Origin of the sequence: Sphingomonas glacialis (genome assembly GCF_006439055.1) — a bacterium.
Taxonomy (GTDB): Bacteria; Pseudomonadota; Alphaproteobacteria; order Sphingomonadales; family Sphingomonadaceae; genus Sphingomonas; species Sphingomonas glacialis_A.
The window spans coordinates 57,672-112,430 of the sequence record NZ_RCZC01000009.1 but is presented as its reverse complement, the minus strand read 5'-3'; the positions used below and the strand labels follow the sequence as shown (position 1 = coordinate 112,430).

Below are 54,759 nucleotides of genomic sequence, written 5' to 3'. Positions count from 1 at the left end.
GACGGGGTAGTCCCCCGGTTCGTCTCCGTGCTTAGCTTGGCGAACGCTTCGCCTCAACCCCTGCGCATATCGCCGCTCCGTTCAGCGGCATCTGTCCCGCGCGTCCCAAGCAGGGGCGTTTTAAGCCCGTTTTCACACCTTCGCGCTAAGCCTTCGGACGGGATTCGACACGAATGGGATGAACGCATGACGCGTAACGGACAGCGGCTGCTGATGTTGATCGACGACGAACCGGCGCAACGGCGCCTCGTCGCGGCGATCGCAGCGCGGCGCGGCTGGCGCGCGATCTTCGCCGCCGATGGCGAGATGGCGATCGCAATGCTCGGCACGCAGGACGGGATGCAGCTCGATGCGATCCTGCTCGACCAATGGGCGCCCGAGGCCGACCCGACCGCGCTGATCGAAGAGATCCGCCGCCGCCGCCCGGCGCTGCCGCTCCTGCTGCTCACCGCCAACGGATCGGTCGCGCATGCCGTCGCCGCGATGCGCAGCGGTGCGACCGATTTCCTCGTCAAGCCACTCGCCCCCGAGCGCTTGCTGGCAGCGCTCGACGCCGCGGTCGCCGGCAAGGCGGCCGGCGAATTGCGGCCGCTGACCGAGAAGATCCCCGCGTTGCTCGCGTTCGACGAGATCGTCGGCTCCGCCCCCGATTTTCGCGCCGCGCTCGCCATCGCCGCCAAGGCAGCGCGCGCCCGCGTCCCCGTTTTGGTCGAGGGCGAGAGCGGCGTCGGCAAGGAAGTCGTCGCCGAAGCGATCCATGCCGCCTCACCGCGTGGCAAAAAGGCGATGGTCGCGGTCAATTGCGGCGCGCTGCCGCCCAATCTGGTCGAATCCGAACTGTTCGGCCACGAGAAAGGCGCCTTCACCGGCGCGTTCGAGCGCAAGATCGGCCGCTTCCAGGAAGCCGATGGCGGCACGCTGTTCCTCGACGAAATTGGCGAGATGCCGCTCGAGGCGCAGGTCAAGCTGCTCCGCGTGCTGCAATCGGGCGAAATCCAGCCGATCGGCGCGCGCCACACACGCGAGGTCGACGTCCGCGTCATCGCCGCGACCAACAAGCGGCTGATCGAGGAGGTCGAGGCCGGCCGCTTCCGCGAGGACCTCTATTACCGCCTCAACGTCGTCCAGGTGACGATCCCGCCGCTTCGCGAACGCGCCGGCGACATCCCCGCGCTCGCGCGCCATCTGCTCGCGCGGATCGCCGAGCAGCCGGGACTGCGTCCGCTCGGCATCACCGACGATGCGCTCGCCTTGCTCGGCCGCTATGATTGGCCAGGCAACGTCCGCCAGTTGCAGAACGCGTTGTTTCGCGCGGCCGTCCTGTGCGACGGCGCTGCGCTGACGCGAACCGATTTCCCGCAGATCGCGGCGCTCGGCGGGCAACGCCACACCACGCCGACCCCCATGCCGATGGCGACGAGCGGCGGCGTCACGCTGTTCCATGCCGACGGAAACCTGCGCGCGCTGGAAGAGATCGAGGCCGACGTCATCCGCCTCGCGATCGGCCATTATCGCGGCCGCATGACCGAGGTCGCGCGGCGGCTCGGAATCGGCCGCTCGACGCTCTACCGCAAACTCGGCGAACTCGGGATCGACAACGCCGCGGCGTGAATTCGGCCCGCTTCGAACCAAAATCTCGGGTGCAAGCGGAAACTCCGCCCGCTTCATCGGTTGTACGGCCGAAGAGGAGTAAGTTTTCATGCGTAAACCGATGATTTTGGCGGCACTGACCGCATTCGCCATGGTTCCGACCGTCGTGCCGGCGACCGCCTCCGCCCAGAGCTACGACGACCGACGCTACGATCGCCGCGACGACCGTCGTGATGATCGCCGTGAGCGCACCTATCGTGGCCAGGATGGCCGCAATTACCCCTGCAAGCGCAGCAGCGGCACGACCGGCGCGGTTGCCGGTGGCGTTGGCGGCGCGGTGGCTGGCAACGTGCTCGGTGGCGGCCTGCTCGGCACGGTCGCTGGTGGTGTCGGCGGCGCATTGCTCGGCAAGACGCTCGACAAGCGTCACGACGCTGCACAGAACCGCAAGAACGGTTGCTGATCGGTTCCGGGCGGTAGCCTGAGGTTACCGCCCGACCAGGGCGCGGTCGCGTAGGCCGCGCCATACCCGCATCGCCTGGACGGTCTCGGGCACATCGTGGACGCGCAGCAACTGCGCGCCCGCGATCACCCCCGTCAGCGCGAGCGCGACCGATCCACCCAGCCGCTCATTTGCCGGTGCTTCGTTCGACAAGGCGCCGATCATCCGCTTGCGGCTCGCCCCGAGCAGGATCGGGCAGCCAAGGCCATGGAAAATCGTCAGCCCGTTCATCAGCGCGAGATTGTCGGCGAGCGACTTGCCGAAGCCGACGCCTGGATCGACGATGATCCGCGATCGCGCGACCCCGCCCGCGACGACCGCCGCAACCCGCGCCTCGAGCCAGTCGAACACTTCGACTACCACGTCGCGATAGCCCTGCCCGCCATGCGGCCCCTTGGCGGGATCGGGCGAATGCATCAGCACGACCGGACATTCCGCCTTGGCGACGACCTCGAGCGCGCGATCATCCCACAGCAATGCCGCGACATCGTTGACGATCGCCGCCCCCGCCGCGAGTGCCGCCTCCATTACGCTCGCCTTGCGCGTATCGATCGACACCAGCGTGCCCGCCCGCGCGAGCCGTTCGATCACGGGAACGACGCGCGCGATCTCGTCGCCCTCCCACACCGTCGCCGCGCCCGGCCGCGTCGATTCACCGCCGACATCGATCAGCGCCGCGCCCGCCGCCGCCATCGCGACACCGTCGCTCGCTGCCGCTGCGGGATCGTCCTGCAAGGTCCCGCCATCGGAGAAGCTGTCGGGCGTCACGTTGAGGATGCCGCACACCGATGGCTGATCGAAACGCAGCGTCCGCTCGCCGAGCGTCAGCGCCGTGCGCGGTGCGGTGATCGCTGCATGCAGCCGCGCAGCGCGTTCGTCGCGCAGCAGCGTGTCGAGCTCGGCGATCGGCACCGTCCGGCGGCGCCCGTCCTCGATCACCTCATAGGCCGAGAACCACAGCATCCCCCCCGCCAGCCGCGCGACCGCACCGTCGCGGTCGACCGGCGTGTCGACGAACTGGATCGGGCGAAGGTGGAGACTGCTCATAGATCATCCCGTCGCCCCGGCGGAGGCCGGGGCCGCTGCGTTTGACGCGAAACCTCTGTCGCGCGCAACAGTCTGGCGGCCCCGGCCTGCGCCGGGGCGACGCGCTCAGATCTGCGTCGCCAGCAGATAGGTCTGCCGCAGCGTATCGATCGGCTTCAGCCCCTCGGGCGTCTCGTAATGCCAGAAGGTCCAGCCGTTGCACGCCGGCGCGCCCTGGAGCACCGATCCGAGCTTGTGGATCGACCCCGTCTGGTCGCCACTGATCACCGAGCCGTCTGCCCGCACCGTCACGCTGTAGCGTCGCTTGGCATCGACCAGCACCGCACCGGCGACCAGCATGCCATTCTCGACGATCGTGCCGAACGCGACGCGCGGCGCGGCCTTGGGGCTCTGCATCGTCTTGAGCGACGATTCATCGAGCGGCAGCGCAGCCGCGATGCGCTCTTCCGCCGCCGCGATATAGTCGCTCTCGCGCTCGATCCCGATCCAGTGCCGGCCGAGCCGCTTGGCGACCGCGCCCGTCGTGCCGGTGCCGAAGAACGGATCGAGCACCACGTCGCCCGGCTTGGTGCAGGCCAGCAGGATGCGATAGATCAGCGCCTCGGGCTTCTGCGTCGGATGCACCTTGACGCCGTCGCGCTTCAACCGCTCCTGCCCGCCGCAGGTCGGGAATTCCCAGTCGGAGCGCATCTGCAGCTCGTCATTGAGCGTCTTCATGCTGCGATAGTTGAAGGTGTAGCGCGACTTCTCGCCCATCGACGCCCAGATCAGCGTTTCATGCGCGTTGGTGAAGCGCGTGCCCTTGAAATTGGGCATCGGGTTGGTCTTGCGCCAGACGATGTCGTTGAGAATCCAATAGCCCAGATCCTGGATGGCCGCGCCGACCTTGTAGATATTGTGGTACGATCCGATCACCCAGATCGCGCCATTGTCCTTGAGGATGCGCTTCGCCTCGGCGAGCCATTCGCGCGTGAACTTGTCATAGGCGCTCAGCGAATCGAACTTGTCCCATTCGTCGGTCACCGCATCGACATGGCTGCCGTCGGGCCGCGACAGGTCGCCGCCGAGCTGGAGGTTGTAGGGCGGATCGGCGAAGATCAGGTCGACCGACTTGGCCGGCAGCGCGCGCATCGCCGCGATGCAATCGCCGCGCAGGATCTGGTCGAGCGGCAGCTGCACCGGTGCCTCGACCGCGCGCGGCGCCGCTTTCCTGATCTTCTCCAAAACCCCCATCGTCGTCGCCCCTTCGTGTGTGGAGCGCATCCCTGCCAGCAAAGGGACTCGCGTCAAGCGAACATTGGTTAACGAAAAACCTTGAGATTCCGTCAATTTGGCGGAACATTTCGGGAAACGAACCAGATATTGAGTCGAGACTTATCCACAGGCTCAAGCGCTGGTGTGTGGCACCGAAGACTCGTTAAGCAAGAAAGCTTCGGCGACGGGACGAAAACTGCGCCGGTGGAGCGCACACGGCCCATGTTCGCGCAGAGCGCGGAGGTGATCGGGCGCGCCATAGCCCTTGTTGGCATGCCATCCGTAATGCGGATGCGCCTCGGCATGCGCGAGCATGATCGTGTCGCGGGTATGCTTGGCGATGATCGAGGCGGCGGCGATCGACAGGCTGATCGCATCGCCTTTGATGATCGGCGTCGCGGCGAAACCCCATTTGGGGAGGCGATTGCCATCGACCAAGACATGCCCCGGCGCGCAGCCGAGCGCTTCGACCGCGAGCGTCATCGCCTTCATCGTCGCCCAATAGATGTTGAGCGTGTCGATCTCTTCCGCCTCGACGATGCCGATCCCGACGATCGCGCAGGCCCGCAACCGGTCGTGCAGCCGCTGGCGTTCCAGCGGCGGGAGCTTCTTCGAATCATTGATTCCGCGCGGGACGCCTTTCGCGGGTAGGATCACGGCCGCGGCGACGACCGGTCCGGCGAGCGGACCACGGCCGGCTTCGTCGACGCCCGCGACCGGCGGGAGGCAGAGCTTTTCATGTTTGAGGCTAGGCATCGGGTCGAGCCATGCCGGATCGCGCGGCGACTTGCCAGACGGGTCGCGACGGACTGCAGCGGCGATCGGGCGGGGCGGCGTCGTTCAAGAAGATTCGTTCGCGCGGAGACGCGGAGACGCGGAGGAGAAGAAGGTTTGGTTCGCGCAGAGGCGCAGAGGACGCGGAGAGAGAGAGAGAGAGAGGGAGTTCACAAGGACCGCGCAAGCGCCTCTTTCCGCCCGCTTCGCGGGTCGGGATACGCTGAAGCGCGGGCAACCCCTCCGCGTCCTCCGCGCCTCCGCGCCTCTGCGCGAACAAAACCTTCTTCTTTCTCCGTGCCCCAAGCCCCCGCGCGAACGCGATTTAGGAGTTGTCGCCAGCCCGCACGTATTGCTGCCCCATCGGCCCATGCCCCCCGCCCAGCTCAGGCGCCGCCCGCAGCGCGGCCCGCACGAACTCCCGAGCCCCCGCGACCGAAGCTTCGAGCGAGCGCCCCTGCGCGAGGAAGGTCGCGATCGCCGAGGCGAGCGTGCAGCCGGTGCCGTGCGTGCTGGTCGTCTCGATCCGCGCGGCGGACCAGGACGCGATCTCGCCTGCCGGTCCGATCAATCGATCGACGATCTGATCACCTTCGCCGTGCCCGCCTTTGATCAGCAAATGTCTCTCTCCCAACGGGAGAGGGAAGGTGTCGAAAGGATCAGGGTCGTCCACATGCCGGGCGTCCGCGTCACCCTCACCCTTCCGCCGCTGCGCGGCTCCCTCCCTCTCCCGCTGAGAGAGGGATTTTTCGAGCGCCCGGAGTTCGGGCAGGTTCGGCGTCGTCACGGTGGCGATCCGCATCAGCCGCGAGAACGCCGAGATCGTCACAGCATCAGCCAGCACCGCCCCGCTCGTCGCGACCATTACCGGGTCGAACACGATCGGCACGGCAAGCGTCTCAAGGATGTCGGCCACCATGTGCGCGATCGCCGCCGAGCCGATCATCCCGATCTTCACCGCATCCACGCCAATATCCGAAACGCACGACGTGATCTGCGCCATCACCATCTCTGCCGGCACCGGCATCACCGCCTGCACGCCGAGTGTATTCTGCGCGGTGATCGCAGTGATTGCGGTCATCGCATGGCCGCCGAGCATCGTCACCGTCTTGATATCGGCCTGGATCCCTGCGCCGCCGCCCGAATCCGAGCCGGCGATGATCAGGATACGCGGTGTGGTGCTCACTGCGGCCGCTTGAAGCGCCGCTCGGTCGAGGCGGGATGCCGCGCCAGCAGATCGTCGACCCGCGCCGGGCGGTCCATCAACTCGCCGCCGCAATTGGGGCAGCGATCATCGAGCCGGTCGGCGCACTCCGCGCAGAAGGTGCATTCGAACGAACAGATGAAGGCGCCGGCCTCGTCGGCCGGGAGATCGGTGCCGCAGCGTTCGCAATCGGGGCGCATTTCGAGCATCGGGTCTTCCTTCTTCTGCCTTATCCCCCTCCCGCTTGCGGGAGGGGTTAGGGGAGGGCCTGTCCTATCATAGAGGCAGCATGGCCTGCCGCACTGCCCTCCCCCAGCCCCTCCCGCAAGCGGGAGGGGAGCAAGAGGGAGCGGGAGGGGAAACGCTTCACCCCGCCGCGACGCGCACCGCTTCGCAGATCCGATCGACCACCGCCTCGACCTGCGCGGGGTCATCACCCTCGGCCATTACGCGGATCACCGGTTCGGTGCCCGACGTACGGATCACCAGCCGCCCCCTGCCCTTCAGCTCGGCCTCGGCTCCGGCGATCACCGCCTTCACCGCTTCGTCCTCGAGCGGCTTGCCGCCAGCGAAGCGCACGTTCTTGAGCAATTGCGGCAGCGGCTCGAAGCGGTGCAGCAACTCGCTTGCCGGCACGCCCGCGCGCGCGAGCTCGGCGAGGATCTGCAACGCCGCGACCAACCCATCGCCGGTCGTCGCATAATCCGACAGGATGATGTGCCCCGACTGCTCGCCGCCGACATTATACCCCTGCGCGCGCATCGCCTCGAGCACGTGGCGATCGCCGACGCTGGTGCGCACCAGCCCGATCCCCTGCGTCGCGAGATGCCGCTCGAGCCCGAGGTTCGACATCACCGTCGCGACCAGCCCGCCATTCTTCAGCCGCCCGCTGCGTGCCCAGCCGCTCGCGATCGTGGCCATCAGCTGGTCGCCATCGACGACATGGCCCTTCTCATCGACCACGATCAACCGGTCGGCATCCCCGTCGAGCGCGATCCCGAGCTGCGCGCCGGATGCGACGACGGTCTCGCACAGCAAGGTCGGCGCGGTCGAGCCGACCCCGTCATTGATGTTCTTGCCGTTGGGGGTGACGCCGATCGACACGACTTCGGCACCCAATTCCCACAGAGCGGTCGGCGCGACGCGGTACGCCGCGCCATTCGCGCAATCGACGACGATCTTCATCCCGTCGAGCCGCATATTCTCGGGGAAGGTCGATTTGGCGAAATGGATATAGCGCCCCTGCGCATCGTCGACGCGGCGCGCGCGGCCGATCTCTGGGGCAGGCGAAAGATCGATATCGCCGTCGATCAACGCCTCGATCGCGAGCTCGTCGGCGTCGGACAATTTATAGCCGTCGGGCCCGAACAGCTTGATGCCATTGTCGAAATACGGATTGTGGCTCGCCGAGATCATCACGCCGAGATCGGCGCGCATCGATTGCGTCAGCATCGCGACGGCGGGCGTCGGCATCGGCCCGAGCAGCACCACGTCCATCCCGACCGAGGTGAACCCCGCGACCATCGCCGATTCGAGCATATAGCCCGACAAACGCGTATCCTTGCCGATCACGACGCGGTGGCGATGGTCGCCACGCCGGAAGTGCGCGCCGGCCGCCATGCCGACCTTCATCGCCATCGCGGCGGTCATCGGGTTTTTGTTGGTCAGTCCGCGAATGCCATCGGTGCCGAAATATTTCCTTGCCATCGCACCCATTTCCTCGTCGCTTGTGTTGGCGTGCCACGCGCCGCTCTTGCCTAGCCCCGCCATAGCGAAGGACCCGCATGTCGCAAACCACCCGAATCCTGCTGGCGCTCGTCGTGGGGCTCGTCCTCGGCATCGTCGCGGCGTCGGTCTCGCCGGCCTGGGCGATCGCCGCGACCGAGGTGACGCTGCCGATCGGCTCGGCGTGGCTCCACGGATTGCAGATGGTGATCGTGCCGTTGATCATCGGCTTGCTGGTGACCGGGGTCGGTGCGACCGCGGACGCCGCGCGCGCCGGGCGGATCGCGGGGCGCTCGGTGATCCTGTTCACGATCATCCTGTGGACGACGACGATCGGCTCTGCGCTAATCACGCCGCTGCTGCTCGATTTGTGGCCGCTCCCCTCCGCCTGGGCCGAGGCGCTGCGCTCGGCCTTGCGCAGCGCGCCACCGCCGACCGGCCAAGTGCCATCGATGAGCGCGTTCTTCCAGACCGTCGTGCCGACCAACGTCGTCACCGCGGCGGCTGCCGACGCCTTCTTGCCGCTCACTGTCTTCGCCCTGGTGTTCGCTTTTGCGATCACGCGGCTGCCGACGGAGCCGCGCGCGTTGCTCACGACGTTCTTCAAGGCGATCGTCGACACGATGCTGATCATCATCGGTTGGGTGCTCAAGCTCGCGCCGATCGGCATCTTCTGCCTGGCGTACGGCGTCGGCGCACAGACCGGTGCGGCGGCGTTCGGCGCGCTGGCGCATTACATCATTACGGTGTCGTCGATCGGCTTTCTCGTGCTGCTGGCGGCATACCCCGTCGCGGTGGTCGGCGGGCGCGTCGGCATCCTGCGCTTCGCGCGCGCGGTCGCGCCGGCGCAGGCGGTGGCGATTAGCACGCAATCCTCGCTCGCGACGCTTCCAGAGATGCTCAAGGCGAGCGCCGAACTCGGCGCGTCCGAGACCTCGACCGGGATCACGCTGCCGATCGCGGTGGCGATCTTCCGCGCGACCAGCCCGGCGATGAACCTCGCGGTCGCGCTGTACGTCGCGCATTTTCTCGGTGTGCAGATCGGGCCGGTCCAGCTCGCCGCCGGCGTGGCCACCGCCGCGATCACCACCATGGGGGCGGTCAGCCTGCCCGGCACGATTACCTATTTCGCCTCGGTCGCCCCGGTCGCGGTCGCGATGGGCGTGCCGCTCGAGGCGCTCGGTCTGCTCGTTGCGGTCGAGACGATCCCCGATCTGTTCCGCACCGTCGGAAACGTCACGATGGACGTGGCGGTGGCGATCACGGTCGGGCGCGGCGACGACGCGGAGCCTAGCGCCGCAGCATCGCCTTCTTGAGCCGGGCGTGTGCCGACGCCTTGATCTGGCACACCCGCGCCGCGCCAACGCCAATCACCGAACCGATCTCCTCGAGGTTGAACTCCTCGACATAATAGAGCTGGATCACCAGCGCCTCGCGCTCGGGCAGGCTCGCGATCGCGGCGATCAGCGTGTCGCGCTCCTGCTCGTCGGAGAGATGCGCGAACGCATCCGGCTCCTCGCTCGCGAACCACGGGCCTTCGTCCGAATAGACATCATCGATCGGCTCCATCCGCACCGGCTGGGCGTTGGCATAATCGAGCCGGAGCTTTTCGGGTGTCACGCCGATCCGCGCCGCGACGAGCGCCGCATCGGGCGCATGGCCGAGCTCGGTGGTCAGCATGGCGACGGTCTCGGCATAAAGACGTTTCCTTTGCATCGCGCCGCGCGTGATCGTCGCGCTGCGCCTGAGCGCGTCGATCATCGAGCCGCGCACGCGTGTGGCGAGATACTGTTCGAAGGTCACTTGCCCGCGATCCTCGAACGCACCCGCGGCTTCGACCAGGGCGACCATCCCGATCTGGACGAGATCCTCGACCTCGACCGCGGACGACATGCTGCCATGTATATGCCGCGCGATCCGCCGCACGAGCGGGAGATGCTTGCGCGCGAGCACGTTGAGGTCCGGCGCGGCGGTCCGGCCATAGACGAGCGGCTGGGCGGCGGCGACCACGGCGCCGGAAAACTGCGCGGGGTTGGGCTGTGCGGTCATGCTGGGAGCGCTCCGGCTGCGCCGATCACGGCGACGACTTCGACCGATTTGTCCTCGGGCACTTCGAAGAAGCTCATCACCGGGATATCGGGCAGGCAGGTCTTGACGAGCTTGCGGATCGCGACGCGGATCGCGGGCTGGACGACGAGTGCGAACGGCTTGGCCTCGTTGATCAGCGGCTGCGCGGCGTTCTGCAGCGCGTCGACGATGCGGCGGCCGAGATCGGGCTCGATCGTATGGCGCTTCGACGGATCGCTGCGCATCGCCTGGCCGAGCAGCCCCTCGAGCTGCCCCTCGAGCGTCATCACGCGCAGCGGCTCGCGGACGCCGCACAGCTTGCCGATGATCAGCCCACCGAGCGCCGGGCGGATCATCTCGATGATCTCGTCGGCATCGAGCGTCTTCTGCGCAGCGACCGCGATCGCGGCGGCAATCCGGCGGAATTCCTTGAGCGGCACGTTCTCCGCCAGCAGCCCGCGCAGCACCTGGGTCAGCGTGGTGAGCGGCAGCGGATTGGGCGAGAGCGACGCGACCAGGTTCGACGCCCGTTCCTTGAGCCCGTCGAGCAGTGCCTGGACTTCGTCGGGGCCGAGCAGTTCGGAGGCATGCGTGCCGAGCTGGTGGTTGAGATGCGTCGCCATCACGGTGCCCGGATCGACCACGAGATAGCCCGCGCCGGTCGCCGCATCGGCGTCGCTCGGCGCGATCCACACCGCGTCGAGCCCGAAGGTCGGGTCCTTGGCGCGCTTGCCCATCAGCCCGCCGACCGCCTGCCCGGTATCGAGCGCGAGCATCTCGTCGGGCGACACGCTGTCCTCGCCGACGACGACGCCGCCGACGATGATGCGATAGGCGAACGGCGCGAGGTTGATGTCGTCGCGCACGCGGACCTGCGGGATGACGAAGCCCATGTCCTTCGACAGCTGGCGCCGCACCCCGGTGATCCGCCCCATCAGCGGCGCACCGCGACGCTCGTCGACCAACGGCACCAGGCCATAGCCGATGTCGAGATTGACCTGCATCGTGTCGGCGACTTCGTCCCAGCCGATCTTCGAATAATCGATCGGCTCGGCCGGCACGATCTCGACCGGCGCGGGGCGGAGCGCGGCCTGGCGCATCTTCCACGCGGCGAAGCCGGCGAGGCCAGCGGCAGGCAGGATGATGAGGTGCGGCATGCCGGGCATCACGCCGAGCAGGCCGAGGATGATCGCGACCGGGGTCCAGGTCCGCGCCGAGCCGAACTGGCTGCCGATCTGGCCCGCGAGATCCATCGTCGACTGGACGCGCGTGACGATCGCGGCAGCGGCGATCGACAGCATCAGCGACGGGATCTGCGCGACGAGCGCATCACCGATCGCGAGCAGCACGTAATTGTGCGCGGCAGCCGCGATCGTCATGCCGTGGCTGACGGGTCCCAGGATTAACCCGCCGACGATGTTGGCGGCGAGGATCAGCAGGCCGGCGACCGCGTCGCCCTTCACGAACTTCGACGAACCGTCCATCGAGCCGTAGAAATCGGCTTCGGTCGCGACTTCGACGCGGCGGAGCTTGGCTTCGTCGGGGGTGATGAGGCCGGCGTTGAGATCGGCGTCGATCGCCATCTGCTTGCCGGGCAACGCATCGAGCGTGAAGCGTGCCGACACTTCGGAGACGCGGCCGGCGCCCTTGGTGACGACGATCATGTTGATGATCACGAGGATCGCGAAGACGAACAGGCCGACGACATAGTCGCCGCCGATCAGGAAGGTGCCGAACGCCTCGATCACATGGCCCGCGGCGCTCTCGCCCTCATGCCCGTGCACCAGCACGACACGCGTCGAGGCGACGTTGAGGCTCAGGCGGAACAGCGTCGCGAATAGCAGCACCGTCGGAAAGGCCGAGAAATCGAGCGGCTTCTGCGCGTTGAGGCTGACCATCAGCACCGCAAGGCTGATCGTGATGTTCATGATGAAGAACACATCGAGCATCGCCGCCGGTATCGGCACGACCATCAGCACGACGAGCAGCAGGATCGCGACCGGAAGCGCTGCCGAGCGCAGCAGCGGCAGGATCCCGCCCGCCTTGCCGGCGGGAGATGTCAGGGCAATCGCCACTTAGTCAGGCTCCCATCTGCGCAAGCAACATATACGCAAGCCGCGCATTCGCCGGCGTCGGCCGGAGCAAGCTGGCGGCCGAGTTCGACGCCATCTGCGTCGTCGAGCTGCCCATCGCGCCGCCCAATTGCTCGAGCGTCGATTGCGCCCAGATCGTCGCATCCGAGGTCGAGGTTTCGCCGTTCCCGGGGATGACGTCGGCGCCCCACGACCCAAGCCGCGTCGATGCCAGGCCCGACGTCGCCGGCGCGCTCGCCCCCTCGGCGCTCTTGTCGAGCTTGGCCGAGAAGCGGCTGTAAATGTCCGACAGCGAGCGGGCGCTGCCGTCGCTATTGAAGAACACACCGCGATTGGCGCGAGCGGCGGCGGGGAACATCGCCGCGCCGCTCTTGTCGGGATTGGCCTGCATTGCGGTCAGGAACGAGCGCGCGCCGCCGAGCCCGAGGAAATGCGCCATGTAGAGATCGGTGCCGGTGGCGGTGCGCCCGGTCGCGCTCTCGAGCGCGTCCTTATTGTCGCTGGCATGTTCGGCCGCCATCAGCGACGCCGCCGACGGATCGTTGCGCAAAGCGAGGATCGCGCGCTTCATCGTCGGATCGGTGACGGTCGCGCGACCGTTCGCCCCGGTCGAGATGGCATTCGCCGCCCAGGCGAGGCCATTCTCCGCGCCATGCGCCTTGACGACGCGCAGCCAGCTCTGGTCGACGAACTGGTACAGCCCGCTCGCGCTCGACGTGCCCGCCTTGGCATTGGCGTTGAGCCCGCTTTCGAGCTTCGCCTGCCCCAGCAGATAGTTGAAATCGATGCCCGTCTTCTGACTGGCATTGGCGATGGCGTTGCGGATCGCACCGCCAGCGCCGGTCGCATCGACCGCCCCGTTCAGAATGGATAGTGGATTGAAAGGCATCGGACCCCTGCTTGCGCGTCTTCACGGCAAGCACAGCAAGGGTCGTGCCAATATGCTTAACTACGCGTAAGCCGCGATTCCCATGCCGGGACGGTACACCGAGCCCGGCGCCGAACCGACGGCGACACCGGCAGAGCCGGTCAAGGTTTGCAGGCGGCGGCGAACATTTGCCGCCATCAGGTTAACGTAGATCCGGCACGTCTCGTTCAGGCGATGCGCCTCCTCGGCGAGCGCGCGCAGATCATCGCCGACAGGCGCCTGGCCGAACGCCGCGACGGCTTCGATCATGGCGAGCTTGTCGGCGGTGGCGCGTTCGAGCGCGGCGACGTCGTTCACCTTCAACGCGGCGATCTCGGCATGGAGCGCTTCGATCACGCCGATCAGCGCGTCGCGTCGCGTGGCGCTGCTCATTTGTTCGGGTTCCAATACAGCTTCAAGGCGAGCATCCGGTCGGCAATCGTTTCAGGGGTGATCGGATAGGTCCCGTTGCGCACCGCGCGCCGGACGGCATCGACCCGCTCGGTCTCGGCGGCGCTGGGCTCGCCGAAGTCGAACGCGATCGCCGACAGGTCGTGCTGTTTCGCCACCGCGTCGCTCGTCCGCTCCGTCGTCGCTGCCGGCTTCGTCGCCGCGGCAACCGGCACGACCAACCGGTCGTGCGACGTGACTGCCTTTGATCCGATCGCATCTACCATGTCTGCACCTTCGCGGTTCTCGCTGACATAGAGTAGAACGACCGGTGCGCGCGGACCTTAAGAAAGGATTTCGCGCTTTTTTGCAGCAGCGCGGATCATTCGCTCCAGCCGGGCAACGTGGCGCGGCCGCTGTCGATCGCGACCGCCTGGATCGGCGCCTTGGCGGGGTCGACCTTTACCAGAAAGCGCCCGCCCGCGACGGCATCGCCCACCGCGACGCCGTCGCGCGTGATCGAAAACCCCTGCGATCCCGCGCTGATCGTCACCGGATCGCCGCGTTTGATGACATAGACCGGCCGCGCCATCGCGACCTCGCTCGGCGTCAGCACCAAGGGTGCGGCACCCTTCGGCGCGGCGACGGGCAGCTTCATCGGTACGTACATCCGCCATTCGGGGCCGGTGCAGGTCACCACCACCGCGTCATGCGCCTCGGAGCGCCACGCCATTGACAGCATCGGACAGGCAGCGAGCTTGAGCCGGCTGTCGATCGGCGTGCGCGCGCCGCCCTCGTCGCCGATCCCGTGCCCGGCAAAGGCGGTCACTGCGCGGTCGAGCGCGGCAGTGTCCTGGAAGGTACGCGGCGCGGTCGCGGCGAGCGGTGTGGCGATGACGAGCATGAGCAAGGGAAGACGACGGATCATCGCGGAGTCCTTTGAGGCGGCAAGATCGGGTTGCCGGACGGCAACGGGGTGCCGGGCCCGGCAAAGCCGGTGGAAACGCTCACCGAGCGACCAGCGGGCCGCGCGGTGGAAACGATCGTCAGGCGATCGGCGGGAACGGCGTGCGCGACGAGCAACACCGTCGCCACCGCGCGCGCGCGATCGGCGGCGAGCATCGCGCCGCTGCCGGTGACGGGATCGACGTCACCCGGCGAGCCATCGACCGCGCCTGCGATCCGCAAGGTCACGCGCCGGTCGCGCGTCGCCTCGCGCGCCCACGCGACCAGGCTGGCGGACGACTGCGTCGGCACGGCCGAGCCGGGCGCGAAGCCGCGCAGCGCGCCGACCGACACCGCGATCGGCTCGGCCGGATCGGCGTGCGCCTTTTCCGTGACGCCAAAGCCCTCGCGCAGGCCCTTGGCGAGTGCGCGGCGGTCGAGCGTCTGGCTCGCCTGCAGGAATACGAAGAAGCCGACGAGCAGCAAGGCGAGATCGGCGAGCGTCATCAGCCAGACCGGGCGGCCCGACGCGAGTTCGGGCAGATCGTCGTCGAGCGCGGCGGCGGTCATGCGACCTCCATCAGCGCGGCACCGCGCGGCCGCTCGCGTGCGGCGAGCGCGATCAGTGGCGGATCGAGCCGCAACCGCTCGATCGCCTCGTCGCGCGCGTGGCGGCGCAGCCGCGCCGCGATCGGCGCGAAAACCAGATTGGCGAGCAATGCGCCGTACAGCGTCGCGAGCAACGCTACCGCCATCGCCGCGCCGATCGCCGATGCGTCCTGCATCTTCACGAACATGCCGACCAGGCCGATCAGCGTGCCGACCATCCCCATCGCCGGCGCGGTCTCGGCGGCGCCGGACCAGAGCTCGGCAGCCGCCACGGCGCGTTCGGTGCGGGCGCGGCGGCGCTGGCGCAGCAGTTCGGCGACATCCTCGCCCGCTGCCCCGTCGACGATCGCGGCGACCGCGGCGGCCATGTCCGGATCGGCGATCACCGAGCGGTCGAGCGCCATCACGCCGTGGCGCTTGGCGATCCGCCCGAACGCGGCGATCTGGTCGAGCAACGGATCGGCGGCGAAGCGCGCGCGCGCCAGCGTGCCGAGCGCGGCAAACCCGCCCGCCAGGTCGCGCGCAGGCGTGCGCAGCACCATCGCCGCGAGCGTCCCCCCGCCGACGATGGCAAAGGCGAGCGGATCGAGAAAGGGGGCGAGGGTGGCTGTCATCGCGGTATGCACTGCAAGGCGCGGGCCAGTTTCACCCCCGCGTCGCCCCGGCGAAGGCCGGGGCCGCTAAGGTGCCGCGCACGACGTCGCCCGCGCGCTGCGCTGACTTGCCCCCCATCGCAGCGGCCCCGGCCTGCGCCGGGGCGACGAACGGCAATCTCTTTGCCGCCCTCCGGCAAGCGTTTGCCGCACTCCCCTGCCGAATGCCGCATCTCGCCCCCACATCGCATTTGGCACGCCCCTTGCTGATACCCCTTCGCGCAATAAGGCGCTGGAGACGGGCGATGCCCAACGACAGTCTGTTCGGAGTACACGGTGCCGCCCTCGAAGTGCGTTCGCAGCGCATGGGCGTGCTCGCCTCGAACATCGCCAACGCCTCGACCCCGGGGTTCAAGGCGCAGGACGTCAATTTCCACAACGCGCTCGCCGCGGTCGAGAGTTCGAGCAGCGGCAACGCCAGCATCACCGGCGCGCTGCAATATCGCGTGCCCTCGCAGCCCTCGCTCGACGGCAACACCGTCGAGCTGGCGACCGAGCAGACCGCCTTTGCCGAGAACGCCGTCGCCTATCAGACGACGCTCTCCTTCCTCAACGGGCGGATCAGCCAGATCACCCGTGCACTGCGAGGCGAATAGAATGGCCGATCCCCTCACGATCTTCCAGGTAGCCGGACGCGCAATGTCCGCGCAACTCGTGCGGATGAACACCACCGCGTCGAACCTCGCCAATGCCGGTTCGGTCACGACCAGTGCCGACACCGCCTATCGCACGATCAAGCCGATCTTTCGCACGCAGTACGACAAGGCCTCGGGCCTCGCGACGGTCAATGTCGAAAGCATCGTCACCGCGGGCGAAAGCCCGAGCAAGCGGTACGACCCGTCCCACCCGCTCGCCGACAAGGACGGCAACGTCTGGGAATCGGCGGTCGATGAAACGCGCGAGCTGGTCGACATGATGGAGACGTCGCGCACCTACCAGAACAATGTCGAGGTCATGCAGACCGCGAAATCGCTGATCCTCGATACCCTCAAGATGGGACGCTAAAAAATGGCTAGCACCTTCGATTCCACCCTCTCCAGCCTCGGCATCAATTCAACCGCGTCGAGCGCCGCGAGCAGCGCGGTCAAAAGTTCGTCGACGTCGCTCGGCACGTCGGATTTCCTCAAGCTGCTCACCGCGCAGCTGCAGAACCAGGATCCCTTCTCGCCGACCGACAACAGCCAGATGGTCGCGCAGCTCGCGCAGATCACCAGCACGTCGGGCATCGCCGACATGGGCACGACGCTGAAGGAGATCCAGACCAAGCTCAACGGCACCAGCACGTCCGATGCGCTCTCCTATGTCGGCAAGAACATCCTGACCGCGAGCGACACCGCATATGGCCGCAGCACCGGCGGCATCGCCGGCGCGGCCGAGATCGCGGGCGATGCCAGCGACGTCAGCGTCTCGATCAAGGATTCGAACGGCCAGCTGCTCAAGACGATCGACCTCGGCGCGCAGAAAGCCGGCGACATCAACTACGATTGGGACGGCAAGACCGCGAGCGGTGCCGATGCCGGCACCGGCCCCTTCACCGTCTCGGTCAAAGCCACCGGCACGAGCGGCAGCGTCTCGAGCCAGAACCTTGCCTGGGCTGCAGTGACCGCTGTCTCGGTTCCCGCCACCGGCAGCCCTTCGCTCAGCGTCTATGGCGTCGGCCAGGTCGCCATTTCCGACGTCCGTCAGGTCAGCTGACCGCCTTTCGCTTTTTTTGAGATTCAGGAGCAAAACCGATGTCCTTCTACACCTCGCTCAGCGGCCTCCAGGCGGCACAGACCGAACTCTCGACCGTCAGCCACAACGTCGCCAACGTCTCGACCAACGGCTTCAAGAAGAGCCGGACCGATTTCGCCGACGTGATCGCCTCGAGCTTTTCGAGCGACCCGACCAAGAGCGTGGGCTCGGGCGTCGTCGTCAAGGCGAACCAGCAGCAGTTCAGCGAGGGCAACCTCAAGACCACCGGTTCGGCGCTCGATCTGACCGTCAGCGGCGACGGTTTCTTCACGGTCAAGACCGCGGGGCTCAATTCCTCCACCGCCTATACCCGCAACGGCAGCTTCAAGGTCGATCCGACGACGCACAACATCGTCGATGCGCAGGGGTCCGCGCTGCTCGGCTATCCGGTCGATGCCAAGGGCAACGCCACCGCGACCGGCGCGGCAGGGCTGACCACGCTCAACCTCGCGCAGACCAGCGGCACGCCAGCGGCGACCGGCAAGGTCGCGCTCGGGGTCAATCTCTACGCCCCCGCCACCGTCCCGACGGCGGCGTTCAGCGCGACCAATGCCGCAAGCTACAACAGCTCGACGACCTCGACGATCTACGATTCGACGGGCAAGGCGAGCACGCTGACCAACTATTACGTCAAGACCGCCGACAATGCCTGGACCGTCCACAGCTTCGCCGGCGACACCGAACTGAGCGTCGGCGGCTCGAAGACGGGCACGCCGGTGACCTTCGGGACCGATGGCAAGATTTCGTCGCCAACCACGCCGATCGCCTATGATGCCTTCACCCCCGCGACCGGCGGGCTGCCGCAGACGCTGACCGTCGATCTGAGCGGTTCGACCCAGGCGTCATCCGCCTTCGCGGTCAACACGCGCAGTGCCGATGGTGCCACCGTCGGCGAGCTTTCGGGCGTCTCGGTCGATGCGCAGGGGATCGTCGCGGCCAGCTATTCGAACGGAGACACCGTCTCGCTCGGGAAGGTCGCCCTCGCCAATTTCACCGACCCGACAGGCTTGCGTCAGATCGGCGACAGCTATTGGTCGTCGACCGGCGTGTCGGGCCAGGCGACGCTCGGCGCCGCCAACGAAAATGGCTTCGGCTCGATGCTGTCGGGCACGCTCGAGGGCTCCAACGTCGATATCACCGAGGAACTGGTCAATCTGATCGCGGCGCAACGCAACTTCCAGGCGAATGCGAAGGCGCTCGATACCGCCAGCCAGATCTCGCAGACGATCATCCAGATCCAGGGCTGACGCGGAGGTAATCGGAGCAGCACATGGACAAATTGGTCTACACCGCGGCCTCGGGGCTCAAGGCGCATCTCGCGTCGCAGGCCGCGATCGCCAACAATATGGCGAACGCCTCGACGATCGGCTTTCGCGCCGATCGCGTGGTATTCGACCGGCTGTCCCTCAAAGGCTCCGATTTCGATACGCGCACGCCGGCCTCGGCCGAAGTGGTCGATGCCGATCGCAAGGCCGGCACGATCCAGCAGACCGGCCGCCCGCTCGACGTCGCGGTGGCAAGCGACAGCTGGCTGACGGTGCAGGCGCCCGACGGGACCGAAGCCTATACGCGCCGCGGGGATCTGGAGGTCGCGCCGTCGGGCGTGCTCCAGACCGGTGACGGCTTCCCGGTGATCGGGTCGGGGGGCCCGATCACCATCCCGCCTGCGCAAAGCGTCAGCATCTCGCAGACCGGCGAGATCTCGATCGTCCCGATCGGCGGCGACGCCAAGAACCCGCAGGTGATCGACACGCTCAAGATCGCCAGCGCCAAGGGGTCGGACACCGTCAAGGGCACCGACAATTTGCTCTACGTGCGCGGCGGCGGCGTGCTCCCCGCCGATGTCGATGCGAAGATCGAGAGCGGCGCGCTCGAAGGCTCGAACGTCAACATGACTCAAGCCCTGGTCGACATGATCGAGAACCAGCGCAGCTACGAGGTCCAGGCCAATCTGATGAAGTCGGCCAAGGACATGGATGAATCCAGCGCATCCGTGATGCGGCTGCCAAGCTAAAGAAGGACAAGACCATGGGTAGTGCAGCCATGCAGATCGCGCGGACTGGGATCGATGCCCAGGACATGCGGATGCGCGTCATCTCGAACAACCTCGCCAACGTGAACACCACGGCATACAAGAAGGACCGCGCGGCGTTCGAGACGCTCGCCTACCAGACGGTGACCGCGCCGGGCGCGGCGAGCTCTTCCGAATCGAAATACGCGACCGGGCTCAACCTCGGCACCGGCGTCAAGATCCAGGGCACCGCGCGGATCGACACGCAAGGGTCCTTCCAGCAGACCAACAACAGCCTCGACATGGCGCTCGATGGCGACGGCTATTTCCAGGTGCAGCTGCCCGGCGGCACGCTCGGCTACACCCGCGCCGGCAATTTCTCGCGCAGCCCCGAAGGGCTGCTGGTGACGAGCGAGGGCTATCAGGTCCAGCCCGGCATCACGGTCCCCGAGGGCGCGACCGCGATCACCGTCGGCACCGACGGCACCGTCTCGGCGACCGTCCCCGGCCAGTCGGCCTCGACCCAGCTCGGCCAGATCCAGGTCGCGAGCTTCCCCAATGCCGCGGGCCTGCTGTCGAAGGGCGACAATTACCTCGCCGAGACATCGGCCTCGGGCGCGGCCAATCTCGGCATCGCCGGGCAGGATGGGCGCGGCAACATCCGCCAGGGCCAGCTCGAAGGGTCGAACGTCAACGTCGTCGAGGAGCTGGTCGACATGATCGAGACGCAGCGTGCGTACGAGGTGAATTCGAAAATGATCACCGCGACCGACGAGATGCTGAAATATGTTAACCAAAATCTGTGATGGTTAACGTCATGAAACCATCCGCTTTCCGAATCGCCTGCGTCGTCACGCTCGCCTTGGTCCCGGCAGGGGCGCAGGCGAACCTGTTCGGCGGCAAGAAGAAGCCGCCGGTCGACTTCACGGCGGCACTCCCGTCGGCCGAGCCCGAGGCGCCCGCGGTGGCGAACGGCTCGATCTTCCAGGCGAGCACCGGCTATGCCGCGCTCTACGAAGGCAGCCGCGCGCGCCGCGTCGGCGACCCGCTGACGATCGTGCTGGTCGAGGCGACCGCCGCCTCCAAATCGGCCAATTCCAAGCTCGGCTCGAGCGGCGGGCTCAGCCTCATTCCACCGACCACTGGCCGGCTCGCCTTGTTCCAAGGCACCGACGTCTCGATGAGCGGATCGCGCACCTTCAACGGCAGCGGCGCCGCCGATCAGTCGAACAGCCTGTCGGGCGAAGTCAGCGTAACCGTCAGCAAGGTGCTGGCGAACGGCACGATGCTCGTCCAGGGCCAGAAGCGCGTCACCCTCAACCGCGGCGACGAGTTCGTCCAGATCAAGGGCTTGGTGCGCTCGGCCGATATCGACGCCAACAACCGCATCCCCTCGACCCGCGTCGCCGACGCGCAGATCGCCTATACCGGTAAGGGCGACGTGGCGCGCGCCAGCCGCCAGGGCTGGTTGAGCCGGTTCTTCTCGGTGGTGAGCCCCTTCTGATGACCCTTTCGCGCTCCCTCCTCCCCGTCACCCCCGCGAAAGCGGGGGGCCCGCTTCTCCTTCGGACCGCGGGCAAGAAGCGGGACCCCCGCTTTCGCGGGGGTGACGGCTGGCGGCTGGTGCTCGCGCTTCTGCTAGGGCTGCTTATCGCTACCCCAGCCTCGGCCGACCGGATCAAGGATCTCGGCGGCTTCCAGGGGATCCGTACCAACCAGCTGACGGGCTACGGCATCGTCGTCGGCCTGCCGGGCACGGGCGACGACAATCTCGAATATACCATCCAGTCGATGAAGGCGGTCGCCTCGCGCTTCGGGTTGCAATTGCCCTCGACCGTCAATCCCGGTCTCAAGAACGCCGCGGTCGTGATGATCACCGCCGAGCTGCCGCCCTTCGCCAAGCCCGGCCAGAAGCTCGACATCACCGTCGCCTCGATGGGCAAGGCCAAGAGCTTGCGCGGCGGCGCGCTGATCATGACCCCGCTGCTAGGCGCCGACAATCAGATCTACGCGATGGCGCAGGGCAATCTCGCGGTCGGCGGCCTTGGTGCCGAGGGCAAGGACGGCTCGACGATCGTCGTCAACATCCCCTCGGCCGGCCGCATCCCCGAGGGTGCGACGGTCGAGCGTGCGGTCGCGACGGGGTTCGAGAACAGCCCGACGCTGACCTTCAACCTGGCCCGCGCCGATTTCACGACGGCGCAGAACGTCGCCGGCGCGATCAATTCGCGGCTCGGCATGGGCACCGCGCAGGCGACCGATGCCGTGTCGGTCGCGGTCCGCGCACCCGTTGGCGGCGACATCCGCGCGACGCTGATGAGCGAGATCGAGAATCTCGACGTCGTCTCGGCCGAGCCGAGCGCGAAAGTAATTGTTAATGCCCGGACGGGAACGGTCGTTATCAACTCTGCGGTCCGCGTCGGCACCGCCGCGGTGACGCACGGCAAGCTGACCGTGCGGATCGACGAAACCGAAAAGGTCAGCCAGCCCCAGCCGTTCAGCCAGGGTCAGACCACCAAGCAACAGAAGTCGGCGCTTGCGGTCGATGAGGAGAAGCACCCGATGTTCCTGCTCCAGCCGGGCCCCAAGCTCTCCGACGTCGTCAAGGCGGTCAACGCGATCGGCGCCTCGCCCGCCGATCTGGTCGCGATTCTCGAGGCGCTCAAGGAAGCCGGTGCGCTCAAGGCCGAGCTGATCGTGCTGTGAGCGACGTCCCCGCCCTCCCGCCTACGCCCGCGCCGACGACGGGCATCAGCGTCGATACCAGCCGCCTGCAGAGCCGCGCCAATCTCGATGCGGCGGGCAAGAAGTTCGAGGCGGTGTTCACCGGCATGATGGTCAAGTCGATGCGCACCACGCATCTGGTCGATGACGATCTGTTCGGCTCGAAGGGCATGGACACCTTCAAGGACATGCAGACCACGCAGATCGCGCAGAACATGGCCGATCACGCTCCGCTCGGGATCGGCAAGGCGATGACCGCCTTCCTCGCCAAGTCGCAGGCCGCGCTGCAGCCCGCGGCCGAACCGCAGGCGGAAGGCACGCCGCAATGAGCGACTTGCTGGGCATCGGCGCGAGCGGGGTGAAGGCGTATCAGACCGCGCTCACCACCGTGTCCGAGAACATCGCCAATGCCGCGACGCCTGGCTATGCCAAGCGTACCGCCGACCTGCGCGAAGTCGCGCCCGCCACCGGCATCAGCAGCGGCAGTCGCCTCGCCGTCGGGCAAGGCGTCCTCGCCTCCGGAATCACCCGCTCGGCCGATACGCTGCGCGCCGCCGATGTCCGCAACGCCAGCGCCGATCTCGCGCGCAGCGACACCAGCGTCGAATGGCTTGGCCGGATCCAGACCGCGCTGACCGGCAATCAGTTGGGCGACCAGCTCGGCAGCTTCTTCAACGCCGCCAAGTCGGTCGCCGCCGACCCGACCGCATCGGCGCCGCGCTCGACGATGCTCGAACAGGCCAAGACCGTGGCCGGCAGTTTCTCCGCGACGGGCACGGCGCTCGACAGCCTCGACACCGATCTCGACACCACCGCGACCCAGGCGGCGACGACGCTCACCACGCTCGGCGCAGCGCTCGCCAAGGTCAATGACGGGCTCGGCCGCGCGCAATCCGGGTCGAGCGGCGCGGCGCAGCTCGCCGACCAGCGCGATTCGATCCTCGACCAGATAAGCGCGATCAGCGACGTCTCGGTGACGACCGACGCCGCAGGGCGCGCCAGCGTCAAGCTCGGCGATGCCGGTGGTCCGGCGCTCGTTGTAGGCAATCAGGCGGCGAGCGTCAGCTTCTCGCGCGGCACCGACGGCGTGATCGCCTTCAGCCTGCAGGGACAGAACGGCGCCACCGCGGTAACCGCATCGGGCGGCGCGCTCGCCGGCATCGCCGAAGCCGGGACGCGCATCGCCGATGCCCGCAAGCAGCTCGACGCGATCGCCACGGCCTTCACCAGCGGCGTCAATGCCGTCCAGGCGCAGGGCGACGATCTGTCGGGCACCAGCGGCGCGCCGCTGTTCGCGACCGGCACGAGCGCGACCGACATCTCCGTCGCGCTGACCGATCCGAACGGGATCGCCGCCGCCGCCAAGGGCGCAGGGAGCCGCGACACCGCCAATCTCGCCAATCTCGCCACGCTGCGCACCACCGGCGCGTTCGAGAGCAAGACCACCGCGCTCGTCTCGAACAATGCCGCCACGCTCGCCAGCCGCCAGCAGGTCGCCGACGCGCAAGGGTCGATCCGCGACACCGCGGTCGCCGCGCGCGATGCCGTATCGGGGGTCAATCTCGACAGCGAAGCGGTCGACCTGCTGCGCTTCCAGCAAGCCTATTCGGCGTCGAGCCGCGTGATCCAGGTCGCGCGCGACACGTTCCAGTCGATCCTCGACATTCGCTAGGACCCGCCATGCAGATCGGCACCAACCAATTCTACAACACCGGATCGTCGCAACTGTCGAAGCTGTCGGCCAAGGCCGACACGCTCAACACGCAGATCGCGACGACCAAGAAATTCACCGATCCTTCGGCCGACGTCGTCGCCTATAACCGGCTCTCGACGATCAAGCAGGCGAATGCCGACAGCAAGGCCTATGACGGCAATGTGACGCTGGCGAAGTCGCTGCTCACCCAGTCCGATTCGACGCTCACCGCGATCAACACGCAGCTCCAGCAGGCGGCCGAGCTGACCACCCAGGCAGCGACCGGCACGCTGAGCGACTCCAACCGCAAGATCATCGCGACCCAGCTGCAAGGCATTCGCGACGAGCTGGTCAGCCTCGCCGGCACCAAGGATGCGCGCGGCCAGCCGCTGTTCGGCGCGGCGACGGGGACGAGCGCGGTGACGCAGGGCGCCGACGGCACCGTCAGCTTCGGCGGCACCGGCGAAGTCTCGGCGATCCCGGTCGCCGACGGCACCAATATCCAGGCGGCCGACAGCGCGCAGCGCGTGTTCGGCAATATCCCGACCAGCGACGGCGGGACGACCGACGCCTTTGCCCTCCTGTCCAACTTCATCTCGGCGCTCAACGCCGGCGGCGACGTATCGAAGGCGTCGGCGACCGCGGCCGACGGGCTCACGAGCGCGCAGACGCAGGTCAGCGCGGTCCAGGGCTCGGTCGGCGCGCGCGCGGCGCGGCTCGACATCGTCTCGTCGCAATCGACCGACGCCGCCGGCGCGCGCGAGCTCGATCGCTCGGCGCTCGAGGATACCGACCTGTCGACCGCGATCGCCGAACTGCAGAAGACGATGACGATCATCTCGGCGACACAGGCGAGCTTCACCAAGCTCGGCTCGCTCTCGCTGTTCGATTATCTCAAGTAACTCCCTCTCCCAGCGGGAGGGAGCGGCGAAGCCGCGGACGGGTGAGGGTCTTCACCGTGCGCGACTTGCCCCTCTCCCAAAGGGCGGGAAGAAGAAGAAACACCCTCTGGTTAACTGCTTGAACACCAATCCGCGCTAACCCTTTGAGACCAGAGCTTGGGTCCTGTTGACCCGTCAAACCAAAGGCCATTATCCCGCATGTTTCCGGTCATCGGCATCGTCGTCCTCCTCGTGATGATCTTCGGCGGTTTCGCGATCACCGGCGGCGCGCTCGGCCCCGTGATGGAAGCCATTCCGCACGAGATGCTGATCATCGGCGGCGCCGCGGTCGGCGCGCTGATCATCGGCAATTCGATGAAGGAGCTGAAGGCACTCGGCGGCGGGTTGATGAAGGTCTTCAAGGGCCCGAAATACAAGAAGCAGGATTATCTCGACGTCATCTTCCTCGTCAGCAAGCTGATGAAGATGTTGCGCACCGAAGGCCCGATCGCGCTCGAACCGCATGTCGAGGATCCCGCCTCCTCCGCCGTGTTCGCCGAATATCCGCGGCTGCTGTCGGATCACGCGCTGACCAATCTGATCGCCGACACGCTGCGGCTCGTCGTCGTGTCGTCGGGCACGCTCGACGTCCATGCCGTCGAGGACGTGATGGACAATATGATCAAGACCCACCACCACGAGGTCGAAGGCCCGCAAGGCACGATCGCGACGCTCGCCGACGCGCTGCCAGCACTCGGCATCGTCGCGGCGGTGCTCGGCGTGGTCAAGACGATGGGCTCGATCGACAAGCCGCCGGCGATCCTCGGCGCGATGATCGGCTCGGCGCTGGTCGGCACCTTCATGGGCGTGTTGCTCGCCTACGGTATCGTCGCCCCGCTCGCCAACCGGCTGAAGCAGGTGCTCGACGCCGATGGCGCGATCTATCATGTCGTCAAGCAGATCATCATCGCCTCGCTCCACGGCCACCCGCAGCCGCTCGTCATCGAAGCGGCACGCTCGGGCATCGCGCATTCGAACCAGCCGGGCTTCGCCGAGGTGTTCGACGGGTTGCGGGGGCGGTAAGCGTGACGGATTTCCCGCGAAGCCGCGAAGGCGCGAAGAAGAGTGGGTTCACGCGGAGCCGCGGAGACGCGGAGGTGTCGCTCCCGATAGCCTCGGCAGCGCTCCAACATTGCCGTGCGGAAGACGAAAGCGCGCTGACGCGCCTGCATCCTGCTTTGCGGGAACTGCGCGCTCTGCGCTGCCGCGCAAACGCCTCCTTCTTCCTCCGCGTCTCCGCGTCTCCGCGTGACTCTTCGCTTCGCGCCTTCGCGCCTTCGCGTGAAAACCATCCGGCAGGACAAGGCTGATGGCCGCCGCCCGCGCCCCGCACGGCGCCAACGTGCCGCCCAAGATCATCTACAAGAAGGTCTATATCGAAGGCCATGGCGGCCATCACGGCGGCGCCTGGAAGGTCGCCTATGCCGATTTCGTGACGGCGATGATGGCGTTCTTCCTGCTGATGTGGCTGCTCGGCGCGACCAACGAAAAGCAGCGCAAGGCGCTCGCCGATTATTTCTCGCCGACGCTCGTCCAGATGAAGGAAAACAGCGCAGGCTCGAACGGCATCTTCGGCGGCGATTCGATGACCTCGAAGGACAATTACGCGCACCGCGCCTCGCAGACCGGCACGCGCTCGATGACGATCCCGGTCGAGGCGATCGGCGGCGACCAGGTCGGCACCGGGCAGAAGGGCACGCTCAAGGACAAGGCGATCATGGCCGAGGATCGCAAGAATTTCGAAGCGATGAAGCATGCCATGACCAAGTCGATGGCGACCAACCCCGCGCTCGCCCGACTCTCGAAGCATGTCCGCTTCGTCAAAACGAATGACGGGATGCGGATCGACTTGCTCGACGATGCCGATTATTCGATGTTCGATCTCGGTACCACTCAGCTCGATCCGCGCGCTTCGGCGCTGCTCGGGGTGATCGCCACATCGATCAAGGGAACGCAGAACCCGATCATGATCCGCGGCCACACCGACAATCTGGGCTATGGCGATCCGCTCGCGATGAACAATTGGATGCTGTCGAGCGCACGCGCCGAGGCGACGCGGCGTCGGCTCGCGGCGGGCGGGCTGCCCGACTCCCGCTTCAACCGGATCGAGGGCGTCGCCGACCGCGAACCGATGATCAAGGAAAACCCGTCCGACCCGCGCAACCGCCGCGTCGCGATCACCCTGCTCTACCGCGCCAGCACCTTCGGCCAGTGACGCTCCCCGCCCCCCGTCTCGAGCGGTGGATCGGCTGGAGCGTCCAGGCCGCGCTGGGACTGCTCCTGCTCTACGGCCTGACCGCGATCCCCGACATGATCACGCGCTGGGGGATCAGCTTCGCGGCGATCGGCGCGATCGCCGGCTGGATCGCGCTGGCGGCAACGGGCTTCCACATGCTGCGCGAGCGGCCGGGGGTCGCGCCGGTCGCCGCGCTGGCGGTGGCGGTGATCGTGATGCGCAGCGCCTTTGCGCTGCTCGCGGTCGGCCGGACCTCGACCGGCGATCCTAACGCCTATCTCAACCTCGCCAAGGGGCTGCTCGCCGGGCACGGGTTGCTGATCCACGATCCGTTCACCGACACGAGCTGGCACGCGCTGTTCCCGCCGCTCTATCCGCTCGTGCTGGCCGGCTGGGGCGCGATCTTCGGTTTTAGCACCGCGTCGGTGCTGACACTCGGCACGCTGACCGATGGCGCGACGGCGGTGCTGCTCCTCGCGCTTGGCACGCGCCTGGGCAGCGCGGTCGCCGGGCGCCGGACTGCGTGGCTGTATCTCGTCTGGCCCTCGGTGCTGTTCTCCGCCCCGCTCGCGCAGAAGGAGTCGCTCTGCGCGCTGCTCATCCTCGCGCTGGCGCTGGCGTGGATCGACCGGCGCGCGGGGTGGCGCGGTGCGCTTCGCCTCGGGCTGCCAGCCGGATTGCTCGCCTTGACCCAGCCGGGTCAGGCGCCGCTCGCGGGTCTGTTCGGAGTCGTCCTGGTCGGCCGGATCGGGCTGTGGCCGATGCTGCTCGCCGGGGTGCGCGGCGGCCTCGTCGCGATAGTCGTGCTGCTCCCCTGGTGGGTGCGCAACGCGCTCGTCCTCCACGCCTTCGTGCCGCTGACCACCGCGAGCGGGCCGAGCCTGTGGATCGGCAACAACCCCACCGCCACGGGCAATTGGCAACCCCCGCCCCCCGAACTCAAAGGGCTGCCCGAACTGGTCTATGCCAAGCGGATCAAGGCGATCGCGATCGTGTGGATCGAGACGCACCCGTTCGGCTTCGTTCGCCTCACCCTCACCAAGTTCGTCCGCGCGTGCGGCATTTCGCAATTCGGCGTCACGCGGCTCGTCGCGATGGGTCCGCCCTTCCCGCGCGTGCTCGCCGCTGCCTTGTGGCCGCTGTCGCTGCTGTCGCACCTTGCCGCATTGGGCGGGGCCGCCGCCATGCTCGGGCGTCGCATTCCCTTCACGCTCGTCCTGCTGCTAGCGGCGTGCGGGCTGCAACTCCTGCTGTTCGGCGTGTGGTTCGAATTCGGCGAGCGCCACCGCGAATTCGTCACGCCCTTTCTGCTGCTCGCCTTATGCTGGTCGTTTGCCCCGGCAGTGGTTGAGAAAGCGCGGGCGACGCCCTAGCTTGGCACAGTGAAGAACGCCGTCACCGCCCGTATCGCCGACGGCGTCGCCGCCATCCCCGCGGCCGACTGGGATGCCTGCGCCGGCAGCGCAAACCCATTCGTCAGCCATGCCTTCCTGTCGATCCTCGAGTCTTCCGGCAGCGCACGGTCGCGCACCGGCTGGCAGCCGATCCCGATCATCGTCGACGGCGCCGACGGCAAGCCCGCCGGGATTGCGCCCGCTTACGCCAAGAGCCACAGCCAGGGCGAATATGTCTTCGATCATGCCTGGGCCGATGCGTGGCAGCGCGCCGGCGGATCCTATTACCCCAAGCTGCAGATCGCGGTGCCCTTCACGCCGGCCCCGGGCCCCCGGCTGCTGCTGCGCGATGCCGACCAGGCGCCCGCGCTCATCGCCGCGATCGAGGCGGTGACCGACCAGCACGGCTTGTCCTCGGCGCACGCCACCTTCGTCGCGCCCGAGCAACTCCCCGCGTTCGAAGCGGCGGGCTGGCTGATCCGCGAGGGGACGCAGTTCCACTGGCAGAACCAGGGCTATGCCGATTTCGACGGGTTCCTGGGCGATCTCGCCAGCCGCAAGCGCAAGGCGATCCGCAAGGAGCGTGCGGGCGCGGTCGAGGGGCTGACGATCCGCCACATCTCGGGCGCCGACATCAGCGAGGCCGATTGGGACGCCTTCTGGGTGTTCTACCAGGACACCGGCGCGCGCAAATGGGGCCAGCCCTATCTGACGCGGCAGTTCTTCACGCTGCTCGGGCAGACGATGCCCGAGCGCGTCCTGCTGATCTTCGCCGAGCGCGACGGACGCCCGATTGCGGGTGCGCTCAATCTGATCGGCGAGGACACGCTCTACGGCCGCTATTGGGGCTGCACCGAGGACGTGCCCTTCCTCCATTTCGAGCTCTGTTATTATCAGGCGATCGACGCCGCGATCGCGCGCGGGTTGAAGACCGTCGAAGCCGGCGCACAGGGCGAGCACAAGCTCGCGCGCGGCTATGTCCCCGTCCCCACCTGGTCGGCGCATTACATTCCCGATGCGGGCTTCCGCCGCGCGATCGCCGATTTCCTGGTGCGCGAACGCGCCTCGGTCGAATCCGACCAGGAATTTCTCGGCGCGATGACGCCGTTCAAAAAGGGTTAGAACGGCGTCGGGCGGGGGCGTGCGGTCTTGAGCGCGGCATCGCTGATCTCGATCCCGCGCTGGCTGTGGTCGATGCGGAACAGCACGCTGCTCCCGTCGCGCCAGATCGGGATCAGCCCCTGGTTGAACTTCGCATCATAAGCCGGCGGGCGGATCAGCCAGACATAATCGAACGCGTCCCGCGGAAAGCGCGCCATTGCCTTGCTGATCGGGCGCCACCATTCGCGCGGGCATTGCACGCTCGTCACGATCTCCGAGGGGTCATGCGCGAAACGCTTGGCACGCGCATATTTGACGGTGAGCAATTGCGCCCCCGCCATCGACCATTGATCGTTGGCATAGGCCGCCTTGCGCTCGAGCGCGATCGCGGGGAGATGCTCGAGTCGCGTCATCGTCCACGGCGCGCCGCATTGCGCGCCGACAAAGGTGATGAGCTTGGCACCGACCGGCAGACGATCGAGCGCCTTCAGCTCGCGATCGTAATCCTGCGCGAACATCCAGAAACTCGCCGTCCCCGCCGCGATCCGCACCAGCACGAAGGCGAGCCCGAGCGCCGCGATCGTCGCGCTGCCGCGGATCGACAGGCCCTTTTTGGGCCGCACCGCAATCACCGCAATCGCCAGCATGAACGGCGCGAGCCGCATGTCGGCATAGGCCGAGCCGAACACGATCCGCGGCAGCAGGATGTACACCGCGAGCAGGAACAGCGCCGACAGGGCGAGATTGCGCGAATATTCGACACTCGGATCGCGAAAACCGCGGAACAGGATCAGCAGCAGGATCGCCATCCCGGCAATGTCGAAGGTGATCCAGCGATCGCGCAGCGCCATCGTCATATAGCCGATCTTGGCGCGCCAGTTGAACCAGTCGCCCGTCTCGCCGCCGACATGCGCGCCGCTCCGCCACACCACCATCAGCACGACGGGCAGAGCGAGCGGAACGCACCCGACGCCGGCGCGCAGCCACGCCTTGATCCAGCTCAGCGGCCCCCGATCGACCCGCGCATCATGCTGGCGCACCATCTCGGCCGAACAGGCGAGCACGCCGAGCACGCCCCAGCCGAAAGTATGCGCCACCCAAATGACGCACGACAGCGGCACGAAGATCGCCGCCCGCAAGCCGAAGCGCTTGTGCCGCGCCAGCCGCAGCCACAGCGCAAACGCGTTGAGCGCCAGCGCCATCGAGAAGGCGAAGTTCACGAACCCGAACTGGAAGGCGTAGCTATACGCCAGCGGCAGCGCGAACAAGGCGGTCGGCGGGATGCGGCCATGCACCTCGCGCGCGATCCACAGCAGCCCCGTCACGGTCATGACCGGGATCGTCATCACCAGCAGTTTCACCGCCAGCTCGAGCCCGAACAGCTTGGCAAGCGGGATGATCAGGATGTCGATCCCGAGATTGCCGATCAGCTGCCAGTTGAAATTGTACCAGTCCGACAGCCACGGATATTCGTCGCGCGACAATTGCACGCGGTAGCGGCCCATATGACCGGGCAGATCGACCAGCGGCGGGATGTCGGGCCGCAGCAAGGGGATGATCGCGATCAGCGCCATTACGGCGACGAACCAGCGCGTCTGCCACCAATGTAGATCGTTCGAAGTCTCGTTCGGCATGGTAGCGCCTTACCGGCGAAACGGGGGATGCGACAAGCGCAGTCGCGCGTGGCGGCGCGGCGCATGCCACACACTCGGTCGCTGCCGGCCGCCTACCCTCTCGATCTTGTCCCGCATTTGCGCGGTCTTACAGCGCGCGCCGCTCTGAAAACAAGCGCGTGTCGATGCGGTAGAGGGCAAAGGCGGGATCGCGGCGCCCGATCGGCACGAGCCAGTTCGGCGCCTGCCCGTGGCGCAAGGCGTGTGCGAGCGACGTTCCAGCAGCCGTGTCGAAACTGTCGCCGCACATCGCGACATAGCGCACGTGCCAGCCCTGCGCGATCGCCGCGGCGTGTGCCGGGTCTCCCAGGAAGAAGCGATAGACCGCGAGATTGCCTGCCACATTGCGCGGATAGGGCGCCCCGACAACGCGCAAGGACGTCGCGCCGATCGCATAGCCGCCGAGATCGAGCGGTGCGAGCAAGCCGCCGGGGGGCAGGCCGCGTAGCGTCGCGAGGGTTGCCGGCGCGGTGCAGCCGCCCGGCGCCGCGCTGGCGTCGCCGCCGCGCGTCGGGCCAAGCGCCTGCGCCGCAATCGGATACAGCATCCCCGCCGAGGCGAACCACGCCCCGATTACGGTCATCGCACCGCGGGCCCGCGCCGCCGCGATCACCGCCGCCAGCCCCGGTGCGGCGAGGATCGCGCCGGCATAGGCCGCGCGCAGTTCCACGCCGCTCAGCAACACTGCCGCAAGCTGGACGGTCAGCAGCGCCGCCCAGCGCCGGTCGCGCGTCGCCTGCAGCCGCCAGCCGCTCGCCAGCACGCCCGCAACCATCACCCCGGCATAGCCGATCGCGGTCGGCAGCGGCGCCGTGAAGATCGATTGGGCATCCCCGACCTGAACGCCCCATAGTCGGACGAGCAGCGGATCGATGCCGCCACCGGGCGCGAGACATTCGGGCGCGACCAGCACGATTCCCGTTCCGATCAGCGCGACGATGATCGCGCCGAGCACCGCGCGCGTCGCCGGGCTGGCGATGTCGCGCGCGGCGAGCGCCATGCCCATCGGCGCAAACGCTGCGATCACCGCGGCGCGCCATACGGTGACGGTGAATCCGTCGCACACCGCGTCATTCCACAGCGCCGAGCGGAACACGATCGATGCGGCCAGCAACCCGGCGCCGAGCCCAATGCCGAAGCCCATCATCCGGTCGTCGGCGCCGGCACGCGCGCGCAGCCACTCGATCGCCATCGCCGCTCCCGCCGCAGCGAGCAGCGGCACGGTCTCGGTGCCGACGACCACGCCCGCCGCCGCCGCGAATCCTGCGACCAGCCCAGGTTCGATCGCCGGGCGCGCGACGAGCGCGCGGATCACGATCAACAGCAGGACGATCTGCAGCCCATGCGGGTCGATCCGCCCCGGCAGGAAGATCGTCGTGGTGGGAAAGGCGATCGCGGCGACGACGGTCGCAGTGCGAGCGATCGCGCTGCCGCCGAGCACGCGCGCGATCCGTGTGACCAGCAGCAACGCGACAGCGAACAAAGCGGTCGGCCAGACGATCACCGCAACCAGTTCGGCGAGCGGCGCCCCCAGCAGCGGCGTCAACCCGGCGATGATCGCGCCCGGCACCAGATCGGGCAGACGCGACCATTGCAGCGCAATGCCGGGCGCGGCGCCGAGGCGATGTTGGCGCAGGTCGGCGAACCCCTGCCCTGCGAGCCAGTCGCGAACCTGTTGCAGCCGCAGCATCGCATCGGCGTCGGGCAAATGCAGCGCCGACAGGGCGCCCCAATCACGCCACGCCCACACCGCCCCCAGCAGCAGCGCCAGCGCGAACGCAGCCAGCGCGTCGCCGCGGAGGGTCAATCGGGAGTCGCGAGCGTCCATTGCGAGCGCTTTAGACGCGTGGGGTTAAGGCGAGGTTAGATCGCGCAAATTTTGCGCCCCGCCCACCCGCGACGATGGTTTTTCAGCCCCTTACCGGCCGCTTGGCTCAGCCCTGGTCGCGCCGCCCAAGCAAGCGCAGCCGCAGTGCCTGCAGCTTGATGAAGCCTGCCGCATCGCGCTGGTCATACGCACCCTGGTCGTCCTCGAAGGTCACGACCTTCTCCGAATAGAGCGAGAAGGGCGATTTGCGCCCGGTGACCGAGACGTTGCCCTTGTAGAGCTTCAAGCGGACGGTGCCCGTCACCTTGGTCTGGCTATGGTCGATCGCCGCCTGCAGCATCTCGCGCTCGGGCGAGAACCAGAAGCCGTTGTAGATCAGCTCGGCATAGCGCGGCGCGAGCTCGTCCTTGAGATGGGCAGCACCACGATCGAGCGTCAGCTGCTCGATCCCGCGATGTGCGAGGTGATAGATCGTCCCGCCCGGCGTCTCGTACATGCCGCGCGACTTCATGCCGACGAAGCGGTTCTCGACCAGATCGAGCCGGCCGATGCCGTGACGGCGGCCCATCTCGTTGAGCGTCTCGAGCAAGGTCGCCGGCGACATGCCGACACCGTTGATCGCCACGCCGTCGCCGCCCTCGAAGTCGATCGTGATGACCTCGGGCTCGTTCGGCGCGTCTTCCGGGTTCACCGTGCGCGAATAGACGTAATCGGGGACCTCGTCCCACGGATCCTCGAGCACTTTGCCTTCCGAGGACGTGTGCAGCATGTTGGCGTCGGTCGAGAAGGGCGCTTCGCCGCGCTTATCCTTGCTCACCGGGATCTGATGCTGCTCGGCGAACTCGATCAGCTTGGTGCGGCTGGTGAGGTCCCACTCACGCCACGGCGCGATCACCTTGATGTCGGGCGCGAGCGCGTAATAGCCGAGCTCGAAGCGCACCTGGTCGTTGCCCTTGCCGGTCGCACCGTGGCTGACCGCGTCGGCATTGAGCATCCGCGCGATCTCGATCTGGCGCTTGGCGATCAGCGGCCGCGCGATCGAGGTGCCGAGCAGGTACAGCCCCTCGTAGAGCGCGTTGGCGCGCATCATCGGGAAGACGTAGTCCTTGACGAACTCCTCGCGCAGATCGTCGATGAAGATGTGCTCGGGCTTGACGCCGGCCGCCTCGGCCTTCTTGCGCGCGGGCTCGAGCTCTTCGCCCTGGCCGAGATCGGCGGTGAAGGTGACGACCTCGCACTTGTAGGTCTGCTGCAGCCATTTCAGGATTACGCTGGTGTCGAGTCCGCCCGAATAGGCGAGGACGACGCGGTTGATGGAATCGGTCATGGCTGGCAGCTCCAGGGACGTGCAGGGAACGCGAGCGCGTCTAGGGCGCGAATGCCGCGCGCACAATAAGGATGCTCGGCCTTAGCGTCGCGCGGGTCAGAATCGGGCGACCAGCGTCACCGGCACGATATGGTCCATCCGGTCCTCCGCGTCTCGCCGGCGGACGTAGCGGTTCATATAGCCGATATCCGCGGTCAGCTTCGGCGCGAGCGGCACGTTGAGGCCGACGAAGTTGCGCACTTGGTCGAACCCCGCCGCCTGGCCGAACGGCGTCGAGTTGAACGCGACGAAGCTTTCGCTCGACAGCACGAATTGCGTGTTTTGCCGGTCGATCGGCGTGGTGTAGCGCAGCATCTGGCGCAGCCGGTGCCCGGTCCCGGCGCGCCCCTCGACCCAGCGCTGTTCGAGCCGGGTGCGCGACACCAAAGTCCCGCCCGCGACCTTGCCCAAATTCCACATCGCCTGCTGCACCGCGCGATGCTCATGTGTTGCGGCGCGTCCGGTCGGGTTGCTGGCGGTGAAAGTGTAGCCGCCCCAAAGGCTGAGTGTCTTGGTCGCCTGCACGCCGACCAGCGGGCGGATCAGCACCGTCGGCGAATCGGTCCCGCGATCGCTCATTCGCAGCGACCCGTCGACCCAGCCGAGCACCTTGCCCGACACCGGGCCGTACGCCCAGAACGACGCCCATGCTTCGCCATCCTGCTCCTGCGCAGATGCGGCTGACGGAAACGCCGCCAGCAGCGTCAGCGAGACAAGGCACGCGATCGTCTTCATCCAGATCCCCTCCTCCCGGCAGCGGCGCCTAAGACATCACATCAAGCGAACACGGCACAACCAACATCTGCTTTGCCGGTGCACGATCGCCACGCAACCAGCCTGTGGCCGATCGCCGCTTACGCCTGAACCCGCAGCGCCCGCTCCGTCTCGACGATATAATCCCGCGTGATCGGCAGGACGTGGCGGTTCTTGGCGAACTGCACCTGGTAATTGACCATGCTGCCATAATGGAACGACTGCCCCGCGCCGGCGAGGTAGAATTGCCACATGCGATAGAATCGCTCGTCATACAGCGCGACGATCTCGTCGCGCGCGGCGACGACGCGGTCGTACCATTGGTCGAGCGTGTAGCCGTAATGCAGCCGCAGCACCTCGATATCGGTGATCATGAAGCGCAGGCCTTCGTTGGCCGACACGATCTCCGACAGCGCGGGATTGTAGCCGCCGGGGAAGATGTATTTCGCGGTCCACGAATCGGTCACGCCGGGCCCGCCGGCGCGGCCGATCGTGTGGAGCAGCATCACGCCGTCATCGGTCAGCATATCACGGCACTGGCGGAAGAAGGTGGTGTAGTTCGCCGGGCCGACATGTTCGAACATGCCGACCGAAACGATCCGGTCGAATTTGCCGGTCACGTGGCGATAATCGATCAGCTCGAACCGCACCTTGTCGGCGACGCCCGCCGCTTCGGCGCGTTCGCGCGCGACCTTGAGCTGTTCCTCGCTCAGCGTCACGCCGAGGACCTCGGCGCCAGTCTGCTGGTGCAGGTACAGCGCCATACCGCCCCAGCCGCAGCCGATGTCGAGCACGCTCATGCCGGGCGCGAGCGCCAGCTTGGCGGCGATGTGCGCCTTCTTGTCGGCCTGCGCCGCTTCGAGGCTGTTGGCGGGATCGGTGAAATAGGCACAGCTATATTGCCGGTCGGCATCGAGGAAGAGATCGTACAGCCGGTCCGACAGATCGTAATGATGCGCGACGTTGCGCTTCGACTGGCGCGCCATGTTGATCCGCCCGAAGCGCAGCGTCACCGCCTGGACCGCGCGCGTGAACGGCGACGGCGCGAGCGCGTTGTTGCCCGCTTCCCACGGATCGTTCTTCATGAGCAGCTTGACGAGATCGCGCGCGTCGCCCTGCTCGATCACCATCCGGCCGTTCATATAGGCCTCGCCCGCCCCGATCCCGGGATCACGGACGATCGCGGACGCCGCGCCCGCATCGGTGAAGCGGATCACGACATCGGGAAAGCCGGCGTGCGAAGTGCCGAACTGGCGGATCTTGCCGTCGGCATGGTGGACGGTGAGCGTGCCGCGCTTGACACGCTTGGCGAGAAACAAGTCGATAAGAGCCATATACGCGGGCATTTATCAATTAGATGCCGGCATACCAATCGTAATCTATCGCGTCCTCCCAATAGCCGCCCTTGCCCTTGCCGATGCCGGCAAGCGAGGCGACCGCGTCGATCCGCATGATGTATTTGGCCTGCTTATAGCCGAGCTGCCGCTCGACCCGTAGCCGCACCGGCGCGCCGTGGCCGACGTCGAGCCGGTGGCCGTTCATCCCCCAGGCGAGGATCGTCTGCGGGTGGAAGGCGTCGATCAGGTCGATAGATTCGTAATAATGCTCGCCCGAGAACAGATCGGCGCAGGTGAACACGACGTAGCGCGTGGTCGTGCGCACATCGGCGGCCTTGAGCACCGTGCCGAGCAGCGGCCCGTGCCATTGGCCGATCGCGCTCCATCCCTCGACGCAATCGTGGCGCGTGATCTGGCTGCGCGCCGGCATCGCCTGCAGCTGCGCGAGCGACAGGGCGAGCGGGCGGTTGACCAACCCGCCGACCTGCAACCGCCACTGCGCGAACTGGTCGGCGACCATCGCATTGTAATCGGGCGTGCCGGGGTTGCGGGTGCCGTTGGTGCGGAAGAAGGGCGACATCTGGTCGGGGCGATATTCCCTGGCCAGGCTGTCGCGGTTCGACAGCGCGCGCTGCAGCCCCTCGTTGATCTTCTCGCCCGAAAACAGGATTTTTCGCAGGGCGGGCGTATTGGCGACCTGGTCGCACCCGCTCAACAGCGCGCCCGCGCCCAGCGCGCCGGTGGTGAGCAACGCGCGCCGCGTGATGATCCCGCTCATGCCGCTTCCTCCGCGTGATCGTCTGGCACGCGCCACCAGCCGGTCACCATCGACTTCACCTCGGGCCAGGCGCCGGCGAGGATGACGAGCACCAGATGAACGATGATGAACACCACCAGCCCCGACGCCGCGATGAAATGCACCGATCGCGCCGACGCGCGCCCCCCGACCACCGCGAGCAGCCACGGCCACGCCGCGGTCATCGCCGGTGACAGCGCCAGCCCCGACACGATCATCGTCGGGATCAGCCCGAAGATCGTCAGCGCGTAGGACAGCTTCTGGAAGATGTTGAACGCGGTCGGATGCTTCGGGTCATGGAACCGCAGCGCGAGATGTTCCTTGAAATCATGCCAGAGATAGGCGGGCGCAAGCTCGCGCAACCGGATCCGCAGATCCTTCTGGAAGTGCCGGTTGATCAGGCTCGCCACCATGAAGGCGAGCAGGCCGAACCCGAAGACCAGCGCGAACAGCAGGTGCCACCGCCGCGCGATCGCCAGATTATACCCCGCCGGGATCGTCAGGTACGACGGCATGTGCGGCGGGTTGAACCAGGGATGATCCCAGTTCGCGCCATATTCGCCCCAATAGAGATGCGGATGCGCGTTGAGGATCGTCAGCCCGCTACCGATCATGATGACGATCGTCACCGCATTGACCCAATGCCAGATCCGCGTCGCGAGGCGATGCCGATAGACTCGCGTGGCTGGCGGAACAGCCCCGAAGGCGGCGGGTTGAGCTGGAGCTGGCTGGGGTGCGTCGGTCATGCAGATCCCTATTCGCGCCGCGATGCGGCTCGGTTACACCCTAGTCGCTCGCACGCCCCTGCGAAACCGCAAACACTCTTTATAAACCTGAGGCAAGGGCCGTCCGATCATGTCCGACTTGCATTTCTACGAACCGCGCAATGGCCATCGCGACGTCCCCGGCCTCGCGCACGATCCGCTAAACTCGATCGTCGCGCCGCGCCCGATCGGCTGGATCAGCACGCTTGCAGCAGACGGCACGCGCAATCTCGCGCCGTACAGCTTCTTCACGCTGCTCAACTATCGCCCGCCGATCGTTGGCTTCGCCTCGATCGGCTGGAAGGACAGCGTCGCCAATATCACCGCGATGGGCGAGTTCGTCTGGAACCTCGCGACGCGCGACCTCGCCGCGCCGATGAATGCGAGCGCGGCGATGGTCGCGGCGGGGGTCGACGAATTCGAGCTCGCCGGGCTCGAGGGCGCGCCCTCGCGGCTCGTCGCGCCACCCCGCGTTGCGGCGAGCCCGGTCGCGTTCGAGTGCCGCCACACCCAGACACTGCGCTTGCAGGGCATCGATGGCGCCGAGATCGACACCTGGCTGATCCTCGGCGAGGTCGTCGGCATCCACATCGCGCCGCATCTGATCGAGGACGGCGCCTATCGCACCGCCGCTGCCCGCCCGATCCTGCGCGGCGGCGGCCCGGGGGATTATTTCGAGATCACCGAGGACGCGCTGTTCAAAATGCGCCGCCCGGCCTGAACCAGGGATAGCCCCTCACCTTCAGCGGAGGGATTGGGGGTGGGGCTGTGCCTCGCAGAGACCGGTCCAAGCGTTAGATGTCCCCACCCCAATCTCTCCCCTGAAGGGGAGGGGCTTACGCGCATCACCGCGTCGGCACGGGTTCCGGCCCGGAATAATCATAAAACCCCCGCCCGGTCTTGCGCCCGAACCACCCGGCTTCGACATATTTCACCAGCACCGGCGCGGGGCGAAACTTGGGGTCGCCCGTCCCTTCGAACAGCACGCGCGTGATCTCCAGACACGTGTCGAGCCCGATGAAATCGGCGAGCGTCAGCGGCCCCATCGGATGGTTGAGCCCCAATTGGCACGCCAGGTCGATGTCGCGGATCGTCGCCACGCCCTCGCCGAGCGCGAAGCACGCCTCGTTGAGCATGGGCATCAACACGCGATTGACGATGAAGCCCGGCGCGTCGTTAGCGCGCACGACCTGCTTGCCGAGCCGCACCGCATAGGCCTCGACCGTGGCGACCGTCGCATCCGACGTGGCGAGACCGCGGATCAGCTCGATCAGCCCCATTACCGGCACCGGATTGAAGAAATGCACGCCGACGAAGCGCCCCGCATCGGGTGCCGCCTGTGCGAGCCGCGTGATCGGGATCGACGAGGTGTTCGAGGCAAGCACCGCGTCCTGCGACAACACCTTGCCGACCTCGGCGAAGATCGCGCGCTTGATCTCCTCGCGCTCGGTCGCCGCCTCGATGACCAGAAACGCCGGCCCCATCGCCGCGACGCTCTCCACCGGCTCGATCAGCGCGAGCGCGGCATCGCGCGCCTCGGCGGTGATCTTTTCCTTGGTGACCGCGCGGTCGAGCTGCTTGGCGATCCCCGCCTTGCCGGCCTCGGCCCGCGCGAGGTTCATGTCCGAGAGCAGCACACGGTAGCCCGCCTGCGCCGACACCTGCGCGATCCCCGCGCCCATCTGCCCTGCCCCGATGACTCCGACCGTATCCATGCGTCCGCTCCTATCCGTTTGACGCGTCGATAGCGGATTTGGCGCGGCGGGGAAGGTCCTACGGTGCGAGCCGTGCCGCCTGCGCTTCGGCCAGGATCACCGCGAACTTGCCCTCGGCATCGGTCCATTCGGCGATCGGCGTCCAGCCGCCGGCGCGCAGCAGGATCCGAGCATCGCGTGCACCGTATTTGTGGCTGTTCTCGGTGTGGATCGTCTCGCCCGCCGCCATCGTGAAGGGGCGGCCTTCGATCGTGAACGACACGTCCTGCGTCGCTTCGAGATGCATCTCGATCCGCGCACGATCGTCGTTCCAGATCGCGCGGTGGCGGAACTGCTCGACCGGGATCGTACCCGCAAGCTCGCGGTTGATCCGCGTCAGCAAATTGAGGTTGAACGCCGCGGTCACGCCTTGCGCATCGTCATACGCCGCCTCGAGCGTCGCGGGATCCTTGATCCGGTCCATCCCGATCACGAGCATGGCGCCCTCGCCGAGCGATTCCTTCATCGCGCGGAGCAGATCGACCGAGGAATGCGGGATCATGTTGCCGATCGTCGATCCGGGGAAGAAGCCGAGCTTGGGCGTCTGCGCGACCTGCATCGGCAGCGCGATCGGATGCATGAAATCGGCCTCGACCGGCAGCACGGTCAGGCCGGGAAAGGCAGAGGCCAGGCCCGCCGAGGATTCGCGCAGGAAATCGCCCGAAATGTCGATCGGGACATAAGCAGAAGGCGCCACCGCCTGCAGAAGGATCGGCGTCTTGGTCGACGATCCCGAACCGAATTCGACCACTGCCCGGCCCGCGCCCGCCCGCGTCGCGATATCGGATGCGCAATCACGCAGAATCGCGGTTTCGGTGCGCGTCGGATAATATTCGGGGAGGTCGGTGATCTGCTCGAACAGCTCCGACCCCGCCCGGTCATAGAACCAGCGCGCCGGGATCGCGCGCGGATGCGCATCGAAGCCGCGCAATACGTCCTGGCGAAACGCCGGATCGGCCAGCGACGCCTGGCCGTCCTCGATTTCCTGCTTCAACATGTCAGAGATCTTTCGCGAGGCGCACGCCGGTGAATTGCCAGCGCTGATGCGGATAGAAGAAATTGCGATAGCTCGCGCGCAAATGCCCACGCGGCGTGGCGCACGAACCGCCGCGCAGCACGCACTGGCCGCTCATGAACTTGCCGTTGTATTCGCCGACGGCGCCTTCGATAACGCGGAAGCCGGGATAGGGGCGGAACGCGCTGCCGGTCCATTCCCACACGTCGCCGAAGAAAGCCGGGCCGCCGGGCGAGGGGCGCGGCTCGACCGGGCCCGCAGCATCCATCTGGTTGCCGCCGAGCGAATCGTATGCGCTCGCCGCGGCTTCCCACTCGGCTTCGGTCGGCAGCCGCGCGCCAGCCCAGCTGGCATAGGCGTCCGCCTCGTAGAAACTGACATGCGTCACCGGCGCCGCAGGATCGATCGCGCGCCGGCCGTCGAGCCCGAAGCGAGTCCAGCCGCCATCGGTCTGCTCCCAATAGAGCGGCGCGACGATCCGCTCGCGCTTCACCCAGGCCCAGCCGTCCGATAGCCAGTGGCGCGGTTCGGCATAGCCGCCATCGGCGATGAACGCGGCCCATTCGCCGTTGGTCACGGTGCGGTCGGCAAGCGCGTGCGGCGCGAGCAGCGTGGCATGGCGCGGCGCTTCGGCATCGAAGGCAAAGCCGTCGCCGTCATGGCCGATCTCAGCGATACCGGCCGCGCCCTCGATCCAGCCGATCCGCGCGGGCATCGCCACGGGCACCTTGCGCGGCGCGGGCCACACCGAAGGCTCGACCGGATTCTGCGCCATCAGGTGCAGGATGTCGGTGACGAGCAGTTCCTGATGCTGCTCCTCATGGTGGCAGCCGAGCGTGATCAGCGCGCGCGCGCCATCGGGCAGATCGGGCAAGGCGGCGAGCACGGCAGCATCGACATGCGCGCGATAGGCGAGGATTTCGTCTAGCGCCGGTCGCGTCACCATCCCGCGCCGATTGCGCGCATGGCGCTGCCCCTCGGCCTCGTAATAGCTGTTGAACAGGAACGGGAAGCGATCGTCGTACAGCGTATAGCCCGCAACGAAATCGCGCAGCACGAAGGTTTCGAGAAACCACGTCGTATGCGCGAGATGCCATTTGGCGGGCGAGGCGTCGTCCATCGACTGGGCGGTCGCATCGGCATCCGACAGCGGCGCGACCAAGGCGACGGTGAGCGCGCGCACAGACGCAAAGCGGGTCGCCAGATCGGCGGGGTCAGGCTTGGGGGCAATCTGCACTTGCATCGTCATGTCCCCAGTCCCCCGTATACCCCGCATCCCTCGGCAGGAGGCAGATCCGGCGAGGCTGTGAAGCTCATCGCGTCGCGCCGGGTCGCCAAAGAACGTCGCCACCCGCGTTTTGGTTCACTGCGCGGGCCGCAACGAAGAGATAATCCGACAATCGGTTGAGATAGGCGAGCGCGAGCGGGTTGATCGCGACCTCGCGCGCCGCCGTCACGCCGGCGCGTTCGGCGCGCCGAACCGTCGCACGCGCGACGTGCAGCGCGGCCGCAGCAGGCGTACCGCCGGGCAGGATGAAGCTCGTCAGCGGGCTCAGCTCGCTGTTCATCCGGTCGATCTCGTCTTCGAGCCGCGCGACCTGCGACGCGACGATCCGCAGCGCCATGTCGTTGGGCGCGAAATCCGCACCGCCGTCCCCGCCGCCGGGCGTCGCGAGGTCGGCGCCGAGATCGAACAGGTCGTTCTGGATCCGCTCGAGCAACGCCGGCAGCCAGGCGAGTTCGATCCCGCCGTTACGCAGCGCGACCACCGCGACGCCGATGGTGCTGTTCGCCTCATCGACATCGCCGATCGCCGCCATCCGCGCAGCGTCCTTGGGCGTGCGCGATCCGTCGACGAGACCGGTTGTGCCGTCATCGCCGGTACGGGTGTAGATTCGATTGAGCTTGACCATGACGGATCCCCCGAAAGCGAGCGGCTCAGCTCTTGCCGGCGAGCCACATCAGCAGGACGACGAGGAAGATCGCGATCGCCTGGAACATAACGCGATATTGCATCATCTTGTTCGACTGAATCGACGAAGCGGACACGCGATCGCTCGACGTCCCGTCGCGCAGATCCTGGCTGGCGCCGAGCAGGAAAACCACCAGCCCGCGCACAAGGACGACAACCACCGCAATCATCGCGGCGACCAGCAGGATGGTGAGAAATGTGCTCATCGCATCAATCTAGGCATTCACCGCGATAAAGCCAATGCCCGCGCGCAATCGCTCCGCCACCGATGCCCCGTCCTCGCCCGCCAGCCGCAGGCGTTCGAGCGTGGGAGCGTTGGTGCGCTTGGCGAGCCGCGTGCCATCGGCGTCCGCGATCAGCGCGTGGTGGTGATATGTCGGCGTCGGTAGCCCGAGCAGCACTTGCAGCAGGCGGTGGACATGCGTCGCGGCGAACAGGTCGATTCCGCGCACGACGTGGCTGACGTCCTGCGCGGAATCGTCGATCGTCACCGCGAGGTGATAGCTGGCCGGCGCGTCCTTGCGCGCGAGGATGACGTCGCCGTGCGAGAGCGGATCGGCGACGACGGTGCCGGCGATTTCGTCGGTCCATACGAGCGCCGCCGCGCCTCCCCTCCCTGGAAGGGAGGGGATCGAGGGGTGGGTCGGCCCGTAGTGGAGCGCAACGTCCGCCTCGGGCCGCCCCACCCCCAGCCCCTCCCTTCCAGGGAGGGGAGGCGTGAGGGCGACCGCCTTCGCCATATCGATGCGCCACGCAAACCGATCCCCGCGTACCATCCGCGCCGCGCGCATATCGTCGTGCAGCCCCCGGCACGTCCCCGGATACACCGCCTCGGGCCCATGCGGCGCGCTCAAGCTCGCCGCGATTTCGGCGCGCGTACAGAAACACGGATAGAGCAACCCCATCCCCCGCAACCGCTCGAGCGCGGCGGCATAGACATCGAGCCGGGACGACTGGAACAGCACCGGCCCGTCCCACCCCAATCCGAGCCAGCGCAGATCCGCCTCGATCGCCGCGACATGCTCGGCGCGGCTGCGGGTGCCGTCGATATCCTCGATCCGCAGCAGAAACCGCCCGCCCGCAGCACGCGCGCGATCGTGCGCCAGGATCGCCGAAAAGGCATGGCCGAGATGCAGCCGACCCGTCGGGCTCGGCGCAAAACGCGTGACGACGGATGGCATGCGCGCACTTGACCGCGAGTCGGTCGTCGTGCTGAAATCGCAAAAGACGGGTAGCGCTGTCATGACAGCGTCATCCTAATGGGCTTGAAGCCCCGCAGGAAGCGCCACTCAGTGGTAAAGGAGGGGCCGAAGTGTACCATCCCGATCTGATCCGCCACCCCGATGGCTGTCCCGCGCTCGTGCTCAACGCGGACTACACCCCGTTGAGCTATTATCCGCTGTCGGTCTGGCCGTGGCAGACCGCGATCAAGGCGGTGTTCCTCGACCGCGTCGACATCGTCGCCGAATATGAGCGCGAGGTGCGCAGCCCGACGCAGCGGATCAAACTGCCCTCGGTGATCGCGCTCAAATCCTATGTCCGGCCCAGCGCCTTCCCCGCCTTCACGCGCTTCAACCTGTTCCTGCGCGACAAGTTCGTCTGCCAATATTGTGGTGCGGGTAACGACCTGACCTTCGACCATATCGTCCCGCGCGCACAAGGCGGCCGCACGACGTGGGAAAATGTCGCGACCGCCTGCTCGCCGTGCAACCTCAAAAAGGGTGGGCGCACACCGAAACAGGCGGGGATGCCGCTCCATATCGACGCGATTCGCCCGACGAGCTGGCAGCTACAGGAACATGGCCGGCGCTATCCGCCCAATTTCCTCCACGATACCTGGCACGACTGGCTCTATTGGGACGTCGAACTCGAAGCCTGAGTCCGTCAACGGGGCCGGAACGATCGCCCTTGCGCGCCGTTCACCCCTGCAAAGGGAGAAACCGATGCGCCGGCTGATGATCACGACCTGTCTGTTGCTGGTGGCAGGATGCGAATCCAAGCCGAACAATGACGAATATGCTGCCAATTTCGTGCCGCCGACGCTGCTCAAGCGCGCCGAATACGAAACCGCGCTCGAAGCACGCTGGACCCGGCTAGACCGCAACCTCGACGGCGCGATCGAACAGTCCGAGGTCCCGGTGAAATATGCCAAGCGGCTGAACGCGCTCGATGCCGATCATGACGGCAAGATCTCGCACCGCGAATTCATCGGCGGCAGCCTTGCGCGCTTCGACCGTGAGGATAGCAATCACGACGGCCTGCTGACCAATGTCGAGAGCAGCACCGCGCGCAAAGCCGAGGACGCCGCCGACGCCGCATCCGCGACGACCGCGGCGAAATAACCGACAGGCGATTGACCGCGCTGCTGCCGCAATGCAGCATCGCGGCATGGCTGACCTCCCCGGAATCGCAAACAATCCCGACATCCGTTTTCTGGGCAAATTGCTCGGCGACGTGATCCGCAATTATGGCGGCGAAGCGCTCTACGCGCGGACCGAATCGATCCGCACCGCCTCGGTCGATCGGCACCGGACCAAAAATGGCGACAGCGGTCCCGAGAGCGATCTCGGGCTCGACGCGCTGAACCTCGACGAGACACTCGATTTCGTGCGCGGCTTCATGCTCTTCTCGATGCTCGCCAATCTGGCCGAGGATCGCCAGGGCGTCACCGCCGAGCAGGGCGCCGACGTCGCCGCCGCGCTCGAACGCCTCGCCGGCGAGGGGATCGACAAGGCGCAGGTGATGGACCTGCTCGGCCACACGCTGATCGCCCCGGTACTCACCGCGCACCCGACCGAAGTGCGCCGCAAGTCGATGATCGATCACCGCAACCGGATCGCCGCCTTGATGCGGCTGCGCGATGCCGAGGTGACCGAAACCCCCGATGGCGACGATGTCGAGGAAGCGATCCTGCGCCAGATCGCCTTGCTGTGGCAAACCCGCGTACTGCGGCGCGAGCGGCTCTACGTCACCGACGAAGTCGAGATCGCCCTCTCCTATCTCCGCGACGTCTTCCTGCCCGCGCTTCCTGCGCTCTATCAGCGCTGGGACCGCGCACTCGGCGAGCGTGTGCCGAGCTTCCTCAAACCCGGCAGCTGGATCGGCGGCGACCGCGACGGCAATCCGTTCGTCACCGCCGAAAGCCTCAAGGCAGCCCTCGCCAAGGCGAGTGAGGCGGTGCTCGGTTACTATATGGATGCGGTCCATGCGCTCGGCGCCGAACTGTCGATATCGACCCAGCTTGCACCCGCCGACGATGCGGTGATCGCGCTCGCCAATGCCAGCGGCGACACCGCCGAGAGCCGCAGCGACGAACCCTATCGCCGCGCGCTGTCGGGAATCTATGCCCGCCTCGCGGCGACGCATCTCGCGCTGACCGGCAAGCCCGCGCCGCGTGCCGCTGCGCTCAAGGGCGAGCGCTATCCCGATCCGCAGGCGTTCCGCGCCGATCTCGTGACGATCGCGCGCGCCTTGCGCCACGATGGCGGCGCGCTGTCGTCGGGCGGGGCGCTCGGCCGGTTGATCCGCGCGTGCGAGACCTTCGGCTTCCATCTGGCCACGCTCGACCTTCGGCAGAACAGCGCCGTCCACGAGCGCGTCGTCGCCGAACTGCTCAAGGTGGCGGGCGTCGAGGGCGATTACCTGTCGCTCAACGAATCGCAGCGTGTCTCGCTGCTGCGCCACGAACTGTCGAACGCGCGTCCGCTCGCCAGCCCGTTCGCCGATTATTCGGACGAGACCAAGTCCGAACTCGCGATCGTCCGCGCCGCGGCCGACGCGCATGCCACATACGGCCCGGCGTGCATCGTCCAGCATATCGTCTCGATGGCGCAATCGGTGTCCGACCTGCTCGAGCTCAACATCCTGCTCAAGGAAGTCGGCCTCTACCGCGGGGGAGAGAACCCGAGTGCCGCGATCATGGCAGTGCCGCTGTTCGAGACGATCGGCGATCTCGAGGCCGCGCCCGGCATCATGACCGAATGGTTCTCGCTCCCCGAGGTGCGCGGCATCACCGCGGCGCGCAGCTTCCAGGAAGTGATGATCGGCTATTCCGACAGCAACAAGGATGGCGGCTATCTCACCTCGACCTGGAGCCTGTCGAAGGCCTCGACCGCGCTGAAGGGCGTGTTCGCCGGGGCCGGGGTGGGCATGCAGCTGTTCCACGGCCGCGGCGGTGCGGTCGGGCGCGGCGGCGGCTCGGCCTTCGCGGCGATCCGCGCGCAGCCGTCGGGCACCGTCCAGGGCCGCATCCGCATCACCGAGCAGGGCGAAGTGATCGCGGGCAAATACGGCACGCGCGAAAGTGCGATCACCAATCTCGAGGCGATGGCCTCGGCGACGTTGCTCGCCAGCCTCGAACCCGATGCGCTGTCGGCCGCCGATACGCAGCGTTTCTCGGCGGCGATGGACACGCTCTCGGCCTCGGCCTTCGCGGCGTATCGCGACCTGGTGTATGGAACCGAGGGCTTCCGCACCTTCTTCCGGCAGATGACGCCGATCGTCGAGATCGCCGGCCTCAAGATCGGCAGCCGCCCGGCGAGCCGCACCAAGTCCGACAAGATCGAGGATCTGCGCGCGATTCCCTGGGTCTTCAGCTGGGCGCAGGCGCGCGTGATGCTGCCGGGCTGGTACGGCGTCGGCCAGGCGCTCGACGCTTTCGAGGACAAGGGCCTGCTCGCCGAAATGGCGCAAGGGTGGCCGTTCTTCGCCGCGAGCCTCGCCAATATGGAGCAGGTCATCGCCAAGTCCGACATGGACATTGCCGCCCGCTACGCGACGCTGGTCGAGGACCGGGCGCTGGCCGATGCGATCTTCCCGCGGATCGTGACGGGGTGGCAGCAGGCGCATGACGGTCTGCTCGCGGTGACCGGCCAGTCGCGGCTGCTCGAGGCGCATCCCGCGCTCGACGCGTCGATCAGGCTGCGGCTGCCCTATATCGAGCCGCTCAACCTGCTCCAGATCGAACTGATCAAGCGCCGCCGCGCGGGCGACGAGGACGAGCGGATCGGCGAAGGCATCCTGCTGTCGATCAACGCGATCGCGACCGCGCTGCGCAATTCCGGATAATCCTCCCCCGCGTAGCGGGGGAGGGGGACCCTGAGCATTTAGCGAAGGGTGGAGGGGGCCGCGCCACGAGCGGTGCGCTCGCGGAGAGGCCCCCTCCGTCAGCCTGCGGCTGCCACCTCCCCCGGTGCCCGGGGGAGGATTGCGTTACGCGACCGCCGGCCCCCCGGTCGCCACCGGCGCATCGACCACCTCGCCGCGCGAATACAGCCCGGTCAGAATCCCCGCGCCGATCACATGCCCCGCCATCGCGTTGAGCACCGCGCCACGCCCCGGCCCGTCGCCGAGATCCTCGGGCAAGCAATCGAGCGCGAACAGCTGGAAGACGTAGCGATGCTCGCCATGCCCGCTGGGCGGATCGGGCGCGAGCCAGCCTTGCGACAGGAACGAGTTGATCCCGATCGCACCCGCCGCGCCATCGGCCGCGATCGCGCCCTCGGCGAGGCCGGTGGTCGCGACGTTCATGCCCCACAGGATCGCATGCACCAGCGGCGCGGGGGTCGGCGAATCGGCGTCCTCGACGATCAGTGCGAGGCTCTGCGTGCCCGCTGGCGCGTCGGTCCATTGCAGCGGCGGCGAAACGCCCTCCCCGTCCGCGGTGAAGCGCACAGGCATCTCGGCAAAGTCGCCGAACGCCGGGCTGCTCAGCGCGATCTCGACCGCGCCGATCCCGAGCGATGGATGGACGATCGCAAGATGCTCGGCGCCGGCGCGGACACCGCGCAGGCTGGCGCCAAGCCATTCGGGGACATGTTCGAGCATCGCTGGTCCTTTCGAAACCGTATCCCGTTCAAGCCCTTGGTGCGCCAACAGGTTCCGCCCGCGTCACAAAAACGGCGCGGCGATCTCCTCGCGGACACGCGCCAGCCGCCCGGTGGCGCGGTCGAGCATCGCCCAGGTCGTCACCGCCTCGACCTTCACCTTGCCGTCCGCGCCGGTGAAACGCACGTGCCGGTCGAAGCGCGCGCCCTTGGGCGGGGCGGCAATCCAGGTCTCGCCCGTCACCGTCTCACCAACGCGCACATTGCCGCGATAGTCGATCTCGTGCCGCGTCACGACCCAGACATACGCCGCCTGATGCTCGGCCGGCGCAAGCGCGACCCAGTGCGCCACCGCGATCTCCTGGATCCAGCGCACCCACACCGCATTGTTGACATGGCCGAGTTCGTCGATGTCGGCCGGGCTCGCGGTGATGATCTGGGTGAAGCGCGTCATGCGTCGCGCTGTGCTCGCGATCGCCACCAATGCACGCCCCCGACGATCGCCGCGATCGCGACGATCCCGCCCGCGAGATACAGTACGGCGTGGCCGTGCGGCATGAAACGCTCGATCAGTTTCTCGAAACTGTGCCCGAACAGATAGCCGATCCCGGTGAAGGCGATCCCCCACACAATCGCCGCGATCGCGTTGATGAGCACGAACAGCCGGGTCTCGACCCTGGTCGTGCCGATCGCGATCGGGCTGATCGTGCGGAAGCCATAGATGAAGCGGAAGGCGAAGATGAAGCCGATCGGATAGCGTTCGAGCAGACCGAGCGCGCGTGCGAAGAGCGGTCGCTTTTGCTGGCGTTTCACCCAAGCCTTGCCGCGGAAATAGCGGCCGGCGCTGAAGAAGATCTGATCGGCGACGAACGACCCCGCCGCCGCCGCCGCCATCGCGCCGGGGAGCGGCAGCAGACCCTTGTGCGACAGCAAGCCGCCAGCGATCACCACCGTCTCGCCTTCGAGCCCGGCGCCGAGGAATAGCGCGGCAAGACCGTATTTCGCGATGATCGTTTCGATCGACACTAGCGTATGCCGCCTCTTGCTTGAGCCACCACCGTCATCCCCGCGAAAGCGGGGATCCCGCTTCTTCTTCTTGGACACCGCGAGGTAGCGGGACCCCCGCTTCCGCGGGGGTGACGAGAAGAGCAGCCGGTGGCATCCCGATCACCCCTCGACGCCCAATTGCCACAGCACGAAAGCATGCTCCTCGGCCGCCTCGCGCAAGCTTTCGAAGCGTCCCGACTTGCCCCCATGCCCCGCGCCCATGTTGGTCTTGAGCAGCAGCACATTGCTGTCGGTCTTCACGCTGCGCAGCTTGGCCGCCCATTTCGCGGGCTCCCAATAGGTCACGCGCGGATCGTTGAGGCCTCCGCTAATGAACATCGGCGGATAGGCCTGCGCCTTCACCTGGTCGTACGGCGAATACCCGCGGATCAGCTCGAACGCTGCGGCATCCTCGATCGGATTGCCCCATTCAGGCCATTCGCCGGGCGTCAGCGGCAGCTCGGCGTCGAGCATCGTGTTGAGCACGTCGACGAACGGCACGTCGGCGATCACCGCGCCCCACAATTCGGGATCCGAATTGACCACCGCACCCATCAGCTCGCCGCCGGCCGAGCGGCCCGCGATCGCGATCTTGCCGGCCGAGGTCCAGCCGCCCGCGATCAACCCCTTCGCCACATCGACGAAATCGTTGAAGGTGTTGGCGCGCTTTTCGAGCTTGCCGTCGAGATACCATTGCTGGCCGAGGTCGTCGCCGCCGCGGATATGCGCGATCGCATAGGCAAAGCCGCGATCGAGCAGCGACAGCCGCCCGGTCGAGAAGCCCGGCGGGATCGCATAGCCGTACGCGCCGTACGCATAGAGATAGATCGGGCGGCTGCCGTCGCGCGGGAAATCCTTGGGATAGACGATCGAGACCGGCACCTCGGTGCCATCGCGCGCGGTGATCTTGAGCCGCTCGGTGCGATATTTGTCGCCGTCATAGCCCGACGGGATTTCCTGCACCTTGAGCGTGGTCAGCGTGCCCGTCGCGACGTCGTAATCATATTCGGTGCCCGGCGTGACCATCGATTCATAGCCGACGCGCAGCACGTCCATCGCATATTCGGGATTGTTGCCGAGGCCCGCGTCGTAGCTCGCCTCGGGAAAGACGATCCGCTGCGGCGCGATGGCGCTGTCGTAGCGGTGGATCTCGATCTGATCCAACCCGTCCTCACGCCCATCGACGATGAAGAAATCGCGGAAGCAGTCGATCCCGGTCATGTAGAAATGCCGCGACGGACCGATCTTCTCGACCCACTCGCCCGGCGCCGAGATATGCGCGGTGCACAGCCGGAAATTGGGATCCACGTCATTGGTGTGGATGAACAGCGTGTCGCCGTGCATGTCGACATCGTACTCGCGCCCCACCTTGCGCGGCGCAACGCACAGCGGCGTCGCGAGCGGGTCGGTCGCCGGGAGCAAATAGATCTCGCTCGTGACATGGTCGCCGCTCGACAGCACGATCCATTTGCGGTCGCTGGTTTCCGACACGCCGACGCGGAAGCCCTCATCGGCTTCCTTGAACAATTCGACATCGTCGGCGACCGGCGTGCCGAGCCAGTGCAGCCGCGCATTGTCGGTGCGCCACTGCTCGTTGGCGAGGCCGTAGAGGAAACCCTTGTCGTCGGCGGTCCAGACGATTTCGGAGAGCATGCCGGGGATGACGTCGGGCAGATGGTCGCCGCTCGTCAAATCCTTGACGCGCACCTCGAACCGCTCCGAGCCATTGTCGTCGATCGCATAGGCGAGCAACCGCCCGTCGTTCGACACCGAAAAGGCGCCTAGCCGGAAATATTCCTTGCCCTCGGCGAGGGCGACCTCGTCGAGGATCAGGTCGGGAGCCCCCCCGCCGACCGGCTTGCGCCACCATTTGCGATATTCGCCGCCGGTCTCGAACGAGGTCCAGTACAGCCAGTCGCCATCCTTCTGCGGCACCGACGAATCGTCTTCCTTGATGCGCCCCTTCATCTCGGCATACAGCCGGTCGATCAGCCCCTTGTGCGGCGCCATCACGCCTTCGAAATAGGCGTTCTCGGCCGCGAGATAGGCGAGCACGTCCTTATCGTCGACCTCGGGGTAATTGGGGTCCTTCAGCCACGCATAGGGGTCTTCGATGGTCTGCCCATGCGCGGTGAAGCTATGGGCGCGGGTCTGGGCGACGGGCGGGGTAAGATCGGTCATCCCCGATCCCTACCCGCTCCTGCCCGGACAAGTCGAGATGTGCGCGACGCCGATCAGGCGGAGACGAGCGGCCCGGCCGCCCGGTCGGTGAGACGCACGAGCGTCCCCGGCGCAGCAAGTGCGGGCGCGCCTTGCGCGCGGCGCGCGCCATTTGCCCGCCGGTCGAACGCCACGCGCACGTCGCGCTCGCGGCGATCGTGACGGAAAGCGCCGGCATGCCCCGCCAGCGCCGCAATGCGCTGCGCCAGCGACGCCGCCGCACCCAGGGTCTGCTCGACCATCGCCGCATTCTGCTGTGCGATCCCGTCGAGCTGGTGCACCGCACCCTTGATCTCGCCGATCGCGGTCGCGAGCGCGGCATTGTCGTCGGCAATGCCCCGCATCAGATCGGCGGCTTCGGCGCAGCGCGCGAGGATCGTTTCGAGCGCGCCATCGACCTGGCCGACCGCACCGACCGCGACCCCGACTTCGTCCTGCGTCGTGCTGAGCTGAACCCGCGCGCGCTTCGCCTCGTCCTCGGCGCGCATCGCCAGCGTCGAGACGAGATCGGCGACCACCGCGAATCCCCCGCCCGGCATCACCCGCGCGCCCCGCCTCGACCGCGGCGTTCATCGCCAGCACGCGTGTCTGGAAGGCGATCTTGTCGAGCCCCTCGATCACGTCGTCGATCCCCGCCGTGCTCGTCGATACGCGGCGCATCGCCTCGATCGCGCCATCGGTGCGCTTGCGCACGTCGCCTGCCGCGGCGAGCGTCTGTTGCGACCCTTGCGACGATTGCGCGGCGGCCTGTGCGGTGATGCGCAACCGTGCGTTCATCCGCTCGATCGAGGCGGAAGTCTGTTAGATCGCGGCGGCGCTGCTTTCGGTGCGCTGCGCGAGATCACCGGCCGCCCGCGCGATCGATTCGGACGTGACGTTGATGGCGTTCGTCGTCTCGACCACGGTGCGCACCATCGTGCGCAGCGTATCGACCGCGCGGTTGAGGTCGGCCTGGACGCCGGCGTAGCTTGGCGAGAAATCGACCGAAATGCTGTGGCGCAGGTCGCCCGATGCCATCGCGCGCAGCACCTGGCCGAGCGCGTCGGCGATGAAGGTCTGCTCGGCGCTCGTGCGGGCATCCTGGGCGGCGCGGTCGCTTGCGGCGCGGCGGAAGACATCGACCGCGCGCGCCATGTCGCCGAGTTCGTCGGCGCGGTCGCCATACGGGACAGCGCGATCGGTACCCTGCGCAATTGCGATCGTCACGTCGATCACACTGGCGAAAGGGGCCATGATCTTGCGCCGCAGATAGACCCCGCGCCGATCGCCGTTGCGAGCACCATCGCCGCAAGCGCGAGCAAGGCGATCGACGCGGTCGCCACGATCCAGTCGGAGCGCGCCTTCAGCATCGTCTGATGCTGCCGGGCGAGCGTCACCGCGCGGTCGATCAGCGCGCGGTGCGCGGCATACTCGGCCGAGACGCGATCGTAGCTGGCGCGGACCGCCGCGGCATCGCCCGCGCGCACCGCGGCCGTCAGCTGCTCGACGCCGTTTCAGAAGCGCCGCGCCGGCGCGTCGGCTTCGACCGTGAGCGCGCGCACCAGGGCCGGGTCGAGCTTCGCCGCGGTCCAATAGGCATGGCGCGCGTCATAGGCGCGCCGCAGCGCCGCCAGCCGTGTAGCGCGCAGTTCGATCTGTTCGGGATGGTTGGCGAGCAGCGTCGCCTCGAGAAATGGCTCGAGCACATATTCGAGCGGCGGCAGGATATCCGCGACAAAGTCCGAGGAGGACTGGATTTCGCTTGAAACCGGGCCACCGATCCGGACCAGGTTGATACTATAGGCGGAGACCGCGATCGCCAGCAGGACGGTCGTGATGATCAATACGCTGCCGAGTTGGAGGCGCTTGGCGATCGACATGGCGAGACATCTCTTCCGGAGAAACCGACACGCTCATTATAGCGGGTGCGCGGACCGGCCGGGCGCGCCTGCGCATCATTCTGGTCGGGCCTGTTGCGCCCGCGCGCAATCTGCCAAGGTCGCGCGACGTCGCGACCGATCCCGCTGGGTTGGGCCGCCCCGCCACCGCCGCTCTTGTTTCCAGCAGCCACGAGAAAAGTGCATGTCGATCCACTCCACCCGCCTCGCCGCGCTTCGCGCGCACCTCCAGCAATCGCGCCTCGACGGATTCGTCGTTCCGCTGACCGACGAACATATGAGCGAATATGTCGGCGCCTATGCGCAGCGGCTCGCCTGGCTGACCGGCTTTCAGGGCTCGGCCGGGAGCGCGGTCGTGCTTGCCGATAGCGCCGCGATCTTCACCGACGGGCGCTACACGCTGCAGGTACGCGAACAGGTCTCCGCCGCCGACTTTGAGTATGTCGCCGTCCCCGCGACGAGCATCGCCGCCTGGCTCGGCGCGCATGCGCCCGCCGGCGGGCGGATCGGCTACGATCCGTGGCTCCACACCCGCGCCTGGGTCGAGGAAGCGCGCGCCGCGCTCGCCGCGCGCGGTGCCGAGCTGATCGCGGTCGATGCCAATCCGATCGATGCCGTCTGGAGCGACCGCCCGGTCGCCTCGGACGCGCCGCTCGTCGTGCAGGACGAGGCGCGCGCCGGCGTCGGCTCGGCCGCCAAGCGCGCACAGATCGCCGACTGGCTGGCCGAGACCGGCGCCGATGCGGTGGTGCTGACCGCGCTCGATTCGATCGCCTGGGCGCTCAACGTGCGCGGCGGCGACGTCGCGCACACGCCGGTCGCTTTGGCCTATGCGATCGTCGATGCCGACGGCACCGCCGATCTGTTCGTCGCCCCCGAAAAGGTCAGCGACGCGGTCCGCCAGCACCTCGGCAATGCGATCCGGCTCCACCCGCGCG

At 67.3% G+C, this 54,759-nt stretch carries 58 protein-coding genes and 1 pseudogene (1 of these 59 cut by a window edge); 23 read left to right on the top strand and 36 right to left on the bottom strand.

Annotated elements, in window-relative coordinates:
• Nucleotides 1-186 precede the first annotated feature (186 nt).
• Both EAH76_RS20940 and EAH76_RS20935 read left to right on the top strand, forming a co-directional pair.
• Nucleotides 187-1,611 carry a sigma-54-dependent transcriptional regulator gene (locus EAH76_RS20940; RefSeq protein WP_140852212.1) on the top strand — a complete coding sequence of 475 codons (1,425 nt, stop codon included), beginning with the start codon at nucleotides 187-189 and terminating at the stop codon, nucleotides 1,609-1,611.
• Nucleotides 1,612-1,699: 88 nt separating this feature from the next.
• Nucleotides 1,700-2,053, top strand: a complete 354-nt coding sequence (locus EAH76_RS20935; protein ID WP_140852211.1) for a hypothetical protein — start codon at nucleotides 1,700-1,702, stop codon at nucleotides 2,051-2,053.
• A 24-nt stretch (nucleotides 2,054-2,077) separates the two neighbouring features.
• Here EAH76_RS20935 and folP read toward each other — a convergent pair whose 3' ends face one another.
• The 6 genes from folP to glmM all read right to left on the bottom strand — a co-directional run bounded on the left by folP (nucleotide 2,078) and on the right by glmM (nucleotide 8,078).
• Nucleotides 2,078-3,139, bottom strand: a complete 1,062-nt coding sequence (folP, locus tag EAH76_RS20930; RefSeq protein ID WP_140852210.1) for a dihydropteroate synthase — start codon at nucleotides 3,137-3,139, stop codon at nucleotides 2,078-2,080.
• A 105-nt stretch (nucleotides 3,140-3,244) separates the two neighbouring features.
• On the bottom strand, nucleotides 3,245-4,372 hold the full coding sequence (locus EAH76_RS20925; protein WP_140852209.1) for a site-specific DNA-methyltransferase: 1,128 nt from the start codon (nucleotides 4,370-4,372) through the stop codon (nucleotides 3,245-3,247).
• 153 nt (nucleotides 4,373-4,525) lie between these two features.
• Entirely contained in the window at nucleotides 4,526-5,149 is a 624-nt protein-coding gene (locus EAH76_RS20920; protein ID WP_140852208.1) for a ribonuclease HII, read from the bottom strand.
• Nucleotides 5,150-5,492: 343 nt separating this feature from the next.
• Nucleotides 5,493-6,353, bottom strand: coding sequence for a bifunctional hydroxymethylpyrimidine kinase/phosphomethylpyrimidine kinase (thiD, locus tag EAH76_RS20915; RefSeq protein WP_140852207.1), 861 nt, complete (start codon nucleotides 6,351-6,353; stop codon nucleotides 5,493-5,495).
• On the bottom strand, nucleotides 6,350-6,580 hold the full coding sequence (locus EAH76_RS20910) for a DUF1272 domain-containing protein (RefSeq protein WP_140852206.1): 231 nt from the start codon (nucleotides 6,578-6,580) through the stop codon (nucleotides 6,350-6,352). Before EAH76_RS20910 ends, thiD begins: the two co-directional genes overlap by 4 nt.
• Nucleotides 6,581-6,737: 157 nt before the next feature.
• The gene (gene glmM / locus EAH76_RS20905) at nucleotides 6,738-8,078 is read right to left on the bottom strand and encodes a phosphoglucosamine mutase (protein WP_140852205.1); all 1,341 of its coding nucleotides are present in this window, start codon (nucleotides 8,076-8,078) and stop codon (nucleotides 6,738-6,740) included.
• Between the two features lie 77 nt (nucleotides 8,079-8,155).
• On the opposite strand from glmM, the gene EAH76_RS20900 reads away from it, so the two are divergent.
• The gene (locus EAH76_RS20900; protein ID WP_140852204.1) at nucleotides 8,156-9,412 is read left to right on the top strand and encodes a dicarboxylate/amino acid:cation symporter; all 1,257 of its coding nucleotides are present in this window, start codon (nucleotides 8,156-8,158) and stop codon (nucleotides 9,410-9,412) included.
• Here EAH76_RS20900 and EAH76_RS20895 read toward each other — a convergent pair.
• The 8 genes from EAH76_RS20895 to EAH76_RS20860 all read right to left on the bottom strand — a co-directional run bounded on the left by EAH76_RS20895 (nucleotide 9,387) and on the right by EAH76_RS20860 (nucleotide 15,721).
• Complete coding sequence (locus tag EAH76_RS20895; protein WP_140852203.1) at nucleotides 9,387-10,145, bottom strand: sigma-70 family RNA polymerase sigma factor; 759 nt, start codon at nucleotides 10,143-10,145, stop codon at nucleotides 9,387-9,389. The genes EAH76_RS20900 and EAH76_RS20895 overlap by 26 nt on opposite strands.
• Nucleotides 10,142-12,193 (bottom strand): flagellar biosynthesis protein FlhA, encoded by a 2,052-nt coding sequence (flhA, locus tag EAH76_RS20890; protein ID WP_140852301.1) that lies wholly within the window; start codon nucleotides 12,191-12,193, stop codon nucleotides 10,142-10,144. Before flhA ends, EAH76_RS20895 begins: the two co-directional genes overlap by 4 nt.
• A gap of 49 nt (nucleotides 12,194-12,242) precedes the next feature.
• Nucleotides 12,243-13,145, bottom strand: a complete 903-nt coding sequence (locus EAH76_RS20885) for a lytic transglycosylase domain-containing protein (RefSeq protein WP_140852202.1) — start codon at nucleotides 13,143-13,145, stop codon at nucleotides 12,243-12,245.
• Nucleotides 13,146-13,205: 60 nt separating this feature from the next.
• Complete coding sequence (locus tag EAH76_RS20880; RefSeq protein WP_140852201.1) at nucleotides 13,206-13,556, bottom strand: flagellar protein FlgN; 351 nt, start codon at nucleotides 13,554-13,556, stop codon at nucleotides 13,206-13,208.
• Entirely contained in the window at nucleotides 13,553-13,840 is a 288-nt protein-coding gene (locus EAH76_RS20875) for a flagellar biosynthesis anti-sigma factor FlgM (protein ID WP_140852200.1), read from the bottom strand. The genes EAH76_RS20880 and EAH76_RS20875 overlap by 4 nt, the downstream gene beginning before the upstream one ends.
• A 95-nt stretch (nucleotides 13,841-13,935) precedes the next feature.
• On the bottom strand, nucleotides 13,936-14,481 hold the full coding sequence (locus EAH76_RS20870) for a flagella basal body P-ring formation protein FlgA (RefSeq protein ID WP_194151056.1): 546 nt from the start codon (nucleotides 14,479-14,481) through the stop codon (nucleotides 13,936-13,938).
• Nucleotides 14,478-15,068: a flagellar motor protein MotB gene (locus EAH76_RS20865; RefSeq protein ID WP_140852199.1), complete on the bottom strand. Its 591-nt coding sequence runs from the start codon at nucleotides 15,066-15,068 to the stop codon at nucleotides 14,478-14,480. The genes EAH76_RS20870 and EAH76_RS20865 overlap by 4 nt, the downstream gene beginning before the upstream one ends.
• Nucleotides 15,065-15,721 (bottom strand): motility protein A, encoded by a 657-nt coding sequence (locus EAH76_RS20860; protein ID WP_140852198.1) that lies wholly within the window; start codon nucleotides 15,719-15,721, stop codon nucleotides 15,065-15,067. Before EAH76_RS20860 ends, EAH76_RS20865 begins: the two co-directional genes overlap by 4 nt.
• Before the next feature lie 284 nt (nucleotides 15,722-16,005).
• On the opposite strand from EAH76_RS20860, the gene flgB reads away from it, so the two are divergent.
• The 15 genes from flgB (at nucleotide 16,006) to EAH76_RS20785 (ending at nucleotide 29,615) form a co-directional block, all read left to right on the top strand.
• The gene (gene flgB / locus EAH76_RS20855) at nucleotides 16,006-16,356 is read left to right on the top strand and encodes a flagellar basal body rod protein FlgB (RefSeq protein WP_140852197.1); all 351 of its coding nucleotides are present in this window, start codon (nucleotides 16,006-16,008) and stop codon (nucleotides 16,354-16,356) included.
• A gap of 1 nt (nucleotide 16,357) precedes the next feature.
• Nucleotides 16,358-16,765 (top strand): flagellar basal body rod protein FlgC, encoded by a 408-nt coding sequence (gene flgC, locus EAH76_RS20850; protein ID WP_140852196.1) that lies wholly within the window; start codon nucleotides 16,358-16,360, stop codon nucleotides 16,763-16,765.
• A 3-nt stretch (nucleotides 16,766-16,768) separates the two neighbouring features.
• Nucleotides 16,769-17,455, top strand: a complete 687-nt coding sequence (locus EAH76_RS20845; protein WP_140852195.1) for a flagellar hook assembly protein FlgD — start codon at nucleotides 16,769-16,771, stop codon at nucleotides 17,453-17,455.
• A 38-nt stretch (nucleotides 17,456-17,493) separates the two neighbouring features.
• Nucleotides 17,494-18,741, top strand: a complete 1,248-nt coding sequence (locus EAH76_RS20840) for a flagellar hook protein FlgE (protein WP_140852194.1) — start codon at nucleotides 17,494-17,496, stop codon at nucleotides 18,739-18,741.
• Between the two features lie 23 nt (nucleotides 18,742-18,764).
• Nucleotides 18,765-19,508 carry a flagellar basal body rod protein FlgF gene (locus EAH76_RS20835; RefSeq protein ID WP_140852193.1) on the top strand — a complete coding sequence of 248 codons (744 nt, stop codon included), beginning with the start codon at nucleotides 18,765-18,767 and terminating at the stop codon, nucleotides 19,506-19,508.
• 14 nt (nucleotides 19,509-19,522) lie between these two features.
• Nucleotides 19,523-20,311, top strand: coding sequence for a flagellar basal-body rod protein FlgG (gene flgG / locus EAH76_RS20830; RefSeq protein ID WP_140852192.1), 789 nt, complete (start codon nucleotides 19,523-19,525; stop codon nucleotides 20,309-20,311).
• A gap of 11 nt (nucleotides 20,312-20,322) precedes the next feature.
• The gene (locus tag EAH76_RS20825) at nucleotides 20,323-21,009 is read left to right on the top strand and encodes a flagellar basal body L-ring protein FlgH (protein WP_140852191.1); all 687 of its coding nucleotides are present in this window, start codon (nucleotides 20,323-20,325) and stop codon (nucleotides 21,007-21,009) included.
• Nucleotides 21,010-21,128: 119 nt separating this feature from the next.
• Nucleotides 21,129-22,211, top strand: coding sequence for a flagellar basal body P-ring protein FlgI (locus tag EAH76_RS20820; RefSeq protein ID WP_431358003.1), 1,083 nt, complete (start codon nucleotides 21,129-21,131; stop codon nucleotides 22,209-22,211).
• On the top strand, nucleotides 22,208-22,558 hold the full coding sequence (locus EAH76_RS20815) for a rod-binding protein (RefSeq protein WP_140852190.1): 351 nt from the start codon (nucleotides 22,208-22,210) through the stop codon (nucleotides 22,556-22,558). The genes EAH76_RS20820 and EAH76_RS20815 overlap by 4 nt, the downstream gene beginning before the upstream one ends.
• Complete coding sequence (gene flgK, locus EAH76_RS20810) at nucleotides 22,555-23,901, top strand: flagellar hook-associated protein FlgK (protein ID WP_140852189.1); 1,347 nt, start codon at nucleotides 22,555-22,557, stop codon at nucleotides 23,899-23,901. Before EAH76_RS20815 ends, flgK begins: the two co-directional genes overlap by 4 nt.
• A gap of 8 nt (nucleotides 23,902-23,909) precedes the next feature.
• The gene (locus tag EAH76_RS20805) at nucleotides 23,910-24,824 is read left to right on the top strand and encodes a flagellar biosynthesis protein FlgL (protein WP_140852188.1); all 915 of its coding nucleotides are present in this window, start codon (nucleotides 23,910-23,912) and stop codon (nucleotides 24,822-24,824) included.
• A 198-nt stretch (nucleotides 24,825-25,022) separates the two neighbouring features.
• On the top strand, nucleotides 25,023-25,886 hold the full coding sequence (gene motA, locus EAH76_RS20800) for a flagellar motor stator protein MotA (protein ID WP_133191621.1): 864 nt from the start codon (nucleotides 25,023-25,025) through the stop codon (nucleotides 25,884-25,886).
• Between the two features lie 286 nt (nucleotides 25,887-26,172).
• Entirely contained in the window at nucleotides 26,173-27,078 is a 906-nt protein-coding gene (locus EAH76_RS20795; RefSeq protein ID WP_140852187.1) for a flagellar motor protein MotB, read from the top strand.
• Nucleotides 27,075-28,472 carry a glycosyltransferase gene (locus tag EAH76_RS20790; protein ID WP_241659818.1) on the top strand — a complete coding sequence of 466 codons (1,398 nt, stop codon included), beginning with the start codon at nucleotides 27,075-27,077 and terminating at the stop codon, nucleotides 28,470-28,472. The genes EAH76_RS20795 and EAH76_RS20790 overlap by 4 nt, the downstream gene beginning before the upstream one ends.
• A 9-nt stretch (nucleotides 28,473-28,481) precedes the next feature.
• On the top strand, nucleotides 28,482-29,615 hold the full coding sequence (locus tag EAH76_RS20785) for a GNAT family N-acetyltransferase (RefSeq protein ID WP_140852186.1): 1,134 nt from the start codon (nucleotides 28,482-28,484) through the stop codon (nucleotides 29,613-29,615).
• Here the strand turns inward: EAH76_RS20785 and EAH76_RS20780 are convergent.
• From EAH76_RS20780 to EAH76_RS20750, 7 genes are all read right to left on the bottom strand, one after another.
• Nucleotides 29,612-31,228: a hypothetical protein gene (locus EAH76_RS20780; protein ID WP_140852185.1), complete on the bottom strand. Its 1,617-nt coding sequence runs from the start codon at nucleotides 31,226-31,228 to the stop codon at nucleotides 29,612-29,614. The two genes, EAH76_RS20785 and EAH76_RS20780, sit on opposite strands and share 4 nt — an antisense overlap.
• Before the next feature lie 127 nt (nucleotides 31,229-31,355).
• Nucleotides 31,356-33,095, bottom strand: a complete 1,740-nt coding sequence (locus tag EAH76_RS20775) for a hypothetical protein (RefSeq protein ID WP_140852184.1) — start codon at nucleotides 33,093-33,095, stop codon at nucleotides 31,356-31,358.
• 106 nt (nucleotides 33,096-33,201) lie between these two features.
• Nucleotides 33,202-34,422 carry an argininosuccinate synthase gene (locus EAH76_RS20770; protein ID WP_140852183.1) on the bottom strand — a complete coding sequence of 407 codons (1,221 nt, stop codon included), beginning with the start codon at nucleotides 34,420-34,422 and terminating at the stop codon, nucleotides 33,202-33,204.
• 96 nt (nucleotides 34,423-34,518) lie between these two features.
• The gene (locus tag EAH76_RS20765; RefSeq protein ID WP_140852182.1) at nucleotides 34,519-35,196 is read right to left on the bottom strand and encodes a DUF2490 domain-containing protein; all 678 of its coding nucleotides are present in this window, start codon (nucleotides 35,194-35,196) and stop codon (nucleotides 34,519-34,521) included.
• A 119-nt stretch (nucleotides 35,197-35,315) separates the two neighbouring features.
• Nucleotides 35,316-36,548, bottom strand: a complete 1,233-nt coding sequence (locus tag EAH76_RS20760; RefSeq protein ID WP_140852181.1) for an SAM-dependent methyltransferase — start codon at nucleotides 36,546-36,548, stop codon at nucleotides 35,316-35,318.
• Nucleotides 36,549-36,567: 19 nt separating this feature from the next.
• Complete coding sequence (locus EAH76_RS20755; RefSeq protein ID WP_140852180.1) at nucleotides 36,568-37,329, bottom strand: molybdopterin-dependent oxidoreductase; 762 nt, start codon at nucleotides 37,327-37,329, stop codon at nucleotides 36,568-36,570.
• The gene (locus tag EAH76_RS20750) at nucleotides 37,326-38,093 is read right to left on the bottom strand and encodes a cytochrome b/b6 domain-containing protein (protein ID WP_140852179.1); all 768 of its coding nucleotides are present in this window, start codon (nucleotides 38,091-38,093) and stop codon (nucleotides 37,326-37,328) included. Before EAH76_RS20750 ends, EAH76_RS20755 begins: the two co-directional genes overlap by 4 nt.
• A 109-nt stretch (nucleotides 38,094-38,202) precedes the next feature.
• On the opposite strand from EAH76_RS20750, the gene EAH76_RS20745 reads away from it, so the two are divergent.
• Entirely contained in the window at nucleotides 38,203-38,832 is a 630-nt protein-coding gene (locus tag EAH76_RS20745) for a flavin reductase family protein (RefSeq protein WP_140852178.1), read from the top strand.
• A 124-nt stretch (nucleotides 38,833-38,956) separates the two neighbouring features.
• On the opposite strand, the gene EAH76_RS20740 is transcribed toward EAH76_RS20745, so the two are convergent.
• From EAH76_RS20740 to EAH76_RS20715, 6 genes are all read right to left on the bottom strand, one after another.
• Nucleotides 38,957-39,826, bottom strand: coding sequence for a 3-hydroxybutyryl-CoA dehydrogenase (locus tag EAH76_RS20740; RefSeq protein WP_140852177.1), 870 nt, complete (start codon nucleotides 39,824-39,826; stop codon nucleotides 38,957-38,959).
• A 58-nt stretch (nucleotides 39,827-39,884) separates the two neighbouring features.
• Nucleotides 39,885-40,862 carry an L-histidine N(alpha)-methyltransferase gene (egtD, locus tag EAH76_RS20735; protein ID WP_140852176.1) on the bottom strand — a complete coding sequence of 326 codons (978 nt, stop codon included), beginning with the start codon at nucleotides 40,860-40,862 and terminating at the stop codon, nucleotides 39,885-39,887.
• Between the two features lies 1 nt (nucleotide 40,863).
• Nucleotides 40,864-42,123 carry an ergothioneine biosynthesis protein EgtB gene (gene egtB / locus EAH76_RS20730; protein ID WP_140852297.1) on the bottom strand — a complete coding sequence of 420 codons (1,260 nt, stop codon included), beginning with the start codon at nucleotides 42,121-42,123 and terminating at the stop codon, nucleotides 40,864-40,866.
• 70 nt (nucleotides 42,124-42,193) lie between these two features.
• The gene (locus EAH76_RS20725) at nucleotides 42,194-42,793 is read right to left on the bottom strand and encodes a cob(I)yrinic acid a,c-diamide adenosyltransferase (RefSeq protein ID WP_140852175.1); all 600 of its coding nucleotides are present in this window, start codon (nucleotides 42,791-42,793) and stop codon (nucleotides 42,194-42,196) included.
• Between the two features lie 25 nt (nucleotides 42,794-42,818).
• Nucleotides 42,819-43,058 carry a twin transmembrane helix small protein gene (locus tag EAH76_RS20720; protein WP_140852174.1) on the bottom strand — a complete coding sequence of 80 codons (240 nt, stop codon included), beginning with the start codon at nucleotides 43,056-43,058 and terminating at the stop codon, nucleotides 42,819-42,821.
• Nucleotides 43,059-43,067: 9 nt separating this feature from the next.
• Nucleotides 43,068-44,033 carry a glutamyl-Q tRNA(Asp) synthetase gene (locus EAH76_RS20715; RefSeq protein WP_140852296.1) on the bottom strand — a complete coding sequence of 322 codons (966 nt, stop codon included), beginning with the start codon at nucleotides 44,031-44,033 and terminating at the stop codon, nucleotides 43,068-43,070.
• A gap of 131 nt (nucleotides 44,034-44,164) precedes the next feature.
• On the opposite strand from EAH76_RS20715, the gene EAH76_RS20710 reads away from it, so the two are divergent.
• The 3 genes from EAH76_RS20710 to ppc all read left to right on the top strand — a co-directional run bounded on the left by EAH76_RS20710 (nucleotide 44,165) and on the right by ppc (nucleotide 47,919).
• On the top strand, nucleotides 44,165-44,731 hold the full coding sequence (locus EAH76_RS20710) for an HNH endonuclease (protein WP_140852173.1): 567 nt from the start codon (nucleotides 44,165-44,167) through the stop codon (nucleotides 44,729-44,731).
• Between the two features lie 64 nt (nucleotides 44,732-44,795).
• Nucleotides 44,796-45,194: a calcium-binding protein gene (locus EAH76_RS20705; RefSeq protein ID WP_161989105.1), complete on the top strand. Its 399-nt coding sequence runs from the start codon at nucleotides 44,796-44,798 to the stop codon at nucleotides 45,192-45,194.
• 46 nt (nucleotides 45,195-45,240) lie between these two features.
• Nucleotides 45,241-47,919, top strand: a complete 2,679-nt coding sequence (ppc, locus tag EAH76_RS20700; protein WP_140852171.1) for a phosphoenolpyruvate carboxylase — start codon at nucleotides 45,241-45,243, stop codon at nucleotides 47,917-47,919.
• A 144-nt stretch (nucleotides 47,920-48,063) separates the two neighbouring features.
• Here ppc and EAH76_RS20695 read toward each other — a convergent pair whose 3' ends face one another.
• From EAH76_RS20695 to EAH76_RS24580, 9 genes and pseudogenes are all read right to left on the bottom strand, one after another.
• On the bottom strand, nucleotides 48,064-48,678 hold the full coding sequence (locus EAH76_RS20695) for a YbhB/YbcL family Raf kinase inhibitor-like protein (RefSeq protein WP_140852170.1): 615 nt from the start codon (nucleotides 48,676-48,678) through the stop codon (nucleotides 48,064-48,066).
• Nucleotides 48,679-48,741: 63 nt separating this feature from the next.
• On the bottom strand, nucleotides 48,742-49,131 hold the full coding sequence (locus tag EAH76_RS20690) for an acyl-CoA thioesterase (protein WP_140852169.1): 390 nt from the start codon (nucleotides 49,129-49,131) through the stop codon (nucleotides 48,742-48,744).
• On the bottom strand, nucleotides 49,128-49,703 hold the full coding sequence (locus EAH76_RS20685; RefSeq protein ID WP_140852168.1) for a DedA family protein: 576 nt from the start codon (nucleotides 49,701-49,703) through the stop codon (nucleotides 49,128-49,130). The genes EAH76_RS20690 and EAH76_RS20685 overlap by 4 nt, the downstream gene beginning before the upstream one ends.
• 141 nt (nucleotides 49,704-49,844) lie before the next feature.
• Nucleotides 49,845-51,905: a S9 family peptidase gene (locus tag EAH76_RS20680; RefSeq protein WP_140852167.1), complete on the bottom strand. Its 2,061-nt coding sequence runs from the start codon at nucleotides 51,903-51,905 to the stop codon at nucleotides 49,845-49,847.
• A 53-nt stretch (nucleotides 51,906-51,958) separates the two neighbouring features.
• Nucleotides 51,959-52,483 (bottom strand): methyl-accepting chemotaxis protein, encoded by a 525-nt coding sequence (locus EAH76_RS24600; RefSeq protein ID WP_277754307.1) that lies wholly within the window; start codon nucleotides 52,481-52,483, stop codon nucleotides 51,959-51,961.
• Nucleotides 52,484-52,538: 55 nt separating this feature from the next.
• A pseudogene (locus tag EAH76_RS24735) lies at nucleotides 52,539-52,721 on the bottom strand (methyl-accepting chemotaxis protein); the annotation flags it as partial.
• A 24-nt stretch (nucleotides 52,722-52,745) separates the two neighbouring features.
• The gene (locus tag EAH76_RS24590) at nucleotides 52,746-53,177 is read right to left on the bottom strand and encodes a HAMP domain-containing protein (RefSeq protein ID WP_241659817.1); all 432 of its coding nucleotides are present in this window, start codon (nucleotides 53,175-53,177) and stop codon (nucleotides 52,746-52,748) included.
• On the bottom strand, nucleotides 53,156-53,410 hold the full coding sequence (locus EAH76_RS24585) for a hypothetical protein (protein WP_241659816.1): 255 nt from the start codon (nucleotides 53,408-53,410) through the stop codon (nucleotides 53,156-53,158). Before EAH76_RS24585 ends, EAH76_RS24590 begins: the two co-directional genes overlap by 22 nt.
• A gap of 27 nt (nucleotides 53,411-53,437) precedes the next feature.
• On the bottom strand, nucleotides 53,438-53,803 hold the full coding sequence (locus tag EAH76_RS24580) for a hypothetical protein (RefSeq protein WP_241659815.1): 366 nt from the start codon (nucleotides 53,801-53,803) through the stop codon (nucleotides 53,438-53,440).
• 202 nt (nucleotides 53,804-54,005) lie between these two features.
• On the opposite strand from EAH76_RS24580, the gene EAH76_RS20670 reads away from it, so the two are divergent.
• Nucleotides 54,006-54,759, top strand: the start of a protein-coding gene (locus EAH76_RS20670; RefSeq protein ID WP_140852166.1) for an aminopeptidase P family protein. The gene runs 1,040 nt beyond the window's last position; only the first 754 of its 1,794 coding nucleotides appear in the window; the start codon lies at nucleotides 54,006-54,008; its stop codon lies beyond the right edge, outside the window.

What these genes read in the sequence shown, in the direction of transcription:
- EAH76_RS20940 (WP_140852212.1), top strand. Translation starts at nt 187, where the DNA reads ATGACGCGTAACGGACAGCGGCTGCTGATGTTGATCGACGACGAACCG.
- EAH76_RS20935 (WP_140852211.1), top strand. Translation starts at nt 1,700, where the DNA reads ATGCGTAAACCGATGATTTTGGCGGCACTGACCGCATTCGCCATGGTT.
- folP (WP_140852210.1), bottom strand. Translation starts at nt 3,139, where the DNA reads ATGAGCAGTCTCCACCTTCGCCCGATCCAGTTCGTCGACACGCCGGTC.
- EAH76_RS20925 (WP_140852209.1), bottom strand. Translation starts at nt 4,372, where the DNA reads ATGGGGGTTTTGGAGAAGATCAGGAAAGCGGCGCCGCGCGCGGTCGAG.
- EAH76_RS20920 (WP_140852208.1), bottom strand. Translation starts at nt 5,149, where the DNA reads ATGCCTAGCCTCAAACATGAAAAGCTCTGCCTCCCGCCGGTCGCGGGC.
- EAH76_RS20910 (WP_140852206.1), bottom strand. Translation starts at nt 6,580, where the DNA reads ATGCTCGAAATGCGCCCCGATTGCGAACGCTGCGGCACCGATCTCCCG.
- glmM (WP_140852205.1), bottom strand. Translation starts at nt 8,078, where the DNA reads ATGGCAAGGAAATATTTCGGCACCGATGGCATTCGCGGACTGACCAAC.
- EAH76_RS20900 (WP_140852204.1), top strand. Translation starts at nt 8,156, where the DNA reads ATGTCGCAAACCACCCGAATCCTGCTGGCGCTCGTCGTGGGGCTCGTC.
- EAH76_RS20895 (WP_140852203.1), bottom strand. Translation starts at nt 10,145, where the DNA reads ATGACCGCACAGCCCAACCCCGCGCAGTTTTCCGGCGCCGTGGTCGCC.
- EAH76_RS20885 (WP_140852202.1), bottom strand. Translation starts at nt 13,145, where the DNA reads ATGCCTTTCAATCCACTATCCATTCTGAACGGGGCGGTCGATGCGACC.
- EAH76_RS20880 (WP_140852201.1), bottom strand. Translation starts at nt 13,556, where the DNA reads ATGAGCAGCGCCACGCGACGCGACGCGCTGATCGGCGTGATCGAAGCG.
- EAH76_RS20875 (WP_140852200.1), bottom strand. Translation starts at nt 13,840, where the DNA reads ATGGTAGATGCGATCGGATCAAAGGCAGTCACGTCGCACGACCGGTTG.
- EAH76_RS20870 (WP_194151056.1), bottom strand. Translation starts at nt 14,481, where the DNA reads ATGATCCGTCGTCTTCCCTTGCTCATGCTCGTCATCGCCACACCGCTC.
- EAH76_RS20865 (WP_140852199.1), bottom strand. Translation starts at nt 15,068, where the DNA reads ATGACCGCCGCCGCGCTCGACGACGATCTGCCCGAACTCGCGTCGGGC.
- EAH76_RS20860 (WP_140852198.1), bottom strand. Translation starts at nt 15,721, where the DNA reads ATGACAGCCACCCTCGCCCCCTTTCTCGATCCGCTCGCCTTTGCCATC.
- flgB (WP_140852197.1), top strand. Translation starts at nt 16,006, where the DNA reads ATGCCCAACGACAGTCTGTTCGGAGTACACGGTGCCGCCCTCGAAGTG.
- flgC (WP_140852196.1), top strand. Translation starts at nt 16,358, where the DNA reads ATGGCCGATCCCCTCACGATCTTCCAGGTAGCCGGACGCGCAATGTCC.
- EAH76_RS20845 (WP_140852195.1), top strand. Translation starts at nt 16,769, where the DNA reads ATGGCTAGCACCTTCGATTCCACCCTCTCCAGCCTCGGCATCAATTCA.
- EAH76_RS20840 (WP_140852194.1), top strand. Translation starts at nt 17,494, where the DNA reads ATGTCCTTCTACACCTCGCTCAGCGGCCTCCAGGCGGCACAGACCGAA.
- EAH76_RS20835 (WP_140852193.1), top strand. Translation starts at nt 18,765, where the DNA reads ATGGACAAATTGGTCTACACCGCGGCCTCGGGGCTCAAGGCGCATCTC.
- flgG (WP_140852192.1), top strand. Translation starts at nt 19,523, where the DNA reads ATGGGTAGTGCAGCCATGCAGATCGCGCGGACTGGGATCGATGCCCAG.
- EAH76_RS20825 (WP_140852191.1), top strand. Translation starts at nt 20,323, where the DNA reads ATGAAACCATCCGCTTTCCGAATCGCCTGCGTCGTCACGCTCGCCTTG.
- flgK (WP_140852189.1), top strand. Translation starts at nt 22,555, where the DNA reads ATGAGCGACTTGCTGGGCATCGGCGCGAGCGGGGTGAAGGCGTATCAG.
- EAH76_RS20805 (WP_140852188.1), top strand. Translation starts at nt 23,910, where the DNA reads ATGCAGATCGGCACCAACCAATTCTACAACACCGGATCGTCGCAACTG.
- motA (WP_133191621.1), top strand. Translation starts at nt 25,023, where the DNA reads ATGTTTCCGGTCATCGGCATCGTCGTCCTCCTCGTGATGATCTTCGGC.
- EAH76_RS20795 (WP_140852187.1), top strand. Translation starts at nt 26,173, where the DNA reads ATGGCCGCCGCCCGCGCCCCGCACGGCGCCAACGTGCCGCCCAAGATC.
- EAH76_RS20780 (WP_140852185.1), bottom strand. Translation starts at nt 31,228, where the DNA reads ATGCCGAACGAGACTTCGAACGATCTACATTGGTGGCAGACGCGCTGG.
- EAH76_RS20775 (WP_140852184.1), bottom strand. Translation starts at nt 33,095, where the DNA reads ATGGACGCTCGCGACTCCCGATTGACCCTCCGCGGCGACGCGCTGGCT.
- EAH76_RS20770 (WP_140852183.1), bottom strand. Translation starts at nt 34,422, where the DNA reads ATGACCGATTCCATCAACCGCGTCGTCCTCGCCTATTCGGGCGGACTC.
- EAH76_RS20765 (WP_140852182.1), bottom strand. Translation starts at nt 35,196, where the DNA reads ATGAAGACGATCGCGTGCCTTGTCTCGCTGACGCTGCTGGCGGCGTTT.
- EAH76_RS20760 (WP_140852181.1), bottom strand. Translation starts at nt 36,548, where the DNA reads ATGGCTCTTATCGACTTGTTTCTCGCCAAGCGTGTCAAGCGCGGCACG.
- EAH76_RS20755 (WP_140852180.1), bottom strand. Translation starts at nt 37,329, where the DNA reads ATGAGCGGGATCATCACGCGGCGCGCGTTGCTCACCACCGGCGCGCTG.
- EAH76_RS20750 (WP_140852179.1), bottom strand. Translation starts at nt 38,093, where the DNA reads ATGACCGACGCACCCCAGCCAGCTCCAGCTCAACCCGCCGCCTTCGGG.
- EAH76_RS20745 (WP_140852178.1), top strand. Translation starts at nt 38,203, where the DNA reads ATGTCCGACTTGCATTTCTACGAACCGCGCAATGGCCATCGCGACGTC.
- EAH76_RS20740 (WP_140852177.1), bottom strand. Translation starts at nt 39,826, where the DNA reads ATGGATACGGTCGGAGTCATCGGGGCAGGGCAGATGGGCGCGGGGATC.
- egtD (WP_140852176.1), bottom strand. Translation starts at nt 40,862, where the DNA reads ATGTTGAAGCAGGAAATCGAGGACGGCCAGGCGTCGCTGGCCGATCCG.
- egtB (WP_140852297.1), bottom strand. Translation starts at nt 42,123, where the DNA reads ATGCAAGTGCAGATTGCCCCCAAGCCTGACCCCGCCGATCTGGCGACC.
- EAH76_RS20725 (WP_140852175.1), bottom strand. Translation starts at nt 42,793, where the DNA reads ATGGTCAAGCTCAATCGAATCTACACCCGTACCGGCGATGACGGCACA.
- EAH76_RS20720 (WP_140852174.1), bottom strand. Translation starts at nt 43,058, where the DNA reads ATGAGCACATTTCTCACCATCCTGCTGGTCGCCGCGATGATTGCGGTG.
- EAH76_RS20715 (WP_140852296.1), bottom strand. Translation starts at nt 44,033, where the DNA reads ATGCCATCCGTCGTCACGCGTTTTGCGCCGAGCCCGACGGGTCGGCTG.
- EAH76_RS20705 (WP_161989105.1), top strand. Translation starts at nt 44,796, where the DNA reads ATGCGCCGGCTGATGATCACGACCTGTCTGTTGCTGGTGGCAGGATGC.
- ppc (WP_140852171.1), top strand. Translation starts at nt 45,241, where the DNA reads ATGGCTGACCTCCCCGGAATCGCAAACAATCCCGACATCCGTTTTCTG.
- EAH76_RS20695 (WP_140852170.1), bottom strand. Translation starts at nt 48,678, where the DNA reads ATGCTCGAACATGTCCCCGAATGGCTTGGCGCCAGCCTGCGCGGTGTC.
- EAH76_RS20690 (WP_140852169.1), bottom strand. Translation starts at nt 49,131, where the DNA reads ATGACGCGCTTCACCCAGATCATCACCGCGAGCCCGGCCGACATCGAC.
- EAH76_RS20680 (WP_140852167.1), bottom strand. Translation starts at nt 51,905, where the DNA reads ATGACCGATCTTACCCCGCCCGTCGCCCAGACCCGCGCCCATAGCTTC.
- EAH76_RS24600 (WP_277754307.1), bottom strand. Translation starts at nt 52,483, where the DNA reads ATGCCGGGCGGGGGATTCGCGGTGGTCGCCGATCTCGTCTCGACGCTG.
- EAH76_RS24590 (WP_241659817.1), bottom strand. Translation starts at nt 53,177, where the DNA reads ATGGCCCCTTTCGCCAGTGTGATCGACGTGACGATCGCAATTGCGCAG.
- EAH76_RS24580 (WP_241659815.1), bottom strand. Translation starts at nt 53,803, where the DNA reads ATGTCGATCGCCAAGCGCCTCCAACTCGGCAGCGTATTGATCATCACG.